Here is a 51,708-nt window from a genome sequence, read left to right as displayed (position 1 = left end):
TTGCTGCCCCTGACAAATTGAGTTAGTTGCTACTAAAGCACTCATTATTCTGGAGTTCTGACTCATGAAGTCAGATGCCTTGACAAACCACGCTGTCACAAGATCAGTAAAGCCAAGCTTGTATTTAGGAGGATAAGTTGCTGTTAGCCACTCCCTCTGTTCGGAACTAAGGTATTTACCGCCCACAAATGGCGGATTACCAAGTATGTAAGAGCACTCAGAGGCTGGAAGGATGTCGTTCCAGTCAGTAGTAAGGGCGTTGGCTCTGACTATGGTGGCCGATGACTTCAGGGGGATGGAGGACATGTTGGAGCCCAGGGTGGCATTGGCCTGCTGGTTCATCAGGTGCTGCATCAGCCACATCGAAACGTGTGCAATCTCCACCGGCCAGTCTTCGATTTCAATGCCATAGAACTGGTTTATGTCGATAAAGGACTCGGTCAGTGTGCCCTCACTGATGTACTCGAGAACCTGGTTTTCAAGGGTGCGCAGCTCCTTGTAGGTAACCAGCAGGAAGTTGCCGCAGCCGCAGGCAGGATCAAGGAACTTGAGCTTGCTCATACGCTCAAGAAATTCGTAACACTTCTTCCTGACCGTAGTCATCCTGGTGCCAGAGGCATCTGCTTTCCTTCTGATTTCATGAAACTCCTCGTAAAGAGCATCAAGAAACAGCGGCTTGATGAGCTTGAGGATGTTTTCTTCAGAGGTGTAGTGAGCGCCCATGTTGCGGCGTTCGGCCTTATTCATTGCGCCCTGGAACATGGAGCCAAAGACTGCAGGAGAGATGTCACTCCAGCGCAGGTTTCCGCAGTCAGTGAACTGATTGCGGGTAGCAATGTCAAACTCAGGAATAAAGCCGGTTTGTGCAAACAGTCCTCCGTTCACGTAAGGGAATTGAAGCAGCTCGTTGGCCACCTTGTTTTCGAGGCTCTTCCTGTCTTTTTCAGGCGTATTAAGTACTGTAAACAGGTCTTCAAAAAACTTTCTGGCGTTGGTGCCGTGCATGTCGACCAGTTTGTTGAAGGCATTGGAGAAGACATTTTCGTCTCCCTGGGGGAACACCCCTGTGTCCTCGGCAAAGAAGCAGAACAGTATGCGTACCATGAAACTGTTAAGTTGCTCCATGGAGTCACTGCTGATGTTGTTGTGGTCAGCAAGGGTGTCAAGCAGTCTTGTGAGTTTCAGGCAGGCCTTTCTGTCAGCCTCCTGGCTGGAGACAATACGGGCTCTGCGTCCTTCAAGCAGAGGCAGCATAAAGCTGTAGTAGCCAGGCAGATCCTCGTAGCCAATCACAAGGTTGTCATGCTCGATGGTATCGAACATATGAATGGTGTTAGGTGCAGCGCAGATCAGGTACTGGAACTTGTGTTTTGTTCCGGTTACTTCTTTGAGAGCGCGGACTGACTGCATAGCCGCAGCTGCATCAGCATCGTCTTTGACGAATCTGAAGTAGGCTGACCTGGAAATGGCAATATCCGGGCGTGCCATGGTCTCGTCTACTTCTTTGGAGGCGACATTAAAGCCAGGGGCATCCTGAAGAGCCATCTTAATGGAGTCATTGGCAATTCCGTACATTCTCAGAAGTTCTGCAAAGAGTGTCTCGGGCTCCCATTTGGCGAGCATGCTGTCGCACAGTTCTTTGATTTGAACGGAAAGGTCTTTTGAAGATTTCCTGGCCATGGCGGTTAAATCTCAATAAAAACGGGTGGGTAGGCAGTTGGGCAGAAGATCCCTCCGTATGGAAATGTACTGGCTGTTACATTAAGTCTGGATCTGGCTGCACCGTCGGACTATAAGATATCATTGTATGGTGTGTTTGCAATCTGCGGCATCGCGTTTTTTCTGGGCTCTCACATAATTTGCTCTTTACGACAGAGTACCCCGCAAATAGACTCTGTCAATTATGTTCAGGCTGGTCAAAAGAGGGGCAGATGCTGCCAATTCTGTTGAGGCAATCGTGCAGGTAAGACAATTTTGCAGATGCCAGTTTGACCTCTGAGTCGTGGCATCAGACAGAATTGAGCATGATTGCGGTGCAGCAGCTGTTGTGCAGGCAGTTGTGAGGGCTCTGAAGGCTAAAAGAGTGCAGCTGAGCTTAAGCACTTTGGAGCTGTTTAAGGGTACGGTTACCAGGCGGTGATAACTTGTTGCAAAACTATTGCGGCAATTAATTAATCTTGCTTTAATAATTGCGCCCAGCCGGGATACAGGCCTTTTGCGCGCCGTTACTGAGGCGTTTTGCCAATAGGGGGCATAGTCCTGTGATTGAATATTCCTGGTGTAAGTAAATCTCATAGTCAGAAAAGAAAACACCATGGCACAGACTACCTCTGCGTCAGCTTTATGCTCACACAGGCAGCTTCAGTGAAAGTAATTTCTGATGGCTGTGCTCCCAGTAGCTCCGTTCCCTAATCTGCTTATTAATTCCCGCTGCTGAGGCAGAACGGGAATGCTGTGCATTAGTGAACCTGTTATCTGGATGGATCTGGCCTGTCCTTATAAGCTTCAGACAGACATGATGCTGATCAGTCGGTGCGTGGAAGTGCCTGACTGTAATGTTGTTTAACCGGGGTGTAACTTGAAAGATCTCAATCAACTGCTGATGAGCCACGACATTCGTGAGAAGAACCTTGAGATGGTGCTCAGGACCCTGCACAAGGAGCAGGTATCTACTGCCACCAAGCTCAACAAGCTCACTGGTCTGTCCGTGGTGACCGTAAACAAGCTTTTAAGTCAGCTGGTCCAGTCCGGTCAGGTTCGTCTGGGCGCTCACACCAAGAACCTTAAGGGTCGCCCTGCTACTACCTATCACTTTAACGCTGCCTACAAGCTGGTATTGATCATTTCCTGTTACAAGCGTGGCGGACATGACTACGCCGGTTACTCCATACATGACCTGTTTGGAGAGTGTATTGAACGCCGCGAGGAGCTGCTTCAGGCCGTTCATACTGACGAGTTCCGCGTAGCAATTGAAAACTACATTGAGCGCTTCCCTAAGATTTCCATGATTGGCATCTCCATGCCATCAGATACCATCGGTGGTCGTATGGCTTCGGCTCTGCGCCGTGACCCTATGTCACGCCGTCTGGCCCAGCATCTCAAGAACCGTTTCCGTCTGCCTGTTTTCTTTGAAACAGATATCAATGCAGCAACTCTCGGTGCTTTCAAGCGCCACTCAGGCTACGAGTTCGTCTGCGGTCTTGCTCTGGTTCCAGGTCGCTCCCCTGTATGTTCTTTCTGCTACAACGGATCTCTTATCAGAGGTCGTGACGGCCTTGCAGGTGAGGTTAAGCACTTCCCTATGTATAACAACATAGGCATTCTGCCGCTTGAGCCTGAGGCCGCTGATGATCTGGCTGTACGCACACTGCAGGCTGTTACCTGCGTGCTCAACCCGGCTCTGATTGTTGTGTTTACAGAAAGCCTCAAGTCAGGCCCTGCTCTTGCTGATCGTCTTAAGCGCCGTCTGACCAACGAGGCTGAAATCGTTCTCATGCCTAAGATTGAAGTGACTGACAAGATTCGTGAAGACATTGTGTCAGGCATGATTACCTTGTGTCTGCAGCAGGTTAACAATCCAAGTCAGCCTTAGTAAGCACAGCTGCGCTGCAATCTGAACAGATTTAAAAGAAGCACCACTATTCGTTTTGTAAAGTGGTGCTTTTTTGTTTTGTGCAAATATAAGCTAATGTGACAGTAAGCTCTTGCTGGTAACTGCGATGTGTTCGTCTGATTCAGGCTGGACATAACTGCCTTATGCGATGTAGTCGTATGAATCGGGCTGGGCATAACAGCCTTATGCGATGTGGTCGTCTGCGTCAGGCTTAGCATAACGCCTGATGCTATTTGGCGCCCTTGAGGGCTCAGGCATCTGTAGCGCCCTTTATAAGTGCACTGTTGTGAGCTCAGGAACAGAATATTTATTTTTCATCATTTCTTTTGTGCTCATGCGCCTGGTATTGCTGTTATTCGTATGGACAAAATGTTCGCACACTCTTAACACTGCTGTCAGATGGCTCCTTATACAGTGCATACCTCTGGCTGTTTGTACTTTCTGCAGCTGTGTCTGGTTAATGAAATGCCGTGCAGGTCGGATCCGTCATGCGTTGTTTGTCTATACGGAACAGGCATGTAAACGATATAAAAAATATTTACCCTAAAAATTATTGGTGTTATACTGAACTGGCCATTTCATGGGGTTACCCGTGAGTGTGGACCTGCCCAGGCGCACTCAGAAAGTAAGTTTATTTTCTGAGTACACAGGGTAAGACAGATTTTTAAACTGTCCTGTCCTGAGCCAAAGGGCTTGAGGCTGAGATTCTGGTTGAGCATGACAGGCTGCATTATTCGGTTGCAGTGTGATGGTGCTTTACCGAACTGTTTCAGCTCTGCTGATGGTGATTACAGGCCTCTGTATTGCCGGCTATGAAACACCCTTGCTGACCACAGGTCTATGACCATGGTTGCGCGGGAGCGGTCGGCCAGAGGAAAGATTGCTGCAGCAGGGCTTCAGCATTGGCTGATATGATTAGCAACTTTGGTTGTGATTGTGGCAGGTGCCACCGCCTCCTCAAAATTCATAGAGGTGCTGTCATGTCAGAGTTTCAGCCTGATTAACCCTGCCGGAACAAGATTATCCGACCTGTGGCAAATGGCGGATGTCCGGCCGGGATGACTTTTGAGTCGTCTTTAATAACGACTCTGTACTTTGTGTAAAAAGGATCCACGTGCAAGGGATCCTGTATCAGACCGCTCCGGTTTTTCCGGTCAGGTCGATTCCGCTTTGTCTGCCCGGGCTGGTGTTCTGGCAGACAAAGCACCCCTGCCAATACGGCTCTTTGCGGCTCTGATAACACTACGGTTAAAAAATTTCACGGTATGGACATGCCATTGTGATTCATAAAATGTTTTATGAATGCATCCTCAATATGCGGATAATGGCGCACACCACCACTGTAAATGATGCCGGTGCCATACCATGGCAGAAGCCTTCAGGCCTGCCGCACCTTCCTGTTCTTTCCCTGTTTAGTGAACTTCTTATACCTGTCCCAGCACTTCATGTTCTGTCTGGATATGGGGCTGGTATGAGCGTGTATTAACAGATCACTGGCGTCAGCTGTACAAAGGATGCTGTTATGGAGCCGCTCCGGGGCGTCTCACACGGGGCTGACAGAAAGGTGCATCACTTTCTAACTTTGTTTGATTTTCTGACAGCAGTTCTGGTCCTTTATCTGCCCGGCCAGTGCAAATCACTCTGCAGCTTCGCTACATCATACTGTAGCGTCGCTGTATCATATTGCAGCTTCGCTGCAACTGCTGACAGGAATGCCATAAGCCCGGCATGATCTGATTAAGTAAGTGACCGGATAGCGGTGCTTATTGCCCTGATGTTTTGTGATACTTATCAGGGGGCATCAAAAGAGTCCGCCTGCAGTGCAGTGTCAGGCAGGTATATTTCAGTGTGTAAGTGGACAGTGCCCACGCGGCACGGCAAAGAGTCATAGAGCTTCGACCTTGAGTATGACTTTCTGCACAGATCCTGTGCATACAAGGAAGATAACATGAGAAAAGCTAACGCTTCATCAACATCCAGTGCTGCTTCAGGCTTTGAAAAGAATAACGAGCAGGTGACCACTACTTCAGCTAACTGGGGTCAGCAGCGTCGTCTGGAGTTCATTGACTTTCGTCTGAGCTGCGATGGCCGCCTTAATCGTCGTGACCTGGTGGAGTTTTTTAATATCTCTGTACCACAGGCCTCACTTGATCTGTCCCGATACAATGCTCTGGTTCAGGAGGCATTTCCTCCTCGTAATAACCTTTCCTACGATCGTCATCTGAAGTACTACATCAGAACTGACGACTTCAAGCCACTGTTCCCTGAGCTGAGTTCTCCAAGGGTATATCTCAATGATTTGCTTGGTCTGAACATGGGTACTATTCCAGCCAGCCGTAATATCTTCGGCTATATCCCTGGAATGGCTGTGTCCATGGTTCCTCAGCCACTGAACAACATCGACTCAACCATGCTGTTCAACCTCATTGAGTCTATACGTGAGCGTATGGCTGTTCATATCACCTATATGAACATGGCCTCAGAGAATGATACCGAGCATCTGATAGCTCCGCATGCTTTTGCTTTCGATGGCCGCCGCTGGTATGTACGCGCCTACTGCTACTACCGTCATGGCTTCCGTGACTTTGTGCTTTCCCGTATTGTGCGCTGCGACAGCCCTGATATTCCTGCCCCTAACGATCGCTATGCTGACCCAATGGGTAACGGATTCCGTGAAATGGGTACCGGCCCTGAGGATGATCGCGACTGGAACGAGTTTATTGACCTTGTTCTGCGTGCTAACCCTAGACTGCCGCGCCGTCGTCGCCGCGCTATTGAAATGGATTACGGCATGGAAGAGAACGGCACTCTTACTTTCACCACCCGCCGCTCTCTGGTCTATTACGCACTGGATTACTTCAATCTGGCAGACATGAGCCCTGAAGGCCGTGTTATGCGCGAAAATAACGAATTTATCCTCGACAACGAAATGGAAATTGTCCGTCGCCTTTCTGGCGGCCGCTAAACCATAATTCTGCAGCAGCCTTTTGCTGCCGAGGCTTGTTTACGGCTCTTTGTCTGAGAAATATCTGATTACGATGCGGCTACGGCCGCATTTTTCGTTTCTGGCCGCCTGACAGCAGGTCTCATCGCGTTCAAAGTCTGACTGCCTGGGATCCTGAGGGTATGAAATTATGTCTGGATCCCAGGTTCATTACGAAAGCGTTTTCCTGCCTGAGCACAATACTGTATGTTCCAGGTCACGATATCGGTATTTATGCGGGATTTTGGCTTGCCTGGTATGGTCAATTAAACGATAATGGACCTGGTGATACTGGCATTGGTTTCTGTAACTATGCCATACCCTGCACAGCCTGATTATGGGCTGCGAAAGAATACTGTTCACAAATGCCGTTTTCATCTCTGCCTCCCTGAGATGAAGAGTTGACATCTGTCATCTGACATTCCTGTCTTTAGCCTGAATGTTTATCGCTATGATCAGGCCTGATTTCATATTTTCACTGCTGTTTTCGCTGCTGTAAGCAGCCTCATCTCAGCTAATGACAGAACAAGAATCCTGATACCGGAACCGCTCATTTAAGATGGACTCGCATCAGGACATTAAGGAGACACCTCATGCTTAAATCTGCCATAACAGCTCTGCTGAGCTTTTGTGTGCTGGGCTTAAGTAACGTATCCTCTGCTGCCGAGGACACCCAGATTTCCCTTGAAGATTTTGCATCTCATTTCAAGGATCAGCGCTCCTGCATGCTGGGCGCAGCAGTTGTTCACGAATACCTTTACGTGCTTAAGAATCTACCTGACGAGGGCTGGCAGTCTCTTATCGAAGAGGCTGATGTACGTGTTGATCTGCCTGTCAAGGCTGAGCTGATTAAAAAGCTCTCCACAGATGTACTGCTTGATGAAATAGGCATGGCCCGTTCGGAAATCCTTGTTGTCGGAAGCCTTATTGAGCAGAAGGACGATTACGATCGCATCAACGCCAGCGACTACGACAAAAATTACTGGAACAAGCATTTTGACCATCTCTATGACAAGTGCGAGCTTAAGTTCCAGGAGTTTGAGTACACCGCTGAAGATCTTGAGAAAATCCAGAAAGAAGTATCCAATGGCGCTGCCATGAACAAGCAGAGCAGCTGGGATGACTTTACCGAGCTCTACATTGACTTTGACTGGACTTTGGATGCCCAGGGCAACAAAGTACCTAAGAAACAGTAAGCCACCATGGGACAATAAGGCACCTCGGAAACAGTAAGCTCCCTGTTGATCAATAAGGGCCACGATGAGCATTAAGGCAAAGTCATGAGTGGGCCAGAGCCGTCATTAAGGCTCTGAAATTATGTTCTGAATCCTGATACTTTTAGCTCTCTGCCAGCCACCCGGCCATGCTGCCTGTCACGACCGGGTGGGCTCATGAAAGACTTATTCTTCACATACTAAGGATAATCTTTTATCCACAGATGTTGATGGCTGCTCTGCCCAGCACGTATTACCAAGCGAAATCCTGATTTGTATGAGTGAAAGACATTTTAACCTGCAGCTGCATGACGGTTCTGTCAGCGGTCGTATCACTGTTACTGGCGGTCTGGACAGCAGTGTTGTTGTTATGAAAGTTCCCCGCAGACTTATAGGCAGCTCCGACAGCATCAGATACATTCACAATGCCGGAGCTTACGTGCTGATCGGACCTTCATCAGCTGAGGGTAAAAAGTACTGTGCCTGGGCCGGGTATACCGATGACCTCATCAAGAGGCTCAGACAGCATATAACCATGGCGGACAGGGATTTTTTCACTCATGTTGTCTTCATTACCCATGAAAACAACAGGATGAACCGTGAAGTTATCGCCTGTATGGCAGACAGCCTCAAAGAGCTGATTAAGGCATCTGATCTGTACGAACTGTACAATGCAAGAGAACCTGACAGGGAAGTCATAACCGGGTTCAGCAAGGACTCTGTACAGGACTTCCTGGAAACAGGACTGATCATGTCCTCTCTGGTGGGCTTTAATCTTCTCGACCCGGAAAGTGAACCTGCCACATCTAAATCAGCTTTTAACCATGCGGCTGATCAGGCAACTACTGACCAGACAACCACTGACCAGACAACCTGCAGTACTGACAATACCGGAGCCAGCCAGAAGAGGGCTGACTATACCGAGGCCAGCCAGAATGGTGCTGACATCAGCAAAACGGATAGAGCTGACACCGTCAGTACATACGGTGCTGATACCTGCCAGAAGAAGAGCTCCTGCGGCAATGTGTCTGCACAGCAGTCAGGTGGAGGTGCCGAGCACGGGCAACAGGACCTGCTGGTTAATAAGACTGGCAGTGACTGCACCAGGCAATCTGGAGCGGCCAGTGGAAAGGAGCAGTCTGAAACTGTCAAACGGGCTGAAGAAAGGATTGTTATCACTGATCCCGTCGATGTAATTTCCGGTCATAAGACAGGACGACAGTCCTTTGTAAATGTTGGTCCGGCAAGAGATCTTTCCTTTATTCATCAGGAAGTTCATGGCTGCGACAGCCCTGTTGAGGCATGGGTTGAGAAAACTGACGACGGCTATACCGTGCTTAAAGGCAGTACCATTGTGGTTAATGATGACCCGTTTGTGAACTCATATGATGTCATGTTCAAAAAGCAGATGCTCTGCGATGGTCAGCTCAGTGCTGTGAGCAGAGGATCAGTACTTTATAAACTGGAAAGGAATGTAGATCTTAATTCTGAAGCAGACGTGGGGTGTTTCCTTACCGGAGGCGCTGCCCGTGCCGGTGAACTGGCGCGTACGTGCGTCAGATCCTTTGCCATTACAGGGACTACGAAAAGCAACAGGCGCCTGACCTCCAGAATCTATGCAACCCGGGTATCGAAAAATTACAGTATTGTACTGATCAAAGGATCAGAGATTTTCGTCAGCCTCGCGTCATACATGAAGCCTGTTGTTGTGGATATGAGGAGCAGGTTGCTTAAAAGCGGTGGTCTTTATGACCATGGTGATTACCTGGAGCTGATGGAGGATGTGCTTTTCACATCAGCCTCAACAGCGGCCGAATTTGTCAGGGGCTATTCTGTAAATGGCAGGGAAGCCTGGAAAAATGATAATGGTCAGACCTTCAAAGAGGTCTTTCCCTGATTTGATGCCCGCTCGTCATTTTGCTGATCAATGATGGAGCGGGAAGCAGCCTCTGAGCGCAAGCTCAGGGGCTTTGCTGTATATTGGGCTGTATAATGTCAATGCAGGCTTATTTTCGTTCCTGTATGGACCTGCAGTCAGTCTGTTCATGGCATGTCTGCAGCACGGCAGGCGTTACGGCTGCTACTGCAGCAGGGGCGGCTGTAAACGTTGCGGCAGCTACTGCTGCAGCTCATGCAGCTGCGGCGGCTGCGCAGACAGGCACAAGTGGCCATTGTTTCTTTGGCGTCTGAGTTAATTGAGCTGTTCTTCGGAGTTGTTATGACAGGATTTGGCAATATTGACCCTCAGCAAAACGAGGGTGTTCTCACAGTTTTTTCCTGTCCTGATGGACCTGAGGGTGTGCGCACTTTGTGCAGTAACGGTACTCTCAGTATGACAGTGTTTACTGCAACCATGGACAGTACTGCTGCAAGCGAACAGACAGCTGTCTCCATGGAGCAGCCTGGAATTTACCTGGTATATGGTAACAGTGAGCTGCATGTGGGCTGCACCGACAGCCTCAATGCCGTTCTCAACGCTTTAAAGGACGGTCAAAAGAGCAAAGGCAAAGCCCATGTTAAGCTGCGTGCACCCGATGGGGCCTGGTGCTTTATGGGCATAGCCGCTGCCGGACTTGCCGGTGGACGTGCGACGCTGAGCTGCCTGCTGACCATGATTGTGGATCGTGTTGAGAGCGGGGTGCTGAGTGCATGTGTGCTCAAAAGACATGGAAACTGTTCTTTTGCTCTGGGAGAAGTTCAGTTCAATGCAGCGTATGAGGCCTGTGATACAGCTGTGAGCATGCTCAGCGACCAGCGTCTTTGTGACAGTGATACCCCATGGCTTACATTCACTTCATGTACAGACTATTACCCACGCCTTACTGTATTTAACAGCAAAGTTGCCGGTCATGACATTGTGGCCAGTGGTGAGGTGCTATACGAGCTTGAGGGCAGCAGCACTGTTGCCTTACGAAGGGGATCGCATATATGCAGAGCAGGAGGTCGCGCTTCACCTTTCCAGAGTCTTGATAAGGACTTAAAGGCACGTGAATCTCTGGTTGCCGTTAATGACGAGCCAGGTGTTTATCTGCTAAGAGAGGATGTAGTCCTGAGCTCTTATGAGCTGGCCGCATCATTTATCACCGGAATTGCGGCAGACTCACGTATCGGCTGGGGTGCTGCACCAGCCCTTTTTAGTTTATACAGCTGCAAGTCTGTAGGTCATGACGTCAGGGGGCGCTTGGCAATTCATGAGTCTGAAGGCTGTGAGACTGTTCAGGTCCTCAGAGGCAGTGTTGTCATGGGCCCTGATTTCCCTGGCACCTCCTCACATATTGCAATATTCAAGGAAAAGCTCATTGCTCAGGGCAGCCTTACCTTAAAGGGTGACTATTGCGTTATGGAGGACGATCTTATCTTTAAGAGCCGTACCCAGGCAGGCACTTTTATCACAGGAACAAGAGACCTCAGTCGCGATCTCTGGGACAATGGCGTGGCATCGAGCCAGTCTGTGCAGTAGCCCCCATTTTCAGCCGCATAAATTTTGTGAGCTCGATCCATAATGCTCAGCAATAACTTCTTGAGTAATGCTCCTGTCATCAGGTATGCTGTCCCTGAATATGACAGCAAGTACTGTGCTTTGAAAAGAGCTCGTAAAACGCTTTCTAAAACCTGATATCAATCAATCAACAAACAAACATACAGAAAGTGTTCAATATTTGAGCCTGTAATCATTAAAAGCGGTATCTGAGTTCATAGCAGTAATTCACAGCCGCAAGCAAGGCAGCACAGCAGTACTCAAATCCAGGTACAGTCCCGTACCGAAATGGATGCCATGAGGAAGCGTCAACGCCCAGAATAAGACACAGTCTGCAGCACCCTGCATCACCCGTGCTGCAGCAGCTGACGCCGCCTGAGGCAGTATCATCGCACGGGGTAAGACACAGTCTGCTGCACCCTGCAGCCCCGTGCTGCAGCAGCTGACGCCCCTGAGGCAGTATCATCGCACTGAGTAAGAAACAGTCTGCTGCACCCTGCAGCACCCGTGCTGCAGCAGCTGGTATTGCCCGAGGCAGTATCATCGCACGGAGTAAGACTCAGTCTGCTGCACCCTGCAGCACCCGTGCTGCAGCAGCTGACGCCGCCTGAGGCACAGCCATATAACCAGTACGCCAGCAGCTCTGCGCTGCAGCAAGGGCTGGCAACAGGCATGGACAGTTCTGCCCTGTCCATAAGCTCATCTAAAGAAGCCCAATTCCTGCATCAGGCCCTCTAAGGCCGCGCATTTGCCCGCATCGCCATGGTAAGACTGTTGCTGCTGCATATCAGCCATGATGAGCCGGTCAGCACGAATCTCTGCATGTCAGCAATGATGAACCGGCCAGAGCTAATCTCTGCATGTCAGCAATGATGATCCGGCCAGAGCTAATCTCTGAATGTCGGCACGCTCTCAGGTACAGATGCATGCAGATATCCGGGGCCTGTGGACTGTTGACTGATCGTGGCAGTATTGTGCTTATGCCAATGTCAGTCAGCATGTCCTGTAAGGCAGATAACAGTTAAAACAGTATGGACGGACCTTGAGGTTCGTTGCTTTTAAGAACAGGGCTGCAGCAGGCCCGGCATACAATGGGAGCAGGTAGCATGAGGTTATTTGAGTGGGATTCTGATTACAATAATTTCTTTGACAATCCATGTTTTTCTGACCCGCAGAGATTAAACAGCAGCCTGATCTTTGCTCATTTGCCAAGGGAGCCTGTGCTTCATGCTTTCAGGTACCGCCCGTCAGGTGCTGATGCGGCTCCTGTAGAAGATGCAAGGTTAAAGCAGCCTGGTATTTACTTTATAAACCGCAATGGTGATGTAACTCTTGGGTATTGCGAGAGTCTTCAGGACATGGTGAGCAGCTTTGCGTCCCAGCCCGATCTGGACCGTTTTACCGAGCTGTATGGACTGGCAATTCCTGAGGACAGAGCTCATGAAGATGGCATTAACTGGCTGTGCAATGTGTTTCAGGCTAGTTTGAAGCGTACCAGCAGCAAAGACAATCCCTCCTCCTTTCATTTTTGTAGCAGGGTATTCCGCAAGGGGGCAAAGCTTTTTGCTCTTACCGACTCTGAGCACTTTGCAATGGACGAAGTGTTTGTCAGAGGTCGTAACCTTCTGTTCATGCTCAGTTCCACCCTTTTTAACCTGTGTGATACAGGCTTCCCAGTCAGTAAAGCCTTCGTGGAGGAGGAAGAAGATGATGATGACGACAAAGGATGGGACTGGGATGAAGAAGATGATGATGAATATTATGATGAAGATTATGAATCAGAGTCTGAAGATCGCAGCCAGGACAGCTACGACACAGATTATTATGATTATGTAGATGGCACAGACTTCTGTCACTGCCCTGCTGAAAGGGCCAAAGAGGGGCCTGACACCCCCTACCTCTGCCACAGACCTCTTAAACTGGAGCCCAACAGAATACTGTTCAGACGCAAGGTTGGAGGACATGAGATTATAGCCGGTGGCAGTGAGCTGCACGAGCATAACTGCACCCATGTTACCGTCACCAGAGGCTCGTATGTCTGCAGAGAGAAGAATGAGCTCAAAGGCAGGCTTGCACGTCTTAACAGCAGACTGATAAATAGTCATGCCCTGAAAGAGCATGACTCGGGCAGCAGCATTTTTATCCTTCAGGAGGATGTCATTTTTGAAAATCATGCTGATGCTGCAACCTTTATTACAGGTATCAAAAGTTCAGGCGATGGCGGCTGGAGCAAGCCTGTCGGGATCAGAACTCTTACCCTTATGCACGGGGCTCGTCAGGCACGTGTCGAGGTGGCTCTTCACAGGACAGAGCAGAGCCATACCCTTGAGGTTTTGCCTGGCTCTCAAATACTGGGACCGGAATTTGTCATACACAGCCCTGAAATGGCCCGTCTCAGAGATCTGCTCATCAAAAACAAGTATATAGGCATGACTGACCACTGGACAGGAAAGCTTAATTTCAGCATCTTCTTTACCAGCCTTTCTGACGCAACTGTGTTTCTTTGCTGCAAACGGGAGGCGGCTCATAAAATGCTGGAAGGATTTGAAAAATACCCTTATTACGAAGATGTGATAATTATTGAGTCTCTACGGGTTCAGGCTGAAATCTGAAGAAAACACTTAAGAACGTACCATCTGAGGCTCCTGATACTTAATGAGCCGTACCATTTTGCCCGCTTCTCTTGTAAGGGAGTCTTCGATAAGTCCGGATTGAGTGATAACGCCATTGGCATTACCTGTTGAAGCAACAGAGACTTTTGGTCAATCGTTCGTCAGGCAGTGGGCCGGGCATTTTACGTAAGGCGGAAGTGGACCGGGCATTTTACTGAAGGGCGGGGCGTTTTATTGATGTGTTCCTGTGAGTTTTGTAAAGAAACTTTTCGATTATGTAAATTTGAGCAGAACATTGAAAGACAGCCGCCACAAGGAGAAAGATAATGAAGCTATCTGTTAGCAAAATCTTTGGAGATAAATTTAATCCTCAGGTCAGATGTGCAGTCGGAGATGACGATTCATTTCAGATATGTGCCTCTGGTAAGTGCACTGAATTAATGGCATTTAAGATTGATACAAAAAGTAAATCTTTTGTAAAGCATAAGAAGTTGCTGGATCGTCCGGGACTGATATTTCACATCACAAAAACATACGATTATGTCGGCGGCTCTCCCGATAAAGGCAGAGTCTCAGCAGATAACTTAATCATGCAGGTGCTTTCCTCCATGATTGACGGATCATCTCCTGATAAAGGCAGTGTCTCAGCAGATAACTCAGTCATACAGGAGCTTTTCACCATTATTGACGGATCATCTCCTGATAAAGGCAGTGTCTCAGCAGATAACTCATTCATACAGAAGCTTTTCACGTTTATTGACGGATCATCTCCTGATAAAGACTATCCCACAGTAGACTGCTCAATAAGAGAGATTGATTCCACCATTTGGACAAGCTCGAGTCTTTATGAGGATCTTGAACGTTATTATTCTGATACCAGCAGCAAAGTTCTGTGCCTTGTTGTGGATGAAAGTCTCCTTGACAGCAGAGGACTTGCCTGTCTGGCTGTGACTTTCTGTATAGTGTTAAATGGCGGAGCAGAAACAGAGAGATCCAGTGACTTGATCTGTAGAAAAGCCAGCATAATGTCCGGAGACACATGTTTTTATCTGAGAAATTCTGAGTTTGAGCATGCAGACAAGGTCTATGAATATGCTTTCCAAATGCTTAAGAAATATGACAGTACTGCTTTCGAAGAGCCTTCATTCATGATATGCCCTTCACCTGACATTTTTTTCAAATGCAGATTATTAAGGGTAAGATATTTTGGAAAGGAGATTCTTGCCTCTGTAGAAAATTATATAAAGCATACAGCACCCTATGTTCGTATTCGTAAGGGATCGCTTATTCTGGTCCTTGATAAGGAACAGCCGGCTCAGGTCGATAAAAGGCTCATCTGGGTCCCGCAGCAGATGAACTATCTTATCAGTGATCTTAAGGACAGGAAGATGCTTGTTCCTGTTGACGACAGTCAGCTGCGCAGTTGTGTCTCATTTGTTTCAGAGAAAGCTACTGAGATATCAGATATCAGATATAAGATTTACAGACTGTGTGAGGACGTTGTCTGTAACAGTGAAAACAGAGCTGGTGGGTTCATAAATGGCGGTTTAAATCTCACGTTTGAGCAGTGCTGGACATACGAGGATACTCACTACTTCTACTTAATCAGAAAGGAGACTAACGGACCATCAGGCGATGTCTTTTTCTATCAGCTCTGGGACCAGCAGATTGTCCAGTTGTGTTATGGCTCCAGGATTGACGGTCTAATCGGCCGTAGTGCCGAGCAAAAACAGTATCTAAAAGAGCTTACAGGACAGAAGCGACTTAAAAAGATTCACGGCGGCTTCATGCTGATGGAGGACATGTTCTTTAGCAGTTGCGCTCAGGCTGCATCGTTCATATGTGCAAACGCCACAGACAAAAAGGATCTGTTCGTAAAAAATACCCACAGAATGTTTTATATGTAGTCAGCTGCCTGTAACTGGTACATGGCAATTGCCGTTTTCCTACATGTTCAAATTGAGCGTCAGGCACATAATCAGGCACAAGGGGCACGCTGCCCGGGGGCTCCGGCTCCGTATAGTCCCGATCCCCGGAGCCCAGGCTCCCCATAGTCCCGATCCACGGGGCTCATGCTCTCCGGAGCTCCCGATTCCTGTAGTCCAAATTGCCTGGCGCCTTGTGCACGTACCACTGATACATTGAAGCTCACTGTGATCTGACGCCAGGCGTCCACATACCCAGATGGCCGCAGGTCCCAAATCATGAAGGATGATTGAGATTTAATGGACAGGGCTGCCTTCTGTTATGTGGCCAGTTCATCTCAGCTTTCAATTGCACTTTGCCATTTAGCTTCCATAAGGTTTTATAAATACATCTCATTGAGCATTCGTGCTGAACTGGGCAGGCAAATGCCTGTATCTGGCTGCAGACACTGTGATTAAGCCACCTGAACAGACACTGTGACTGTCCATCCGTTCCTGCCATCCAGGCTGAGCCATTCATAATCAACACGCCTTCTTCCAGCCTCTCTGTCATATCATCCCATGGCATCATGCCGCTCTAAAGCGCAACACTGGCTGACCACAATTTACAGGCAGGCTCAGGAGCAGTATGCAGCAGAGCTGGACGGGGGCAGGGAATCTGCTCTTGCACCATTGTCTTTCACTATCTGCCTCTGGTCAGCATAGCGGTTTGCTGTCAGAGCATGTGGAAAACAATCATCTGCACCGAATTGGCTTTGGTTACGCCATTGCGCTGTCATTATGTGGATCATGCCAGCACAGCACGGTATCTGCACTGCTGTGCGGCATGCCGCGCATCGTCAGTGCAGCTGTCGAGCCATGCAGTGTGGTGACAGACGCCATGTTGTGCGTACATGCAGTGATGCTGATGCTTGATAATTGGCCGGAGCTGGAGCCGGAGGCGGGGTTGGGCATGGTCAGGGTGGCATAATAAGTATGGATTGTGGTCGGGATCGTCTCCCCTTTAAAGGGAAAGTATATGATACTGTTAAGCTAATCATGTTTGCTCAGCCATATTGCTGTAAGATAGAACAGGTTGCAGAGCTGTCTTTTCTGTCAGGTCATTTTGGCGTCAGATCTGTCACAGCTGTAACTTTATGGCAAAGTGTCTGTAAAACGCTGACGCCGCCATGGGATAATGATTTTTCAGTCAAACAGTCACCATACGGTTTACCACAACTGGGCCTGCGTGGGCTTTAGCGTGTTTTGTCTTCGAGGCTTACAGCTGTAAGTAACGTTCCGGTCAGGGGTATTTTATGAGTAATGATAGTAATAACTCCATTCGTGAAGTTTTTCTGCACATGTACAATAACATCTCCCCTGATGCTGTCATGGAGACACATCGTGGAGAGAGCCTGATTTCAGGTAACTTTGCTGATGATGAATTTGGCTTTGCAGGTACCGATGCCGACATCGAGGTGCCCGGCGAGATGTTTGACGGCCAGCCTGAAGGCCGTGATATCGAGACAGCTGATGACAATGATTTGCTCCTGCCTGAATCTCAGGTAAGAGGCAGCAAAGATGACTCTGTCAGCCCAGATGAGTCTGAAGAGCTAAGTCTTGATGATCTTGATGCCAGCCTGATGGATGCTGCCGCAGATCGCATTATTGATATTCTTGAGAACAACAGGCCTGACTTTTCCGCTGAAGAGGGCACTTTCGAATGTGATGGTTCCAGCTCTGGAGCCGCCGGAGGCGCCAGCCAGTGCACTGGTGAGACCAGAGGTGATTCCCTCAGCGTGGAAAGCGACATAATGAGTGATTTGCCTGATGTCAGCGATTTGGGAATTGATTCAGGAATGCTTCTCAACATTGAAGATCCTGATGAGGTAATTTCCCGGCTGCAAAGCATGCGCGCCGGCAAATCATATGATGACGACCAGGAGTTCCGTCTCAATCTGGTTATCCAGCGTATCGAAGAGCTCAAAGCATGGCGTAATAACAGTGTCCCATGGGGCAAGGACATTGACGGTAACAGTTCTGCATATGTTGAGGACTGCAGCTGCAATGCAGGAAGTCAGATGTGCAGCCGCTCAGGTACCTGCATGCCTCAGTGCCCTGACTGTGACCATACTGTAATTGGTACCTCAACTGAACGTGCTGCCGAGACTCTGACTTTCAAGCGCATAAGAGATGAAAAGGAGTATGCAAGTCAGACCCTGATCGGCTCACCGCTTGACTGTGCATTTGTGGCTCAGCAGTCTCCTGATGCTCTGGTAAGTGCAGTACGTATCCCTTTCAGACATAACCTCGATCTGGACATGAGGGAGCTGCTTGATCATGGTGGTATGTTCTTTGTCACCGGTTCAGAGCCTGGTTTCTTCTCATTTACCTCCAATCTGTCAGCTCAGTTTGACAAGTACTGCAACCAGAACTACACCTATAACTGTGTCTTCAATGCTGTAGTGCTGCGTACTGACGTTATTGACCCTGTGGTCAGCAATTATGTTTGCAGAATGCTGACCTACATGTATCTTTTCTATCAGGGTCGCGAGCTGCACCAATACAGCTACCCTTCAAGCTTTGCCCTTACCGGAAACGAATTCCGTGAGGCATCCCGTCTTATTGAGCAGGCCAGAGTGGTACTTAAGACCATCAGACCTGATATCTTTAAAGGCCGTCAGCCATGGAATAAAGAGTTCTGTGCTTCAGGCCGTTCTGTCATCAGCTCCAGCCTCAATCTTCCATATGGCGACAGTGCCGTTAAATGCTGGCGTGAGGACTTTTTCAACCAGACCGGCCCGGCCGTACGTATCCACAAAGGCGCTCAAATCTGGGTGGGCAAGGGCCGTAGACTGCCTGACGAGGTTATTGATCTCTGGCAGCGTCTGCTCTACGAGGGCAACATGGTCAGGTCTCAGGGCCGGGGCCGCCAGTACTACACTCTGCTTGATGACATATATCTGGGCGGAGGCTGGCTGGCCAGCTATTTCCTGGCCGGCAGCCGCCATGATGATGTTGTGCCTGACGTATGGACCAGATGCCGCCGTTATCAGCTGCACAGCCGCCTTGATAAAGCACGCATTGACTGCACCTTTGCCCAGACCATCACCAGAGGGGTAAAAGAAGTCATGCTCTTTGCTGGCAGCAAAGTGGCATCACGTGATGCACCGGGTACTGACACTAAGGTTCAGGCACTCAAGGATGAGCTCATTGCCAGTGGCCGCATGAAAGACAATGGCATCTGCGCTCAGCTCACAGATGATGTGCTTTTTGCCCGCAGTGCCGAGGCTTCAGCTTTCATAGCCGGCAACAAAAAGGACGCTGCCGCCCTGTGGAAGCTCAAAACTGTCCACTCACTCTGACATAACAGGGCCAGGCTTCAGGTCAGGGCCACGGCATCAGCCTGGTCCCTGACTAAGCTGAGCCACGGCATGGCATCAGCCCAGCCCAGCCCTAAGTGCAGCGCCATGGCATCAGCAAGCCTGGGCCTGCAATGCCCTTGGCTAAACTGAGCTGACGCTGCGTACAGCGCAATGACTCAGGCCAGCTGCCCGCTCAGAACATGGTCAGCCTTGCGTATGCGGCAGGTCGTCATGGAAGCTGCTGTAATGGCGGGGCCATGGGCAAAAACCTCAACCTTTTGCAGGTAGCCCATGTGCGTAGTAGCACATATGCGCAGGGCTTACGGGGCGCAGTCATCCGGTCAGGGGGCAGACAGATTTACCTTAAGGAATTGTTTTCCGGACAGGACAACAGACACATAAGCATGCTGCTCATAAAGGGCAGTCAGGAAGGTTAATATGACGAAAAAAGCTGCTACTTACGAGCCGTCAGTCCAGCTTCACATGATAGAGGGGCAGGAAAAGGGCCCTTTTGTGTCTGACTTCGGTCCTGACAGTCCTGTCATTTGCTGTGCATTGCCGCTTGATCAGGAAATTGATGAGTTTCTTGAGAGCGTTCTCAGTGAGGGCGGATTGTGGTTTGTCGACAGCAGCGAGCAGATTGAGCCGGCCTGGGTGCCGAATCTTCTGGACTGCTTTGTCGAGCTGGCCTCATCAGACAGATACAAGGGCAAGACCTTTATCTGCATTGCTGTAAGAACCATAGCCATTGACCCTCAGGTATATTACTACCTGCAGACTGTCTTAAAGCCGCTGGTATGGTTCCACCTTGGCTATCCAATGTATATGGATCAGGTGGAAAACAGCTACGCCCTTACCGGACCTGAGTTTCGTGAGGGGCAGAAGCTGATCAGATGGGTACAGGAGGAGCTCAATACCTTCTGGAAGAATTTTATGGGCGGTCTGCAGCCTGTACAGCTCTTTCAGTCTCATAAGAGCCTGTGCCGCCAGTATTCCTTTATCAATGAGGGAGGCATCAAGGCATGGTATGAAGAGTTCTTCAATCATGTATCCTATGCCACCCGCATTCAAAAGGGTTCCATCATCTGCCTTGATGATGCCAGGGTGGAGTGCAAAATAACCGCCGGTCTGCGTCAGCGTGTTATTGATAATGGTCTGGCCTCCCATATTGAGGGCGGATGCGGCAATCTGTACATGCTGCTTGATGATGTCTATCTGGCCTCCTACTCCATGGCCGCCCCTTTTATGGCCGGTGATGAAAAGGGTGAAACCCTGCTGTGGTCAAGTGAGCCATGTTCTACATGGTATCTGGCTCAGAGCGTGGGCAATGTCTGGCTGGACTGCGAGTTCTCTCTGACCAGGGGAACAGGCCTGAAAAAAGTAATGCTCCACAAGGGCAGCATGGTCACCTCTCCAGATGATCCGGCCTGCTCTGATAAGATAAGGGAGCTCAAGAAGACCATGGTCAAAGAAGGACGTCTTAGTGACTATGGAACAGGTGCCACCCTGACCGATGATGTAGCCTTCGAGCGCCAGTCTGATGCTGCCGCATTTATCGCAGGCAACCTGTCAGCAGGCCGTACCCTGTGGCGCAAAAAGTGGAAGGTAGCCCTGCGCTGATCTGCTCCTCTGCTCAAACACCCCGGCATCGTGCTGAAAATGCAGCTGCACGCTGCCAGCACTCATCATGGTCGCCATTCATGCCCTCAGCCCCTGACCTTGTCAGGGGCTGAGCCATATCTGGCCTGCACAATCGTCCTCAGGTCGCTGCAGGCTGGACTGAGGCAGCGCATCTTTGGCCCAGCTCCTGCCAGTGTCATAACACCCCGGCCCTGCATCATTCATTATGGCAGCCACAGTCAGGACATGAGGGGGCCATTGAGATCTGTATCAGGCTCGACTTCGGCTCAGCCCCCTGGTTGCTCTCAAGCATGGCGACAATTAATTTTTCGTCGACAGGTGACTGCCTGCAGATCATATTTGAGGCAATATTCTTATCTGGTAACTGGGATCTATGGCATAGATGTGCGAATTTGCTGCACATGCCCGATAATTAGCGCCCTGATGGTGATAACATGTTAAATGTTATCACCACAGGGGCCGACCGCAGGCCGGAGTCCTGTGTTTGTCCTGTCCGTTTGCCAGGTGCCTCAGTCACCATCAACATGGCAGACAGGGCCATACAAAGACAATGGTCTGATGCCCGAGCAGAAGGCATCAAAGCGCGCAGCGCCAGGTGCAGGCATCATGTATGCCACGCTGTCTTATGCTGTTTGAGCATGCTTGCCAGCTTGCCTGTTTGCCATTTCGTCAGTTTGTCTGTCCGTCAGCAATCCTGAAAGGCTTTGTTGTGTGCAGGACCAGCATATAACGGTCAGCCAGTGACTTTACTGCTGTAAGTATGGGGATGGGACATAAGCACTGACCTGCGCAGGATCTGTCACAGGACGCACTGACTGATAAGTCATTGATGTCACCGTCTGTATTGTTTCTTCCTGCTGTTTTCTTTTTGGCTGCCCGCATGCTGCAGCGCTTTGTCAGGCGCTCATTAAAAAGCTGTACCGGCGGCTGTGCCCTTGACAGAACTCAAGCTGTCTGGGCCGACACATGCTTTATAAGGCGGTTATGCCCTTTTAGGGGAGGAGCCGTCAGTTTTTTTAATCAGATAAACTTCCTGTCAACAAAATTATCCACCTCTGCCATGGGCCAGTCCAAAACCTCATTGGTAAAAGGCTCAGGGCTCTGTTAATGTCCACATCCGGTCCCTGACCTGTGTATCCCATACAGCAAGGTGCTTTGCTGTAAGCTATATACTGCACCGCTGTAATTATGCCAGGAATTGTCGTGCTTGTGATCCGGCCAGTCTGACCGGGCGGGACATGACGTTTGCGCCAGTGCATCACAGCCGTGGCATTGCTGCGCCTGTATGCCCCGGCTGCACTGTCAGTGCTGCAGCAGCATCAGGCGGGAGCTGGCAGTCAGGAGGGAAGGAGCAATTAACAGCTGACTGTGTTTCAGGCAGACAGGTCATCCCGCAACTTTAGGAGTGCGACAGGAGATAAGTTAATTTCCGGCCGGGACCGCAACAGTCCGGCTGACGATCCTGTACTACGTAAGGTGATTCTATGCAACTGAGCGGAAATTCCATCAATCTCGTCTGTGATGACTACAATGCCACCATTGTGACCATGGGTGGTGCTGTGGCCAGTCTCAGATACATGGGCCATCACATTATCATGCCATTCAAGCCTGATGTTATTCCTGCAGGCCATATGGGCAAGGTGCTGGCTCCATGGCCGGATCGCCTCGTCGATGGCCGTTATCTCTTTGAAAACAAGTACTATCAGGTACCTGTAGATGACATTGAGAATATGACAGCCAATCACGGTCTGGTTGCCTGGAAAGAGTGGCACATTTCATCAATTTCTCCTACCGCTCTGGTACTTAAGACCTATGTAAGCCCTATTTATGGCTATCCTTTCCTCATTGACCTGTCCGTAAACTATGAGGTAATCAACGGCATGGGCCTGAAAGTGGATATCACTGCCACCAACATTGGAAAGATAGACGCTCCTTACGGCGTAGGCATGCATCCATATCTGACCTGTGAGGGGGAGACTATTGATACCTGCCGTCTGACCATGCCATACAAGGAGGTATATACCCTAAACGAGCGCAAGATCGCCGACAGGCTGGTGCCTGTTGATGACCTGGGATTTAACTTCACATCCGAGCGCGTCATTGGCGATACTCAGATGGACCATACCTTCGCCTCTCCTGATGCTACTCATATGAACACAGTGCTGCTGGAGAACCGTGACCTCAAGGTCTACTGTAAGACCAATGCGCCTTACATGCAGATCTTTACTCCGCCTTTCCTCAATCGCAAGTGCCTTGCAGTAGCACCAATGAGCTGTCCATCCAATGCCTTTAACAATGGCACCGGACTTATCGTGCTCAAGCCACGTCAGTACCACACCCTGACCTACATCATTGGCGCTCTCAAGCAGGTGGTATAACTGCAGCATCATGAGCCATCCCTTAAGGCTGCAGACCAGACTTTGCAGCTTCAGCTGCAGCTGCAGCCGAAACTGCAGCTGAAACTGCAGCCACAGCCGCAGCTCAAACTGCGACCTGAGTGTCAGCGGCCGCCGGGTGGATGATGCACCTGGCTCAGCTCTCAGAGCGTGAGTTACCTGCAGTAGTACTTCCATCCAGCCAGCCTGGCGCCTTATGGCTGTCTGCTGGCAGAAAAAACAAAGCCCCGCAATCTTTGCAGATTACGGGGCTTTGTATTATTGAAAATCGCAGAATGAGCTGACCTTAAAGTACAGGACGGAAAAGACAGTCATTTGATGATGACGATGACCATTGATCTGCCGGATCTGCAGGTCTTATCTCACCATACATAGCTGATATGTGTCAATCAACTTTATATTCAGTTTTGTAAAGAAAAATGAAGTCAGAATCCGTTCCTGTCTGCCAGGCTGACTGCAGCCTGCAGCCTGCAGGCAGCCAGTTGCTGGTTCTGCAGGTCAGGCTACAGCCGTAATTTAGACTGTCAGAAAAGGACGGTCGAGCTCATAAACCTTTACGTCGCGAATGGCAGCAGTGCCATTGGTGGCATAGAGGGAAACATTATGATCAGCGCCGAAGAAATTGGTGGTCATGACGTCATGACCATGATCGACGAATACCTCAATTGATGAGCTGTCGATGAAGATATGCAGCTCGTGTTCTTTATCCCACTCAAGCGGCAGAGCACGATATGAAGTAGCATTCAGATCAGTGCGGAACATAGTCAGAGTACGGGTCTGACGATCAACAAAGAGGCGTATGGAATTGCCTATGGCCAGACCATACTGCTCAGCATCATTATCAGAAGGCTTGAATTTCATCAGGAGTTCGAGAGCTGAGCTGTTGTTAATATGCTTAACAGTGCTGGTAAGTCTGGTAGCACTGTTATCAAAGCTGTACTCCTTAAGACGCAGACTCTTTGTTTCTTCTACTGGCTGCTGGTAAAGGTGACCATCCTTCCAGGTGATTACGCGTGGCAGGGTCAGAGCTCCACACCAGCGATCCGGTGCGGAAAGATATGGCAGACGCCACATGTTCATCCAGGCAATTACCACGCGGCGGCCATCAGGAGTGGCAGTGGACTGGGTGGCATAGAAGTCATGGCCACGGTCAACCTCATACAGCTTTGAATCTGGAACAAAGTTGAGGCCATCAAAGGAGCCTGACTGCCATGAATTTACTGAAGTATTCTGGCGGGTATAGCCCTCAGGTGCCTGACCCATTGGTGAAGTAGCAAGCACCCATTTATTATCATTGACCTCAAAGAAGTCTGGGCACTCATACATAAAGGCCTGATCTTCCATCTCTTTGATGATGGAGATCTGCTTCCAGTTCTTGAGATCTTCAGAGACATACTGTCTGATTTCACCGGCGCCCTGCAGATTGGTAACGCCAAAAACTACATGGAACTGGCCTTTGTCGTCTTTCCATACCTTTGGATCACGGAAATTAGTAATGCCATCTTCAGGCTCGATAACAGTACCCAGCTTGGTAAAGTTGATGCCGTCTTCAGATACGGCAAGTGCCTGAACCTCACGGACCTGAGAGTTGTCACCTTCAGCTCCGGTAACCACATGGCCTGTATACATAAGATAAAGCTTACCGTCATGCTCGATAGCAGAGCCTGAAAAGCATCCGTCCTTGTCAAAGTCCTCAGAAGGTGCAAGGGCAACTGGTACATGCTCCCAGTGAATCAGGTCGTCAGATACTGCATGGCCCCAGTGCATTGGTCCCCATTGAGCATCGTATGGGTAGAACTGATAGAAGATGTGATATTTGCCCAGAGCATAGCAAAAGCCATTAGGGTCATTAATCCATCCGGTGCGTGCTGCCAGGTGATAGCCAGGGTACAGACGACGATTTACCTCATTAGAGTGGGATTCGATGTACTCATTGGCTTTGTTTACGAGTTCCTGATGTCTCTTATGATCCATTTTCAAACCTCTGATCTAAGCTGTTTAATCTGTGCTTTACCGCCATTTGCCTTTTCAGGACATGCCTTTGTAACTTTGTAATGCAGTTGCTGTGTTATCAGGAGCAACCTGGCTCCAGGGGCACTCAGCCCACTGCCAGGTTCGGATCAGCCTGTCCAGGATCTGTCCTGCAGCGACAGGCAGGGAGCCCCTACAGTGCAGCCAGAGCGACGGCTCTGAGCTTATTCAGGCCCGACCTTGCCTGGTCTGCCCAGCCCAGCCCTGACTGGCAAGGCGCCAGCCATCTGTGCTCAGCTCTCTCCTGTTGTTCATATGAACAGGCATGGTTTCATCATCTGACTGATTTCAGTCATTCGTCAGTCAGTAAGTCAGTAATTAAGTCAGTTACTGGACTGACAGCTCTGACCTGACCTCTACAATGGCGTAAAGATATGAAATTAAATTCAAAACAGGAGCAGGTCGCAGGCAACGCTGGAGGCCCGCTGTCTGCCTGTTTTAAGAAATACTTTATAAAACGGCAAATGAACCGTACAAACCTGTGCCATAACTGTTTATTAATCATACAGCTGGATGTATGAGAGTGAAAGGTCAGACACAGTGATGAGTTAATTATACTCAGCAAGCGTCACCACTCTATTTGAAGCCCGGCCCGGCTACTGAGCAGCATGCAGCATCAGTTTCACTGGCTGCAGCATATGCTGCCACGGCAGCCGCATACGTTGCCACTGGCAGCCGCATACGTTGCCTGGTTTCTACATACGCTGCCACCGGCAACCGCATACGTTGTGCCGGCGGCTGGGGCAGATACAGCCTATGGGGGCAGCATCTGACTCATCACTGTCTGCAGCTTCAGCTGCAGACCATGGCGAGTCTCAGGGCTGGCTCAGCCATATGTTTTTATACAGTTGCTGGTTTATTTGATGCTCTTCTCGCTGGTACCTTCCAGAGTCTTACTGGTCAGCAGGAAGATGGAAAGAACAGTGGTTACTGCCACCAGTGCCGACATCATAAGGTAGGTCTGAGAGAATCCAATGGTGTCGTACAGATAGCCGGCAGCTGGTGCCAGTGCTGCACCGATAATCTGACCAATCATGACAAAGGCTACCAGGTATACAGTTGCTGAAAGGGCTGGATTGAAGCGGGTAGTGATGTATTTAAAGAATGATATAAGCACCATCGGAACTTCAGGAGCATGCAGAAGCTTTACTGCTGAGATGGCCCATGGGCTGTCGACCAGTCCTGAACCGCCAATACGGACAAACATAATGCAGCCGGCAACGATAAGGCCATTTTTAGCACCTATTTTGTTAACGACAAAAGGTGCTGCAAATGTGCATGCTGCCTCGAGAAACACCTGAGTAGAGTTAAGGAATCCATACATGCGAGTGCCTTCGGCAGCGTCTTCAAACTTGGATACAAAGTACACCATAAACTGCTGGTCGTAGACGCCGTATATGGATGCTCCCAGAACATAAACAATTACTGCCCAGAATGAGCCCATACGTGCAAGACGGCCAATTTCAGAGAAAGATGCCTTTGACTGAGCACTTTCCTGGTAGTTATCCAGCATCTTCTTTGAGTAGTCCTTAGCCGAATTGAGCATGAAGAGCAGTATGAGGAAGATGATGCCGGCGATTGATGAGATGATGAAGTTGTAGTGCGGGTTGATATTAATCAGGATGCCTGTAACAGCTACTGCAGAGGCCCAGCCCAGAGCACCAAAGGTTCTGGCAAAGCCAAACTCAAAGCCGGCAACACGACCAAAGCGCTCGGTATAAGATTCAAGGGCACCTACACCTGCATTGAAAGTAAAGCCCATGAAAATACCGATGGCTACACCGCCAAGAATTACACTTCTCTCAAGAGCCGGCTCAACTATGAATATGTAGTAAGGACCGGCCAGGGCCATAAGAATACCTACAAAGGCCAGCAGATTGCGGCGCAGAATCAGACGATCCTGAATCATGCCATATACAGGGGAGAGGCAAAGAGCGGTCACAGAGAATACAGCATAGGCAAATCCGATTTCTGAACCACTGAGCTTAAAGAACTCCTTGAGCCATACTGCCAGTAATGAGTAACAGCCAGCCCAGGAAATGAAGAAGAAATAGAGCATAAGGGAAAGAAGGTAGAATTCTTTACCCATACTGCGCATAGTGCTCAGAAAAGACTTATCGCTCATAGCATATTTTCCATTTTGCAGAGTACCTCCTGAAGTGTTGCTGCCATGCGTAGTTGAGCTCGGCTTTGAATGAAGCACGCCAATGAATTGCAGCAATGTAATGCATCATTCATCAATCATGGAGGCAAGTTTGCAGACATACATGTTAAACATGGCTAAGTCCTGATTGCTCTGGCCGTTGGCTAACCTCAGTAGAGTGGCCGCCGTAAAGCATGGCTTCACCGCAAGGAACAACTGCTTAAGGCCTGATAATGTAAGGACGAAACCGCAGGACTAATGGTTCAGGGGTAAAAGCAGGGGGCGTTTATGTCATCGTCTAAGCCGCATCCTGATTTCTGACCTGTGATTACTTTTGCGCATATCAATGCAACAAATGCAAAAAGTACTGCAACAATGAAAATATAATGCAAAATTTGCATAAAATCGCGCAATGCTTTTTCAATAAAATGTGAAGTGCATCAAATAATTTTCCAGAGAAAAACGCTGCCAAATACAGCTATAAGTGTATAAAAGTCTTTTATATAAGCCATTCTTGAACCATTTAGACATGACCTGGATCATGCGTAAGCAGTTATGTTTCAAGCAGCGATAAAATAATGCGAATAAAAACACTGCCTTAGGCAAAAATGCCTAATCTAGATAAGATAACGACCGGGTTCTTGTGGTTAGCGTGAGCTTACTTGAGATAACGTTACTGGTAAAATCTTGCTCTAAATAGTGATATATCAATGCAACAAATTTCAGTTGTATGCAACAAATCGGTCAATTCTGCAAATAATGCAAAATTTGCAGTAAACCGGTATGTTGAGCGGTCTTCAATATAATGACAGACTGGGCCAATGCCTGATTGTTAAGGCTGTTTCAGCTCAATGGCCTGCTTAGCTCCTGAGCAGATCTGCTGGCAGGTCAGGAAGTAGAAAGGCACAGCTTAAGGAAATGATAAGCATCCTTCAAAAAGGACGGTCATCTTATGCTTACAGCCTTATTCAGGCGGGCAGCGATGTCCAGGCAAACTCAACATCAGAGCGTGACTTACGAATGGTAATGGATATGAAGTACTAAAGCCGAGCGGGTATGCTCACTGTGCAAGTAAGCAGTAGCAGTTGAGCCTTCTGACTTTATTGTAATGCACACAACAGATCAACACCTGCGTTTGGCTCCAGCCCCTGCCATGTTTCAGGCCAGTTGATGCTTTATGCCTGCTGACCATTATGGCATGTCAGACTGAATGCTGAAGAAGTCAGCACTGCACATCCATATCCCGTAGAGCCAGGCATGCACAGCCAGGCGAGGACCATCAGAACTTTACGGCCTGATGCCAGACGGTAAGGCCTGCATTGGCCTTATGCCAGGATGTGTAAAGTGTATGGACGGATGCGGGAGCTCATAACCGCGCGGCCTGATGGCCGACTGCCATTCCTGCATTGGCCGTATGCCGGGATGTGTAAAGTGTATGGACGGATGCCGGAAGCTCATAACCACACTGCCTGATATCGGACGGTAAGGCATGCATTGGCCTTATGCCAGGATGTGTAAAGTGCACAGACGGATGCCGGGAGTTCATGGCCGCACTGCCTGGAGCGAGACGATAGAACGGCCTCGACAAAAGTTGTAAGGTCAGGCCTGCATGGCCAGATGCGTGGCATCTGCACAGTACGGTCTGATGCCGGAATGGCAGGACCTCATGGGACGAATGCCGCAGGGACAGGACTGCATGGGGCGAATGCCGCAGGGGCAGGACCTCATGGGGCGAATACCGTGAGGCCTGTATTGCAGATGAGGTATTACAGTAAGCAAGGATTGTATGTACCGATGTCATGCCGCAGCTCTGCGTGGCAGTAGTCAGGCCAGGTGAGGCGATCTGATGTGTGGTGAAGCTGGCGCTGGAGGGCGTTGACAGTCTGTGCAAGGTTAAGGAGTCTTAACAGCAGCTTTACACACAGTAGAACGTTTACATTCACAGACGTGTCTGTACAAACAAATCATGCGTAATGTGATGCAGGTTGAAAAACAGGGGGTCAAAAAGTTCCCTGATCATGCAAAATTTTTTTTCAAAGTCAGTTGTTGTCTTTATTTTGTCCATGTCTGAGGCAGATATGGCCTGAGAGCATTTAATGGCTGCAAATCCTTATGGAGCCTGGTTTTAAGGGCTTTTTATGACCTGAGTGCTTTCAGGCAATAATGTGATGCATCTCGTGAATCAGAGATCTTCTATGGAAGAAGTGGCGGTTGTCAGACAAGCTGGCGTTTAAAAATCGATAAACGGCTAAATATGGAAGTCCTGCAAAGCCCTTAAATAGCCCGTTGTCACTCAGAAAATTCAGGCTGTGAAAAATAATTGAATTTTCCATAGAAATTAAGCACCGTTTGTGAGAAAGTATATATACGATCTCGTGAGTATGGGAGTGCGACGACCGTCTGGTCACCTCATTACTAAGAGGGTTTTGAGGCCTGGACAGTTCTGAACACGTTTGCACTGTGCGATCGGGTCCAGGAGGGGAAGTTCGCTTTCTTTCCGATTTCTATAAAGCCTCTTCACTGGCCTTCCTTTATTGGGAGGCTAACAGGCCGTTTAGAGTGCAACGCGAGTCATGCTCAGGTATGTGCGTAAGCCTGGTATGATCAAGTGCTTCAAAGTCGGAGCTCTAGCGGTTTGGTCTTGGTCTGGAGATGAGCAGTGCCTTAGCCTCTATGGTGGAGGAAGTGGTGCTGTATAAAGGCAGAACATTCGTATCGACGAAGCCAAAAGGAAAGTACTAGCCTTGCGGGGGAAGCGATATGCCTGATGTATAGTCTTTTCATATACATGCCAGGACAGGAGGCTTTATCGAAGCAATTTGATAAAGCCTCAATTGTCTGCATGTCACATTCGACCTATAGCTTGTACTTTAACGATACTACGGTTTTACCAGGTACTCTTAGCAAAGATTTCTCTCTCATCCATCATGCTTGAGCACATTCTGACTCAGCAGAAGAGCAAGACCAATCCCCCTGATTAAGCAGATCAAGGAGACAAACTTAATAAAAGGACATCAAACAGGATATCACACATAAAATCAGAGCTGCGGCTCTTTTTTTATGCCTGTAAAATATACCTAGTCTCCCAGTTCCGGCCCACATCCCCAACTCAATCCCTTCTTCAACCCAGCCTTGTCAGGCCATACCTGACCCGCTTCGCAGCCACACGTTTGACATCACCAGGGCACCTGACCTCCCCTTATCTATCCAGGCCTTGGCGGAAGCTTCAGCGGCACGCTCAAACTGCTATGCCATTTTTATCAGCATAGGTTTTGTCCCGGCAATTTAGACAGGGCAGATCCGTCAACAGCCAGAGCATGGCGTCTGTCCGCAGCCAGACCATGGCGTTCTGTCCACAGCCAGAGCATGGCGTTCTGTCCCCAGCCAGACCATGGCAGAACGGCTTTCAGGCAGACCATGAACGTCATGGCCTAAGTCAGAGCATGACTGGGGCAGCTCCACTACCACTTTTCATATGCCACGAAAGCAAGTCCAGATTAATAAGAGCACGACAACCACCTGCAGATCAAAGCACCGTATCCATGCTCGTCTAATACCGCCACTGAGCTTCAGGTCATCACCATCACTTCAGCCCACGACTTAATTCTCACCAGTCATTAAGGTCATACCCATGTCTTGTTCTGGCTTGTTATCAGACCAGCACGACAACCGTACTATGGGCAGCATGACCGGGGTTATTCCGTTATCAAACCAGCTCCATTGGCCAGTAAGCGCCCTTGCTCAGCCAGCATCCCCATAAGCTGAGATACACCGGAGCAGGACAGGTTCCGATGTTTCCGCGTATACAGGGATTGGATTTGCGCTCTTCTCCAGTCTAAAACGGTATGCAGGGGCATAGGTCAGGGCAGCATGGCAGGAGGGCTGCAGGACAGCGGGGGCCTGCATAACAGGACTGCAGATCAGAACTTGCAACTACAGCGAGGCCCGGCTGACTGTGTTGAATGGTACTCTTCGTTCTGAAGCAGACATCAAGCCACAAAAAGTTCCTCACCTGGTGACTGAAACAGCTGGCTGTGAACACGCATACTCAATCTTGGTGGAGATCAGAGAGTGCTCTTCAGTCTGTAGTCTGTCTTATGGCTGGAAGTGACAGAGCAGTATGGATTAAGGTAGCATGATGGCGAGGTAAGGTGTGGTGTACGGCAAACCGTTTGGATATTTGTACCATGGCCTCAGACAAAAGCATGAGTACTACTCAACCAGTTCATGACAGTAATTAGACACTTTATAAACCGATTTGTATCGTTTCATATGATCCGGCCGGTTTGAGCTCGGAGTTGGACGGGTAACAGAATTTTCTGTCTGTGCTCATCAGCTTCACGAAGCATGCCGCCAGCATAAAATCGTCTTGCTGCCATCACATGACATGAATCATCGGCCTTTGAGATGGTGTTGATAAATATACTTTCCAAAGTAAATTATAAAGAAAATATATTTAGGAGAGCTGGTGCAGTCCTTACATGCCCATGAACTGTGACTGCCTGGCAACTGAGTTGAGTCATGATCCTCCTGCATTGATTGTCCTGTGTATAACCTCTGGCATAAACTTGAGCTGCCCTGGCCATGTCCAGACCATAATTGCATCAGCCAGATTACCCTTGAAGATGGCAGAATATTGGAGCACTGCTCAGCAAGGGACTGGGCGTTTAATTAAGGCTTTTATGCAGTCCATCCTCGGTACGGAACTGTAGGGCCTTTCCAGGTTTGAATCTGTATGGGCATAATGTCGTAATGAAACCAGCCTCAGGTATTGATGGTATGGCAGTCCAGGCGGAGGCCATAGCAGCAGCCAGTGCTGCAGCCTGGGCTGCAGCCAAAGCAGCAGCCTTTGATGCTGCATGGGCTGCGGCGAGTGCTGCAGGATCTTACTGGGCTGGCTGTGTATGGCAGGATATTGTTTCTGGCTATATCTTAAAGGCTCAATTTGAAGGGGTACTGGTAAGGACAGTTGTGGGCACTGTGTAGAGTGCGGCACTGGAGATGCTGCAGGATAATTTATTTGATATCCACTTATATCCTTATATTTATCGATATATCTGCAGATCAGAAGGACAAATTGCCTGTTTGAAAAAATCCGCCATATAGATAGATAAATATCAATATGTATGGACGAACGGAAAAGGTAATGGGGTACAGGATGTCTGGTTTGAAGATGTTGGGAGATGGATGGGATTGATGGGAGTGGTTTGGGGTGCCGTTGCGGCGGGGGGGTGAAGTGAGATGGGGCTGGTTTGTGAGAGAAACCAGGAACTCCCGATACCTAACCTACAGAGTACCGGGAGACCATAGATGGGGCCCAGCCGAATCCGGACTTCCATCTTGTGGGCTGTACAGCTGGTGTGGTCTGCACAGCCCGGAAGGCGTAAATGCTCGTGTATTCGCCGATTGAGGTGTCGAGCGCCTCGAAAGTCTGATATTGACACTGTAATCAGCAGCCACCTGTGGGGCTGCCTCTTATTGAACGGCTCTGGGCGCGAAGCTTCAGGCCTGTATTAAATAAGAACTTTACCTTTCATAAACAGCAACAACCGGTCTCCTGAGATTACATAGAGGAGGAATGACACGGTTTTATGGGAGCGCATTGATCCGGTACGCTTCCAAACAACCTCTTTCTGGATATCGACGCTGCGCTATGCAGCTGTCTAAGGCAAGCAGGTTCAGAAAGCAGATTGCGGGCAAAGTTCATACAGTGTGTATCAGTGCTGAACATTGATTACAGAACCGGCCATTGAATGTCCTGTGTTAGTCGAATACCTTAACTGTTCCTCAGGCTGCCCGGTCAGCTCCTCAGGAACTCACCGGGAGGTGTACTGAGGGGCTGGCGGTCGGGGCCAGATACGAGGTGTAAGGCAACGGCTAATGCAGACGACAGACAACAAACTTTTTACCATCAGCCTGCAGTGCACCATGACCGGCCCTGTTTCAGGCTTGAGAGTCAGACTCTGCTCGAAATGAGGAGCAACGCCGGAGCATGATTAAATCCACGATGCTAACTGCCAGGCAGCTTGCCAGACCGTAGAGGTCAGGGACTTACTTTCAGCTGAGGTTCAAAGTTTAGTTCTTGTGCCCATCACAAAGCCTCAATAAGTGATGCCGCACGAATCAAAGTCAACGGGATAGAAATCCTAAAATAGCTTGCTCTGCATTTAGGATTTCCTGGCAGCACGGACTGCCAACAGCAGTTTAACGTACCAGTTCCGGGGACGGGCTGTGCAGAAACCTGCTGTCAGCTTCAACATCCTGAGTCTGTCGACATCTGCAGTGTCTGTGACAACTGGAGTCCGACTCCTTTTGGACATCTCTCCTGACAGTACAAGGTGTACTGTATCTGCCCCAACACATCATTATCATAGCTCTGCCCTACACCAGATACCGCTCTGCTTGAGATTACGGCGTCCCATAATGCCCCTTTGAACTTCATGCAGCTTTGCTGCACGAACAGGGCAAGTGGCATAGTTGATAATACTGCTGACAGGATAATCCGCTCTTTAGTAATTTGAGCAGATACCTCCCGGGCTGGCATGGAAGCTGTCTTTAACACAGCAGGTCAGGTAATGGCCCTGGCCAGAGCGCCGATAAAGACGGTCTTCCTGTGCGTTAGATTTGCCAATTGTGTATTTGGACGGGGGCATATAGCAAAAGTTCCAGCAAACGTAAAAAATTTTTTACACTTTGCAGATCATCATGTTTTTGCCCCATTTAAGCGCTTTTAGCAGGTTAACCCATGACTGCGGATAACTGGCTGTTAGCTGGCAGCTGCCGCATATTCATCAGGTTAATCATAAAGACATACCTGCGCACCTTGAGCTTGATGTTCCCATGAACGGTTCTGGACTTATCAAACCCTGGGATTAAGAAGCTGCAGCTCTGAAGCTGAGCTTTGAAGCCGCAGCTTTTAAGCACCGTGCCAGGCACCAGCATCAGGTACAGTAACCGACCTGCGGTGGCGCAATAGCAGCGGCATGACCGTAAAAGCTGTGAGCACGTTGCAACAAATGTGCCCCGTTCCCCACAGCTACGGGCTTTTACAAAAGGAAAGGCAAATAAAAGGCATTTGTGAAGTGCCAGCCCGGAGCGTCATGAGCGCTTAGTGTCAGAATTGCGTACTCAGGTAAACTACGCCTCCCAAGCGCCCTGACAGCGATAATTTTCAGCCTGCCATTGACCTCAAAGTGCTGCATGAAAAGGAGCATTGCTGCATGAAAAGGCGCAAGACTTTGCAAACAGCGCGCTGTTGGCCCTGCACCTGTCCAGACATAGAATTGAGCGTGTTCCTGTATTTATCGGGATTATGTGGGGTCGTAATGCCATGTACTGTACCGTCAGGCCCTGTTTAGGCTCAGTTGCTGTACCGGTCGTAAACGGTTACGGTTATTTTCCTGGTGGGCTGGAGACTTCAATCCTGTCCTGTCCAGCCCATGGTTCTATGCCGGGCTGAAGCAGTGAGTTTTCAGCCTTACAGAGTGCATGGGAGCGCCATGCGCTGAATGCTTGTATGGACTGCCGGTATGGTGTCAGGCAGGGCCGACTGGACACAGGCAGTGCAGACTGATGACAGGTAAAGCGGGCCTGGGACAGGCTATCCTGGATGGAGCTGATTACCGAAACGATAAGGTGGTAGCAAGGGCAGGGTACATGTCTTGCTCATAGAATCATTTATGGTGCATTTAGCTGTTATGCAGAAAAATCCGGTCTGAATAACATCCACAAATAATTCAGTATGGGAGCCTAATATCAAAAGTTGTGTAATGAAAACAAAAGCATGAGTGCGGTTACACAAACTGAATGGGGCACTTGGATATGAAAGCGTTTATGTGGTATTGTTAAAGCGCACTACTATGAAGATGCTTACTGCAATAAGGATGAGGGTATTTTTTCGCTTACGGCCCGTCTCCGGTAACCTGCAGTGAGGGGCTGTCCAGCCAGGCAGATTCAGGGCACAAGCCCTGGGGAACCTGGCAGTACGGGCGGTTTCTTAAGGGATATGCAGGATGCTGTAATGCTCTTCTTAGACAACCTTGAGAGTTCCTGAGCCTTAGTTCAGGACAGATAGGGATAGCTGTCCTGACCAGAGGGGGCTGATGAACTGCAGCTACGATTGAGCTGCAGGCGTCGCGAAGGTCCCCTTTGCAGACGGCAAGCAACTAATAATCCGGGGGCTGTCCGATCAGCCGGTTTTTGTCGGCGACCAGGCAGGGGCTGATGTAAAAAGCAGCAATCCCCGGTATCGTTTCGTGTGCTTGGGCATTCTCAAGGTTAGTGCCCCTCAATGATAAAGTGCAGTCTGGTCACATGTCTGAGTGATTGGCTTTTTATGCTCAGAAATGACTTTTGCTGTAACATCATACCGGGCCACAGACCCGTGCATCTCAGTCTGCGGAGATGCAGGGCAAGTCCCTGGTACTACGGCAGGGCAGGGCTTTCAGTACCTGTATCAGACTGACGGCTTTATTCTGGTTTATGAGCTGCTACACAGTGCAGTTTCATTCTCTCTTATTCGGTTTCAGGTCATGTTCTGTATTAACAGCAGAACCGCAACTCAATTACGATCCTGAACCAGCTCAGCAGAAGTCTGAATATCAGTTTTCTGCTGTCTGCTTGCATGACCCGATAACAGAGTTAAAAGCTAAGCTACCCCTTGATTAAAGATTCGGCATATTCCCTTGCTGGATTCACACAGGCCCTGCAGAGCCTGTCTGATATTTGATTGCGCTGTTTTCAAGAGGCGTGTTGTCAATATCACAAGCAATGACCAGGCTTTGACCTGGTTTTGTTTTTATGGGGCTATATATAATGCCTCATAAGTAGCTGGAAAGGATCTGACCTTCCCTGGTGTCTTTCCTGCAAACCAGTTTGATTTTGCAAACAGCAGCTGTTTAATCGGCTATTACGTATGTCAGCGTTACCTGAGCGTTCTTCAGTTGACAGGTTCACATAACCTCTTCAAATTGATAAAAGATGAATTAACAGGAACAGAACAACACCTGAGTGCAGGCGCTCACAGTTTTAACCAGGGATATCAATGCTGCTGGCCAGATCACGACGTAATATGCCCAAGGCATGAGGGCACGCTGGCCTGAAAGCAGTTTCTGCCATGACAAAGGATGGCAGCTGTAAATAGCAGGATTCTGCTCTGTAAGCTGTTTACTTACGGGCAAGGAGCCGGGTGCATACTGTAAGCAGGACCATGGTTAAGGTCCGGGTCAGTTAGATTAATAGTATTGTCAGAGGTCGTTTAGATGGGCAAGGTTTCTCAGATTGCCAAAGAGCTTGGTATTTCAGCAGCTACCGTTTCACGAGCAATGTCTCGTCCCGAGATGGTTGCCAGAGCAACCCGTGAACGTATTCTCGACAAGGCCAAGGAGCTGGGCATAGATGTGCCAATGGCGCGCAGCATCAGCCAGGGCCAGCGACTTCTGGGTATTATCGTTGCTGATCTGAGTAACAACTTCTCTGCAGGCATCCTCAAATCTGTTACTGAACTTGCTCAGGCTGACGGTCTGCAGATTCTCCTTGGTGTAACCAATGAAAGCCCTACTGTTGAGCGCAAGATTATTTCTGATCTCAATCAGTTCTCCTTAAATGGTCTGATTGCCATGCCTACAGGTATCAGTACCGTACCTCTCATCGAGTGCCGCAATGTCGTTGCCGTCGATCGTCCTTTTATTGGCCGGGAGACCAAGTGTGCTCTGATTAACAATCAGAAGGTGGTTCAGATTGCAGTTGAGCATCTGCACTCCAGGGGGCACAAGCATATTGTCTATCTGTCAGGCAAATCCTCTCTGTACACCTTCAAGGAGCGCCTTGCAGCTGCTCAGTCATACGACAATGTAGAATGCATTGAGCTTGATGCGCTGGAGTACAACGATCTGTACACCAAGGCTTTTGAAATAGCCAACATCATGCTTACCCGCCACTCCAATCGTCCTACAGCTATCCTGACTGCCAATAACGCCATCACCTCAGGTGTAGCCTATGCCCTGAGCCTGAGAAATGTTCCAATGCCTAAGGACATGGCGCTGGTATCAATTGGCGATCCTGAGTGGTGCCGCTTCTTCCCAACCCCTGTTACTACAGTCAAGCTGCCTGAGGAGGAGCTCGGCTCTCTTGCCTACGAGATGCTCAAGCGCAATGACCACCGCGTGCGCTTCATTGAGCCAATGCTGCTGCCACGCGCTTCCAGCTGATTGAGTCCGCGCCGCTGCCACGTACATCCAGCTGATTGAGTCCGCGCCGCTGCCACGCACATCCAGCTGATTGAGTCCGCGCCGCTGCCACGCACATCCAGCTGATTGAGCAGGTGCCGCTGCCACACACCTCCAGCTGATTGAGCCGGTGCCGCTGCCACGCACCTCCAGCTGATTGAGACGGTGTTACAGCGACGCGCCTGCGGTTAATCACAGCTGTACGGTATTAAGCTTTGCAGGAATAGCTGAGCTCTCTTTTGTCTCTTCCAATAGCGATGGTGGCTGGGAACACAGGCCGCTCAGTGTCAGCATGCCACACCGCAGGAGAGCCTGTCTGATCCAGGCATTGAGATGACAGGTCGTCACAACCATTGAGGTAACATGATTTAAATCGGTTGTGGGCGATGGAAGCGCCTGTTAATCAGAATGGTGTTAAAGATCATCAAACGTTTTGGATCGCAATTGTTTTGCGTGCATTTGCAGGAAGCTCCACGACTTTTACAAATGATCGGAAGCTTGTATACAGCCCCCAAAAGAGGTCTCTCTGCTGGGGGTTTTGTCATTTTTAAGGCCAGCCCCCTGATCAGATGTTCACTGTTTTTGTGAAAATTTAACAGTGTGCACTTTTGCGAAAAGGCACGGTTTGCTGTGCCCCTATAAAAAATTTTTAAATACCTGATTGAATTTTTCTTGAATATCAGGCGTTTTATAATTATCATATATACAACATCAACAATCGTAATTCTATGCAACCGTTTGCATTAGTTCACGTAAATGCTGAAGCTGGGATCCCAAAAACCAGCAATCTTGTATATAATGCGAAATCATTGACTACCATACCAGTGTTTCAGTCAAAGCACAGTCTATGGGCCTGCAGGGCGCAGGAAGTCAATGTGTACACTGAGCGTCCTGTTTACGCCTGTGTAAGGATACCTATCTAACGGATCTTTCGGATTTAATCCGTATCACACACCGTTTCCCGTACAGAGTTCGAGCACCTTCCGGTATCAAATCGTCCCTGACCACCACAGCAGCTCAAAAACCTGCTAAGGTACTTCCAAAAAGGCCATGCAATGCCCTGACTGTATACAGACCGCATTATTGTGGTCCGGAAATTTCAGGCAGGCAATCCTTTAGGGACAGATGATCAAGGTCAATATCAGGACCTGACATTATGCCTCAGGGCATCAATGTTATCTGGAAAGTGTATAGCTCCCCGCCATACCTTAAGCTCAAAACAAAGCCTGCCAGAATTCCTTAATTGCCCCTGAGATTATTCCCGGTCAGTGGCCGTCTCCTTATACTTTGTTTCAAATTTCTTTGTACTTCTGGCAGTAAAGCAGTCTGCTCGTGTGAGATCAGCCTGCAGAACAAAATGATTCTCTGATTAAGCTCAGTAACCAGATTTAAGACAGTCGGTTACCGGATATTGTAGTTGGTCCTTTCAGAACAGTTCCTGTATTTTCAGCTGTTAACAGCCAGACACGAATAAATAAGCCTTTAAATTAAGTACTTTTGAGGCTTGGACCTGTATGCATCCAGTGCCTCTGAGCATAAGGTTCTGCTCCGGTCCACTAACAGCCTGCACTCAGCTGTTTTCTGCCAGATAACGAGTGATGATTTATGCAAGAAAGTTCTGACAAGAAGTCAGCCGCTGTCGAAAATAACAGCGATCAGTCTGTATCAGGCCAGTCATCTGACAGAATCAGCAACAACGGCAGCTCCAGTGCTTCAGCTGCCCAGGACATGCCTGGCAAGGTTAACAAACTCAGTGTGGGAGGCATTATCCTCCTTGGAATGCTGGCCGCCTTTGGTCCTGTTACAACAGACCTCTATCTTCCGGCCATTCCTGAGATTACCCGTGATCTGGCAACAGACGCCGCAAGTATGCAGCTTACCCTGACCACCTCCTTTCTGGGACTTGCTCTGGGACAGCTGATTATCGGACCGCTTTCAGATGCTTATGGTCGCAGAGTACCGCTGCTTACCTCCCTGGTAGTTTTCGTTATTTCATCTGTCTGGTGTGCCTTTGCCGCTGATGTTCATCAGCTGATCACCGCCAGATTTTTCCAGGGTCTTGCAGGAGCCGGAGGCATTGTTCTTTGCCGTACCATTGCCTGTGACCTTTACAGCGGAGCCGATCTGCCCCGTTTTATGTCACTGCTTATGACCATCAATGCACTGGCGCCTATTCTTGGACCAATAGCCGGCTCAGGCATTGTAGCTGTTTTTACCTGGCCTGCTGTTTTCGTATTCCTTGCCCTGTGGGGTGTTGCTCTGATAGGAGGTACGGTTAAGAACGTACCTGAAACTCTGCCAAAGGAGATACGATCAAGCCATCTGCTGGCTACTTTAAAAGAAATGCTCAATGAGCTTACCAATGGCCGTTTCCTGCTTTACTCCATGGCACTGTCTTTCATCATGGGCTCATTTTTCGCCTATCTGGCAGCTTCGCCATTTGTCTTTCAGTCTATCTTTGGACTGAGCCCTTCAGGCTACTCACTGGTATTTGGTATCAATGCTTTTGCCATTACCGTGGCAGCCAATATTGCCGGTCGCGCAGTACGCTTTGTAAAAGAAAGAGCTATTGTTACTACAGCCATTGTCGTTCAGTTTATTTGCTGCCTGGTCTTTGCAGGCCTCCTGATTACCTCATATGCCGATATCTATAACATTGCTGCTGTCTTTGGTGTATTCGTGTCCATGATGGGCGTTGCACAGACGGCCGGTTTCGGCATAGTAATGGGCTCTCGCTCTGGAGGTTCGGGCTCTGCAGCAGGAATTTTTGGTGTTCTTACCTTCTTCTTTGGTGCTCTGACCACACCTCTGGTGGGTCTGATGGGAGAGGACTCTATGGTGCCGACACTGTTGACCATGTTTGTCTGCACCATCATGGCTTACGTATGCTTCATCACTGCAAGCCGCTGCAAGAACAGTTCTCTTGCTGATCACGAGGCTGAAATCGAGGCCCGTGATCGCGCCCAGGCTGCCGCAGCAGCCGAGGCCGCAGCTGACTGTGTGCCAGCCGACGCAGTTCCGGCCTGCGCCACTGTTGAGGCCGAAGCTCAGGACGCTCAGCGCCAGAACAGAATATAGGTAAAACCTCACAGATTGACCTTAACAGGCACCTCGCCACTGCCTCCTGAAATGGCAATGTACAGCCCGGCCGGCTGACCTGTCGGCCAGCCAGGCCAGGCTCATGGGCCCAGCGCCCGGCAGCAATGCCAGCCAGTTCAGGGTTTTACCTGTGCAGCAGCTGCAGCTGAGCAGGAAGAGGTGCTTACAGTTTTTACAGTGCTAAAAGCATTAACATCAACACTAAAACTGAAACTAAAAGAGTTTGAAAAGCTCTTTTATGGCTCAGCCATGCTGCCAGACATTCAGCCATTGATCTTTCCGGTCATGCCTCGCTATGCAATGCCATGTCATGCCGTGCCCTGTAACGCAGGGCCGTGCTGTCAAATGCCATGACATGCCGTGAACCGCCATGCCGGGAGCGAAGTCTTGGTCACGCATATTCTGAGCAGGTGAACAATTATAAGGATACGGTCTGTTCCGGTTTAAGAATTAAGATTTGTTAATGACCTCACCAGCACTCCAGTAATCCTGGCTCAAAGCAGGGCCACTGGAGCAAGTAAGGGCCCAGCATAGGCCCACCGCCTGACCTTACAGGCAATTTTCCTGGTGATAAAACGTTAATACAAGTTTCTGATAAGAAGACAAAGCAAAGCCATCTTGGTACATCAGTGCCAAGGTGGCTTTTTCTTTGTGGCCACCTCAAACCGGGATCCGTTCCCAGACCCATCCCGGATCGAAATCGCACCGCCACCGGGTAACCTGTGCCCACAACTCATCAGCTCAGCCCACAACCTGCATCCTCCTGATCATCTACTGTAAGCCGCCTGGCCAGCCATACCTGCCTTGCTGCAAGGCCTGACCTCATTAGAGCATGAAAAGATGAGCTGCATTGTCAGGTATGAGCTTTAATCCCATTTAGAAAGCAAGTCAAAATACACTACAGCAAAATTACTTCCGCTGTGGGCACCTGCTGCTGTCGGACAAATACTTTACAAATACTTATCTTTGTCAGTTTGCTTTGAAGGACATGTGATTTTGCTTGTGCTTTACAGAACGTAGCATAACTCATTGTTCCTGGTTGATGTTTTGTCGAAAACTGATCGAAGTGCAGGCGATTTTGTCTTTTGCCATCATAAGTATGAATCTGCCGTACATGTAAACAAGTTGCCACTTAGGCGGCCAACTGTGCCTTTAAAGCCCGATAAGTGGCCAGTCAGAGGCATGTCTAAGCCGCTTTGCGCAGTCTTTGACGCATTTGCTCACAATGATTACCGTTATGGCGCATGCCTGTCCGGCAGGGGCATAATCTGGTAACACGATACAATTATTTTTGACAGCTGAAGTGGTACAGATCTGAATGCTCACTAAAACAAATGAAGTAAATATGCTGTTTTATAAATTATTTTTCAGGTGTGGCACGCCGGCTGCAATATGTCCTTATGTTGATGTGGGGATAACCCATTTGTTTTAGTTGTTAGTTATCAGTCGTCAGGACGATTTGCAAAACCGTTTAGGTAAGCCTGACATGAGAGAAGAATCATGGCTTTATACGTAAATACCAATGTCAGCTCCATCAATGCTCAGCGTAAATTAGCAAACTCGACCCTTGCACTTAACACCAGCTACCAGAGACTGAGCTCAGGTCTGCGCATTAATTCAGCCAAGGATGATGCCGCTGGTCTTCAGATCTCTGACCGACTGACCTCCCAGATTAATGGTCTTAATCAGGGTAACCGTAATACTAACGATGCCATTGCTCTGGCCCAGACCATTGAAGGTGCTCTGGACGAAACCACAGCAATGCTCCAGCGTATCCGTGTGCTGGCCGTACAGTCTGCTAACGGTACCAACTCTGCCAGTGACCGCGCTGCACTTCAGGAAGAAGTAAGCCAGCTGTCCCAGGAAATTACCCGTATTGCCAAGCAGACCACCTTTGCCGGCAAGGAAATCCTCGACGGCGCCAAGACCGGCCTCATCCCGGCCGATGGTGTCCTTAAGTTCCAGGTAGGCGCTAACGCATACGACACCCTGCAGATGCACTGGTCCCAGGCCTTCACCATGACTGGCCTCATCTCCCAGGTTCTTAGTCAAACAGCTGTAGTGGCTGGAACTCACGGACTAAACAAGTCCAATGGTCAGTATGTTTGGACCATTTCCACTGCTGCTCTGGCAACTGCTACCCTCGATAATATTGACAAGTACATTCAGGCTGTAGACTCCAAGCGTGCTGAGCTTGGTGCTTTACAAAACAGAATGGAAAGTACTATCCGTAATCAGGCTTCTATCTCTGAAAATGAAGCTGATGCACGTTCAAGAATCAGAGACACAGACTTCGCTGCTGAGACTGCTGCCCTTACTCAGAACAATATTATCCAGCAGGCTTCTCAGACCGTACTGGCCCAGGCAAACCAGCGTCCTACTATCGCTATCAATCTGCTCAGCGCAGGCCAGTAATTCATACCAGTTTCTTCTTCTCTCTTAATCTCGAGGCGGGTCAGTTGACCCGCCTTTCTTATTTGTACGCAGGTAACTCAGACTTACGTGCACCTGGGGTACGTGCACCTGGGTACGAGCACGCGCGCTTATGAAAACGTTTGCGGTTACTGTTCGCATAATGTCATATTTTTGATTTTGCAAGTATGGGGATGCTGTGCAGTTGCCGTAGCTACGGGCTTTTTGCCGCCTGTGGCAAGGGTTGATAGATATAAGTTGTATGGAAGTGCAGACCGCTTTCAGGCAGGTGATTTATATCGTGTTTATGTGCATTGGCACGCTAAGTGCTAAATAGAGAGCAGGAGAGTCTCGTACTCTCACAGTATTAATATTTGCGGGTCAGGGCTCTGCAAAGATCCCGTTAAAGGACACCTGATCAAGAGAGAAGCAATATGGCCTTATATGTAAACACGAATGTAAGCTCAATTAATGCCCAAAGAAAGCTGAGCAATGCAACCCTGAGCCTGAATACAAGCTACCAGCGCCTCTCCTCAGGCCTGAGAATTAACTCTGCCAAGGACGACGCAGCCGGTCTTCAGATCTCCGACCGTCTGACCTCCCAGATCAACGGCCTTAACCAGGGCAACCGTAACACCAACGACGGTATCGCTCTGGCCCAGACCATCGAAGGCGCCCTGGACGAAACCACCAACATGCTGCAGCGTATCCGTGTGCTGGCTGTTCAGTCTGCCAACGGTACCAACTCAGCATCCGACCGTAAGGCCCTCCAGGAAGAAGTTACCCAGCTCTCCCAGGAAATCAACCGTATCGCCCGCCAGACCACTTTCGCAGGCGCTACTGTTATCAATGGTAAGAACAATCCTCAGGGTCAGGGCCACTTAAAGGTCGAAAACAGTCTTATTCCGACCGATGGAAAGATGGTTTTCCAGGTTGGTGCCAATGCTCACGATACTCTTACCCTCAACTGGGCCGATCCATTCACTTTGTCTGGCCTGGCTAAAATGGCTGGCCTTCAGGAAGCCAAAGATATTGGTCAAAATAAAGCAGCAGCTGAGGGTATTGTAATTGATGGCACTGCTAAGTCACAGGTGCGCTGGACTATTTCCTCAGCATCATTAGCTACCAACACCCTGGCAAACATCGACAAGGTAATCCAGGCTGTAGATTCACGTCGTGCCGAGCTGGGTGCTTTACAAAACAGAATGGAAAGTACTATCCGTAACCAGGCTTCCATCTCTGAAAATGAGGCTGATGCCCGCAGCAGAATTCGCGACACAGACTTCGCCTCTGAGACCGCTGCCCTGACTCAGAATAACATTATTCAGCAGGCCTCCCAGACTGTTCTGGCTCAGGCCAACCAGCGACCAACTATCGCTCTGAGCCTCTTAGGCCAGTAATCCCCAGGGAAAATTACTTTTCTCTTGGCAATAAGGCGGACCCCAGGTCCGCCTTTTCGCGTTTCAGGGCCAGTAAATTAACAACTGGACTGGGTCAACCTGTTATTTGCTGTCAGACACGGGGCGCGTCTGGCAGGGCCGTGATGCTGTTTCTTTTGGCAGGGGAGGCGTTAGTCAGGTTTGCTGGAGTTACGGTTTTATCGGGCTTAATTGTGCAGCTGTGCCTGTGCTGTCCAATCGGTGTTAAGCTCTTCGGGCAGTCCTGGCATTGGTGCTGGTGCGGCAGTGCTGGACTTTCTGGCGTGTGCAGTGCACAAAGTGCACCTTTTGGCATTAAGACTGTAGAAACAACAGCCCAATGGTGATAATTTAGAGGGCACGGTTTTTTAAATAGGGGTAGTTATGCTCAAGTTCTCCAGCTCCAAGAAAGTTTTATCCACTGCTGCTGCATGCATGGCCGCTTCAGCCCTGCTCAGCTTTTCTCCATTAAGTCACGCTGCTGAAGAGCCTTTTACTGCAGAGCAGAAAAAGGCAATTGAGACCATGGTGCATGAGTATATCGTGTCCCATCCTGAAGTTCTGGTCGAGGCTGCTCAGGCTCTGGAGTCACGCAAGATGGCAAGCCAGGAGCAGGCTCTTGATGCTGCCATTGCCCACTTCCGTAATGACAAGAACACTCCTGTCCGTGGTGACCGCAAGTCTCCGCACTACCTCATTGAGTTCTTTGATTACAACTGCGGCTACTGCAAGGTAGTACGTCCATTTACCAAGAAGCTCCAGGAAAAGTACAAGGTAGCAATTCATTATGTTGAGCTTCCTATACTTTCTCCTATGAGTATGCGTGCCTCTGCCATTGGTCTTGCTCTTTACAAGCAGGATCCTGAGAAGTACCTCATCTATCAGGATGAGCTTATGAATCCCAAGTCACGCATCACCTCTGAAGATCAGCTCAAGGCTGCTGTAAAGAAGGCCGGTGCTGACTATGACAAGATCAACGCCATAGCCACTGACGATCCTGCTGTTGGTGACACTCTGCGCAAGAACATGGAAATCAGCCAGCAGATCGGTCTGCAGGGCACTCCATTCTTTATTCTTGATGGCAAGGTTATCCGTGGTGCTGTAAAGGACTTCTCAGTCTTTGAGGAGATCATCAAGCAGGCTGAAAATGAGGCCAAAAGCAAGTAACTACAGGCCAGGTCCCTGAATTTGCGGCCTGCGTACCCTGTGTTCTGTCGGCGCATCAGGCGCCGCATGCCTGGCAGATGTTCCTGCGTCGCCCCGTTTGACTGGCGTTTATGAGGCTGCTCAATGGGCGGCGCCCGCGCTCAATGAAAATTAAGGAGTTGTCGTGAACTGGTTGCTTATCCTTGCCATAGCAGTACCTTTTCTCTTTGTCATAGGCGTTATCAATAACGCCGTCAAAGACCAGCGCAAGCTGGAAAAGGGCAAGCTGCAGGGCTTTCTAGAGAAAAGGGCCGGTATGACTCCTGAGCCTTATGATGATGAAGATGAAGACTGGGGACAGACCCGTCACGATCTCAAAAAGGCAGTTGAGCAGACGTCCCCTGAGGCTCAGCAGGGCGCTGCAGAACGCGCCATCAAGGAGGCCCAGGAAGAAGTGCTGCGCACTGAGGCTGAAAAGCAGGCTGCTGTTGCAGCCGCCGCAGCAGCTGCAGTGGCCGCCCGCGAAGCTGCAGCTGCTGGCAGGGATACTCCTGTTGCTGCAGGCGCGGCCACAGGTACCTCTGGCGGCAGAAGCGTGGCAGATGAGCTCAATGGCAATAATCCGGCGCTCAAGGCCACTCAGGTTCATCATGAACCTCTGGGCAATACTGAGGCATCTGATGCCAGCTCTTACTTCTCACGTTACTACAAGCAGTAGCCATTCAGGCATGTCAATGACCTGCAAACAGTCAGGGCTCCTCTCCATACGGGAAAGGAGCCCTGACTGTTTTGGGACGCTGGTAAAGACTGCACTTGCAATTATGGGATTGCGACCGGTCTGCACGTATCCTCCGTGGTACGGCCGGCTGCATCCCTTCTGTACGGTTTCTTACAGTCGCAGCGCTGTGGCAGGCACGCTCTTACTCTTTTACCTTTGGCCTGTATGCTCTTACTCTGGTGCCTGTGTCATGGTGGCAGCAATCAGACTGGTAAGGGCCTTGATATGGGGCAGTTCTGCCTTGCGCTGCGGGTGCTCGCTGCCAATGATGGTAAGCAAATGACTCTTACCGGGCATCTGAACTTGCCAGGCATGAGCGCAGTAGCTGTCCCAGAGCTCCACTGCTGCAAAGTGATCATTGAGATTAGAGCCTGGATGCCAGCATTTAATCAGTCCCTTAACAAAGGGATCATACCAGCTGGATCCTGCCAGCATTATCAAGTGAGTAGGACTTAGCAGATCCAGCTCGCATTTGAGTATCTGCAGGCAGTCAGCAAAGATAAGGCTCTTCATTCCTGGAGGTGGATTGCCAGACATGGGGGCTGCTTTATACAGGTTGGTCCAGCCTGTGTGATGAGACCAGGTAAGGCCGTCATCAGGATCCGGGGCAGAGTAAAAGTGCCCGGCTGTAGCACTGATAACACGCCAGAATGGCGAGCTGTTGCATCGGTAATTTCCTGCACTGCGCTTACAGTTGCTGCGCATATCCCTCTCAACCCATGTTATCTGACTGGGCAAATTAAAGATGCAGTCAGGGCCGTACTCTGTATCAAACAGCGCCTCAGGATCAAGGCAGCTTGTTAACCAGCCATTGGTTGCCCGTCCACAAAACAGCAGACGCGGCCTCACCGTCTGATTGCCTGTCCGGTCCTTATTTTGGACACAGCTGTAAGCTCCCGCCTCTGTACCCGTACCTGCATCTGCTGTGTTTGCTGCCCCGGCACCATATGCTGCGGCCCAGTGCGCAGCATCAGCGCCCGCACCATACTCTGTGGCATCGTGCGCAGCATAAGCGTCAGCACACTGGTCTGCAGCCCTGTACACACCATCGGCGCCAGCAGCATAAGCACCCGCACCATACTCTGTGGCCCTGTGCGCAGCATCAGCGCCCACACCACAAGTCGCCCCAGATAACCCATAAGTATGCAGTGCAGTACCATTAGCAGGTATGAGTCCCTTTCCCCACTGCATGACAAAAGGACAAACATCCATGCTGCTGTCAGCCTGATAGCGCTCAAGCTTAGCCAGCATTGGCTCATAGACCTGCATAAGAGCACTGCGTGCCATGCCGGTCCAGTTACCGTCTGGCTTATTAATGTCTTTGGTCATGTTCCGGTCCCTTTATTGAGCTCAGGCTGATGCGCCCCTGTGCTGAGCTTGCCCCGTTCGTGAGGCAGCGTTGTGAGTGTATCATATGCCGTCCCACCGGACGGCTTGCGGATATCAGCCTACGTAGCAGAAGCATCTGAGACGATAACAAACATTTAGGCATTACCGTGCTTCGTCAGCAATGCTATGGAGAAGTATGCTCGTGCGTGGGGATAATGCCTGAAATGCTTTAGATGCTCTTCTGTAGTGCCCGGCTATGGTTCTGTCGCTACGCCTGGTGAACCCTTCAGTTGCTGCTTGCCAGGGAGGCTTCAGGCCGGCTTTTGGGTGGTTGAGTGAAAATGGATCTGATTTGGGGTGTTTTCCTGTTGTTTTTGCAGCTTTACTGCAATTTTGTGCCTGATTGAAGTGCATTCATCGTGCAGTACTGGATCAAAAAGGTGATATACGCCTGTGTAGCGTATTTATTTTGTGCAGTGCCACACTTCTATACAAGAATGTATTGAGGCCCGGACTGTTTCCCGGCAAACTGTATCCCGTTATCAACGGCCATGCTGCCCAGTATTGATGTGCCTATCGGTACAGACAGTACTTCCGGCTGCCCCCGCCTGCTCCTTACCGGGAGCCTGGCAACCGGATTTTCGCATTTACCCCCTGCGCGAAATTGCAGCGTCAGTTGAGAGCATTGTGAGGCCACCGGCCTTAAGCTGGAAAGACCGTAAGGATCTGTCCGGTAACAATGCTCGGGCAGACAGATACTTTGTTTCTGCTTTCTGATATGGCTGTTGGGGACAAGGCTGTTATTTTTCCAGATATCGGCCGGTGCGGCTCACCGGTTTGCGGAAAATGTCCGCCCTGATCCTTTAACAGTGAGGCCTCTCTGGCCCCATGGGCGCTTCGACCTCACTGCCATGTGCTTTTTGCTCAGAACAATCCCTGATCTTCCTTTTCAGCCGGCCTGTAATAACGGGACAGGATACCTGTCTCCAATTGATACACGGTGCCAGCTGCAGCTCTGTCCCGTGGCGATGACGGTGTCCTGGTCTGGTTTATGGCTGAACCGTCCGGAGGAACTGAGGTATTTCAGAGGCTCATCATGCAAAAGCATATGGCAGCGAGGCTGAAAACCGACCCCAGGTCAGCCAGAGTGTTGCCGGATATGACTGCATTATTGCTGTTAAGCCCTCCTGCGTTCATCATTGCGCAGTCAGCGCATTGTTGCCCTGGCAGTGCTGCCCGGAGGCATGCTGCAGGCTTTATCAGTCATATCAGCTGGGGGTGGGGCAGTCACAGACAAAAAGACATTTGACCGACAGAACGGAGCTCATTCCCTGCGTAAAGCTGCCAGAGACAATGCAGCGGCACGGGACACCGGCATGGGAGTTTTCTGCCATGACTGGCTCATTACTGTTTTGTATGTGTCTGGCGTATTTTGTAGTTGCCTACTACATCTACGGCGGATTCTTATCTCGTGTTTTCAAGGTAGACCCACAGCGTCCAGTTCCAGCTGAGACCAATTACGATGGCGTGGACTATGTTCCAACCCCAGCCATTGTGCTCTTTGGCCACCACTTTGCCTCCATTGCAGGTCCTGGCCCTATTGTAGGCCCTATCATGGCCGCCTACTTTGGCTTCCTGCCAGCCCTGATCTGGATCCTGGTAGGCTGCGTCTTTACCGGCGCTTTCCACGACTTTGCCTCCCTGGTAATGTCCGTGCGTAACCGTGGCCGCAGTATTTCTTTCCTCATGGAAAAGCTTATGGGCTTTACCGGACGTCAGCTGTTCTTAATCTTCTGCATTGCCTGCCTTATTCTCGTCGTTGGTATCTTCACCATTCTGATTGCCGGCATGTTCGTACAGCTTCCAGAGGTTGCCACCGCTTCAGTGCTCTTTATCCTTATGGCCCCGGTCTTTGCTTTCTGCACCATGAAGCTGGGCATGAGACTTACTCACGGCTCCCTGATTTTCGTTCCTCTGGTGTTCTTAAGTGTTTACCTCGGTGCCCTTTTCCCTCTGGACATGACCGCCCTCTTTGGCATGAGCACTGAAAGTGCCCGTCTGTTCTGGCTTGCTGTGCTGGCTGTCTATATCTTTGCCGCCTCCATCGTACCGGTACAGTGGCTGCTCCAGCCTCGTGACTACCTCAACAGCTATCTGCTCTACGGCATGCTGGCTCTGGGCTTCCTGTCCATTATCTTCTACAACCCTGAGATTAAGATGCCTGCCTTTGAAGGCTGGCAGGCTGTGACTGCTGACGGTCAGATGACCGATATGATTCCGGCTCTGTTCATCTTTGTAGCCTGCGGTGCCTGTTCAGGTTTCCACTCTCTGGTAGCTTCAGGTACCACATCCAAGCAGATCCGCTCTGAAAAGGACATGCTCAAGATTGGCTATGGCTCCATGATTATGGAAGGCGTACTGGGCGTTATGGCTCTGGTAGCCGTAATGGGTCTGGACCCTGCCGTATTCAAGCAGATCGGTACCAACCAGCCAATGGCCTTTGCTACTGCTATCGGCTCCTTCTCTACCGCTCTGGGCATTAACGAGACCTACGCCCGTGTGTTCATATCCCTGGCCATCTCAGCTTTCATGATGACCTCTCTGGACACAGCTACCCGTCTGGGCCGCTTCTTATGGCAGGAAATCTTCCTCCCACGCTCCCTTGACAAGGATGGTCATGAGATTGAGGTAGATACCAGTAAGCTGTCAGCCTGGCGCAAGCAGATCACCAATCCTTATGTTGCCGCCATTATCGTAGTAGGTACCTCCCTGTTAATGGCTGTTACCGGCTCAGCCGGCTCTATCTGGCCAATCTTTGGTGCCTCCAACCAGCTGATGGCAGCCCTGACCCTGCTGGGCATTACTATCTACCTGCTGGCCAAGGGCTCACGCTGGTACATTGCCTTTGTCCCAATGCTTTTCATGATGGTCATGAGCGTCTGGGGCGTTATCCAGGTAGTAGGCCAGCAGTGGGGCAAGAACTACATCCTGGTCATCTCCGGCATGTTCCTGCTGGTAATGGCTGTGCTGATGATTGCTCTTGGTCTGTCCATCATGAGCCACTACTTCAAGGCTCACAGGCGCGGCCTGAACATCGAGCTTGAGGTCTAAAACCATAATCCACGAGGCCCTCACCACATAGCGCAGCATCACCTTGCGCTGCCCGCACTCCCTGCCTCACTGCACAACAGATTTTTTCTGCACAGAAGCGAGGCCGGGGCCAGCACCTGCGCCAGCAGTCACTGCCAGCCGTCAGCGCCAGGTCATGGTCACAAGGCACCAGCATGCTGATGGGCATGCCCGGCCTTATCCACTGGCAAAGGCCAGGAGGCTGCAGGACAGACAGCAGTCATGCTGACTGTATAAGCAGTAACAAAGAGTCGTGACAGTTTCAGGCAGCATTGCCGGTCACACTGTCAGTTAGGGTCTGGTCACAGAGTTCATATAAGCAAAAAGCGTTAGCGCTCACGCAAGCCAAAGAGCGCTACTCTGATTATTCATCGTCTTAAATGGGGATCATCGCTGATCCCCATTTTTTTATGTCTTTTGATATATAAAAACACAACCGAGCAGCAGGTATTATTCTTTCAAGAACTCTGGAAATATCTGTCTGAAATAAATTACATTTTGTGTTTTATTCTGTCGCTAAATTGCAGGCAATACTGTCATAAAGCCTGTATATAAGCTGTATTTAGAAACTTAAAGACTCAGAGTTTCTGTTTATAGTTTCGTAAGCAATAAATTAAAATGTGCTGTATTTCGTGCATTGAACAATGTTTCTTTGCAAACAATCCATATAGACGGACAATGTTTACGTAGAAGCCCTAAACAATAGATGTTTATAAATGTATGTGATTTACATAGCAGGTTAATATAGTGTAGTTTTGGAAGAAAGTTAGCAGGGGGTCATGATGGTAAAT

22 protein-coding genes are annotated in these 51,708 nt (G+C 49.6%); 18 read left to right on the top strand and 4 right to left on the bottom strand.

Annotated elements, in window-relative coordinates; translation table 11 throughout:
• A partial coding sequence (locus MXE41_RS09940; RefSeq protein ID WP_247100374.1) for a DNA methyltransferase occupies nucleotides 1–1,680 on the bottom strand: 1,680 nt, incomplete at its 3' end.
• A gap of 898 nt (nucleotides 1,681–2,578) precedes the next feature.
• On the opposite strand from MXE41_RS09940, the gene MXE41_RS09935 reads away from it, so the two are divergent.
• The 11 genes from MXE41_RS09935 to MXE41_RS09885 all read left to right on the top strand — a co-directional run bounded on the left by MXE41_RS09935 (nucleotide 2,579) and on the right by MXE41_RS09885 (nucleotide 23,188).
• Nucleotides 2,579–3,592 (top strand): ROK family protein, encoded by a 1,014-nt coding sequence (locus MXE41_RS09935; protein WP_246977871.1) that lies wholly within the window; start codon nucleotides 2,579–2,581, stop codon nucleotides 3,590–3,592.
• Nucleotides 3,593–5,561: 1,969 nt separating this feature from the next.
• A complete protein-coding gene (locus MXE41_RS09930; protein ID WP_246977872.1) occupies nucleotides 5,562–6,578 on the top strand; it encodes a WYL domain-containing protein in 1,017 nt (338 codons plus the stop codon).
• A 611-nt stretch (nucleotides 6,579–7,189) separates the two neighbouring features.
• Nucleotides 7,190–7,792 (top strand): hypothetical protein, encoded by a 603-nt coding sequence (locus MXE41_RS09925; RefSeq protein ID WP_247100373.1) that lies wholly within the window; start codon nucleotides 7,190–7,192, stop codon nucleotides 7,790–7,792.
• 295 nt (nucleotides 7,793–8,087) lie between these two features.
• On the top strand, nucleotides 8,088–9,707 hold the full coding sequence (locus tag MXE41_RS09920; RefSeq protein ID WP_247100372.1) for a DUF4357 domain-containing protein: 1,620 nt from the start codon (nucleotides 8,088–8,090) through the stop codon (nucleotides 9,705–9,707).
• A 267-nt stretch (nucleotides 9,708–9,974) separates the two neighbouring features.
• Nucleotides 9,975–11,270: a hypothetical protein gene (locus tag MXE41_RS09915; RefSeq protein WP_247100371.1), complete on the top strand. Its 1,296-nt coding sequence runs from the start codon at nucleotides 9,975–9,977 to the stop codon at nucleotides 11,268–11,270.
• Nucleotides 11,271–12,394: 1,124 nt separating this feature from the next.
• Nucleotides 12,395–13,900 (top strand): hypothetical protein, encoded by a 1,506-nt coding sequence (locus MXE41_RS09910; protein WP_247100370.1) that lies wholly within the window; start codon nucleotides 12,395–12,397, stop codon nucleotides 13,898–13,900.
• Between the two features lie 326 nt (nucleotides 13,901–14,226).
• Nucleotides 14,227–15,807, top strand: coding sequence for a hypothetical protein (locus MXE41_RS09905; protein WP_247100369.1), 1,581 nt, complete (start codon nucleotides 14,227–14,229; stop codon nucleotides 15,805–15,807).
• Nucleotides 15,808–16,453: 646 nt separating this feature from the next.
• Nucleotides 16,454–16,795 (top strand): hypothetical protein, encoded by a 342-nt coding sequence (locus MXE41_RS09900; protein WP_247100368.1) that lies wholly within the window; start codon nucleotides 16,454–16,456, stop codon nucleotides 16,793–16,795.
• Nucleotides 16,796–17,120: 325 nt separating this feature from the next.
• Entirely contained in the window at nucleotides 17,121–19,169 is a 2,049-nt protein-coding gene (locus MXE41_RS09895) for a hypothetical protein (RefSeq protein ID WP_247100367.1), read from the top strand.
• Nucleotides 19,170–19,607: 438 nt separating this feature from the next.
• A complete protein-coding gene (locus MXE41_RS09890; RefSeq protein ID WP_247100366.1) occupies nucleotides 19,608–20,789 on the top strand; it encodes a DUF4357 domain-containing protein in 1,182 nt (393 codons plus the stop codon).
• A gap of 1,505 nt (nucleotides 20,790–22,294) precedes the next feature.
• Complete coding sequence (locus MXE41_RS09885; RefSeq protein WP_246977881.1) at nucleotides 22,295–23,188, top strand: aldose-1-epimerase; 894 nt, start codon at nucleotides 22,295–22,297, stop codon at nucleotides 23,186–23,188.
• Between the two features lie 534 nt (nucleotides 23,189–23,722).
• On the opposite strand, the gene MXE41_RS09880 is transcribed toward MXE41_RS09885, so the two are convergent.
• Together MXE41_RS09880 and MXE41_RS09875 are read right to left on the bottom strand one after the other, a co-directional pair.
• Nucleotides 23,723–25,180, bottom strand: coding sequence for a glycoside hydrolase family 32 protein (locus MXE41_RS09880; RefSeq protein WP_247100365.1), 1,458 nt, complete (start codon nucleotides 25,178–25,180; stop codon nucleotides 23,723–23,725).
• A 913-nt stretch (nucleotides 25,181–26,093) separates the two neighbouring features.
• Nucleotides 26,094–27,362: an oligosaccharide MFS transporter gene (locus tag MXE41_RS09875; RefSeq protein ID WP_246977883.1), complete on the bottom strand. Its 1,269-nt coding sequence runs from the start codon at nucleotides 27,360–27,362 to the stop codon at nucleotides 26,094–26,096.
• A 9,278-nt stretch (nucleotides 27,363–36,640) separates the two neighbouring features.
• On the opposite strand from MXE41_RS09875, the gene MXE41_RS09870 reads away from it, so the two are divergent.
• From MXE41_RS09870 to MXE41_RS09845, 6 genes are all read left to right on the top strand, one after another.
• Entirely contained in the window at nucleotides 36,641–37,588 is a 948-nt protein-coding gene (locus tag MXE41_RS09870) for a LacI family DNA-binding transcriptional regulator (protein WP_247100364.1), read from the top strand.
• A 1,623-nt stretch (nucleotides 37,589–39,211) separates the two neighbouring features.
• Nucleotides 39,212–40,684, top strand: coding sequence for a multidrug effflux MFS transporter (locus tag MXE41_RS09865; protein WP_247100363.1), 1,473 nt, complete (start codon nucleotides 39,212–39,214; stop codon nucleotides 40,682–40,684).
• Between the two features lie 1,521 nt (nucleotides 40,685–42,205).
• Nucleotides 42,206–43,120, top strand: a complete 915-nt coding sequence (locus MXE41_RS09860; protein WP_246978065.1) for a flagellin — start codon at nucleotides 42,206–42,208, stop codon at nucleotides 43,118–43,120.
• 431 nt (nucleotides 43,121–43,551) lie between these two features.
• The gene (locus MXE41_RS09855; protein WP_247100362.1) at nucleotides 43,552–44,517 is read left to right on the top strand and encodes a flagellin; all 966 of its coding nucleotides are present in this window, start codon (nucleotides 43,552–43,554) and stop codon (nucleotides 44,515–44,517) included.
• Nucleotides 44,518–44,919: 402 nt separating this feature from the next.
• Nucleotides 44,920–45,702, top strand: coding sequence for a DsbA family protein (locus tag MXE41_RS09850; protein ID WP_247100361.1), 783 nt, complete (start codon nucleotides 44,920–44,922; stop codon nucleotides 45,700–45,702).
• Nucleotides 45,703–45,865: 163 nt separating this feature from the next.
• Nucleotides 45,866–46,399, top strand: coding sequence for a hypothetical protein (locus tag MXE41_RS09845; protein WP_247100360.1), 534 nt, complete (start codon nucleotides 45,866–45,868; stop codon nucleotides 46,397–46,399).
• A gap of 231 nt (nucleotides 46,400–46,630) precedes the next feature.
• Here the strand turns inward: MXE41_RS09845 and MXE41_RS09840 are convergent, their stop codons facing one another.
• On the bottom strand, nucleotides 46,631–47,164 hold the full coding sequence (locus tag MXE41_RS09840; RefSeq protein WP_247100359.1) for a hypothetical protein: 534 nt from the start codon (nucleotides 47,162–47,164) through the stop codon (nucleotides 46,631–46,633).
• A gap of 1,977 nt (nucleotides 47,165–49,141) precedes the next feature.
• Here MXE41_RS09840 and MXE41_RS09835 point away from each other — a divergent pair.
• Entirely contained in the window at nucleotides 49,142–50,899 is a 1,758-nt protein-coding gene (locus tag MXE41_RS09835; RefSeq protein ID WP_348647431.1) for a carbon starvation protein A, read from the top strand.
• The last annotated feature ends 809 nt before the right edge of the window (nucleotides 50,900–51,708 follow it).

Origin of the sequence: Anaerobiospirillum sp. NML120449 (genome assembly GCF_023051105.1) — a bacterium.
Lineage (GTDB): Bacteria > Pseudomonadota > Gammaproteobacteria > Enterobacterales > Succinivibrionaceae > Anaerobiospirillum.
This window is presented reverse-complemented; position numbering and strand designations above follow the sequence as displayed.

Excerpts from the sequence above, each read along its gene's own strand:
- MXE41_RS09930 (WP_246977872.1), top strand. The coding sequence starts at position 5,562 with ATGAGAAAAGCTAACGCTTCATCAACATCCAGTGCTGCTTCAGGCTTT.
- MXE41_RS09925 (WP_247100373.1), top strand. The coding sequence starts at position 7,190 with ATGCTTAAATCTGCCATAACAGCTCTGCTGAGCTTTTGTGTGCTGGGC.
- MXE41_RS09920 (WP_247100372.1), top strand. The coding sequence starts at position 8,088 with ATGAGTGAAAGACATTTTAACCTGCAGCTGCATGACGGTTCTGTCAGC.
- MXE41_RS09910 (WP_247100370.1), top strand. The coding sequence starts at position 12,395 with ATGAGGTTATTTGAGTGGGATTCTGATTACAATAATTTCTTTGACAAT.
- MXE41_RS09905 (WP_247100369.1), top strand. The coding sequence starts at position 14,227 with ATGAAGCTATCTGTTAGCAAAATCTTTGGAGATAAATTTAATCCTCAG.
- MXE41_RS09900 (WP_247100368.1), top strand. The coding sequence starts at position 16,454 with ATGCAGCAGAGCTGGACGGGGGCAGGGAATCTGCTCTTGCACCATTGT.
- MXE41_RS09895 (WP_247100367.1), top strand. The coding sequence starts at position 17,121 with ATGAGTAATGATAGTAATAACTCCATTCGTGAAGTTTTTCTGCACATG.
- MXE41_RS09890 (WP_247100366.1), top strand. The coding sequence starts at position 19,608 with ATGACGAAAAAAGCTGCTACTTACGAGCCGTCAGTCCAGCTTCACATG.
- MXE41_RS09885 (WP_246977881.1), top strand. The coding sequence starts at position 22,295 with ATGCAACTGAGCGGAAATTCCATCAATCTCGTCTGTGATGACTACAAT.
- MXE41_RS09880 (WP_247100365.1), bottom strand. The coding sequence starts at position 25,180 with ATGGATCATAAGAGACATCAGGAACTCGTAAACAAAGCCAATGAGTAC.
- MXE41_RS09875 (WP_246977883.1), bottom strand. The coding sequence starts at position 27,362 with ATGAGCGATAAGTCTTTTCTGAGCACTATGCGCAGTATGGGTAAAGAA.
- MXE41_RS09870 (WP_247100364.1), top strand. The coding sequence starts at position 36,641 with ATGGGCAAGGTTTCTCAGATTGCCAAAGAGCTTGGTATTTCAGCAGCT.
- MXE41_RS09865 (WP_247100363.1), top strand. The coding sequence starts at position 39,212 with ATGCAAGAAAGTTCTGACAAGAAGTCAGCCGCTGTCGAAAATAACAGC.
- MXE41_RS09860 (WP_246978065.1), top strand. The coding sequence starts at position 42,206 with ATGGCTTTATACGTAAATACCAATGTCAGCTCCATCAATGCTCAGCGT.
- MXE41_RS09855 (WP_247100362.1), top strand. The coding sequence starts at position 43,552 with ATGGCCTTATATGTAAACACGAATGTAAGCTCAATTAATGCCCAAAGA.
- MXE41_RS09850 (WP_247100361.1), top strand. The coding sequence starts at position 44,920 with ATGCTCAAGTTCTCCAGCTCCAAGAAAGTTTTATCCACTGCTGCTGCA.
- MXE41_RS09840 (WP_247100359.1), bottom strand. The coding sequence starts at position 47,164 with ATGCGCAGCAACTGTAAGCGCAGTGCAGGAAATTACCGATGCAACAGC.
- MXE41_RS09835 (WP_348647431.1), top strand. The coding sequence starts at position 49,142 with ATGCAGCGGCACGGGACACCGGCATGGGAGTTTTCTGCCATGACTGGC.